54 protein-coding genes and 3 tRNA genes (1 of these 57 only partly in view) are annotated in these 55902 nt (G+C 58.8%); 13 read left to right on the top strand and 44 right to left on the bottom strand.

Annotation, left to right across the window (positions count from 1 at the left end):
* The 9 genes from ACJ8QI_RS00285 to gpt form a co-directional block, all read right to left on the bottom strand.
* A protein-coding gene (locus ACJ8QI_RS00285; RefSeq protein WP_305179282.1) for a DUF2290 domain-containing protein crosses the window boundary here: on the bottom strand, window positions 1-529 show its 5' portion. It extends 125 nt beyond the left edge of the window; the window shows 529 of its 654 coding nt (coding positions 1-529); its start codon is at window positions 527-529; the stop codon falls past the left edge of the window.
* Between the two features lies 1 nt (window position 530).
* Entirely contained in the window at window positions 531-2627 is a 2097-nt protein-coding gene (locus ACJ8QI_RS00280; protein ID WP_442531925.1) for a DEAD/DEAH box helicase, read from the bottom strand.
* Window positions 2624-3808, bottom strand: coding sequence for a tyrosine-type recombinase/integrase (locus ACJ8QI_RS00275; RefSeq protein ID WP_305179284.1), 1185 nt, complete (start codon window positions 3806-3808; stop codon window positions 2624-2626). Before ACJ8QI_RS00275 ends, ACJ8QI_RS00280 begins: the two co-directional genes overlap by 4 nt.
* Before the next feature lie 164 nt (window positions 3809-3972).
* Window positions 3973-4048 (bottom strand) — tRNA-Thr (locus ACJ8QI_RS00270).
* 187 nt (window positions 4049-4235) lie between these two features.
* A complete protein-coding gene (gene proA / locus ACJ8QI_RS00265; RefSeq protein ID WP_442531924.1) occupies window positions 4236-5489 on the bottom strand; it encodes a glutamate-5-semialdehyde dehydrogenase in 1254 nt (417 codons plus the stop codon).
* Between the two features lie 9 nt (window positions 5490-5498).
* Entirely contained in the window at window positions 5499-6602 is a 1104-nt protein-coding gene (gene proB / locus ACJ8QI_RS00260; RefSeq protein WP_015376738.1) for a glutamate 5-kinase, read from the bottom strand.
* Window positions 6603-6718: 116 nt separating this feature from the next.
* Complete coding sequence (gene crl, locus ACJ8QI_RS00255; RefSeq protein ID WP_004930258.1) at window positions 6719-7120, bottom strand: sigma factor-binding protein Crl; 402 nt, start codon at window positions 7118-7120, stop codon at window positions 6719-6721.
* A gap of 60 nt (window positions 7121-7180) precedes the next feature.
* Entirely contained in the window at window positions 7181-8428 is a 1248-nt protein-coding gene (gene frsA / locus ACJ8QI_RS00250; RefSeq protein ID WP_070915473.1) for an esterase FrsA, read from the bottom strand.
* 141 nt (window positions 8429-8569) lie between these two features.
* Window positions 8570-9028, bottom strand: coding sequence for a xanthine phosphoribosyltransferase (gene gpt, locus ACJ8QI_RS00245; RefSeq protein WP_025301674.1), 459 nt, complete (start codon window positions 9026-9028; stop codon window positions 8570-8572).
* 338 nt (window positions 9029-9366) lie between these two features.
* On the opposite strand from gpt, the gene pepD reads away from it, so the two are divergent.
* A complete protein-coding gene (gene pepD / locus ACJ8QI_RS00240; RefSeq protein WP_442531923.1) occupies window positions 9367-10827 on the top strand; it encodes a beta-Ala-His dipeptidase in 1461 nt (486 codons plus the stop codon).
* A 42-nt stretch (window positions 10828-10869) separates the two neighbouring features.
* Here pepD and dinB read toward each other — a convergent pair whose 3' ends face one another.
* Complete coding sequence (gene dinB, locus ACJ8QI_RS00235) at window positions 10870-11931, bottom strand: DNA polymerase IV (protein ID WP_442531922.1); 1062 nt, start codon at window positions 11929-11931, stop codon at window positions 10870-10872.
* A gap of 183 nt (window positions 11932-12114) precedes the next feature.
* On the opposite strand from dinB, the gene ACJ8QI_RS00230 reads away from it, so the two are divergent.
* Window positions 12115-13008 carry a glycerophosphodiester phosphodiesterase family protein gene (locus ACJ8QI_RS00230; RefSeq protein ID WP_442531921.1) on the top strand — a complete coding sequence of 298 codons (894 nt, stop codon included), beginning with the start codon at window positions 12115-12117 and terminating at the stop codon, window positions 13006-13008.
* Window positions 13009-13076: 68 nt separating this feature from the next.
* On the opposite strand, the gene ACJ8QI_RS00225 is transcribed toward ACJ8QI_RS00230, so the two are convergent.
* The 9 genes from ACJ8QI_RS00225 to ACJ8QI_RS00185 form a co-directional block, all read right to left on the bottom strand.
* Window positions 13077-13496 (bottom strand): putative T6SS immunity periplasmic lipoprotein, encoded by a 420-nt coding sequence (locus ACJ8QI_RS00225; RefSeq protein ID WP_442531920.1) that lies wholly within the window; start codon window positions 13494-13496, stop codon window positions 13077-13079.
* A 174-nt stretch (window positions 13497-13670) separates the two neighbouring features.
* On the bottom strand, window positions 13671-13898 hold the full coding sequence (gene nqrM / locus ACJ8QI_RS00220) for a (Na+)-NQR maturation NqrM (RefSeq protein ID WP_004930244.1): 228 nt from the start codon (window positions 13896-13898) through the stop codon (window positions 13671-13673).
* 7 nt (window positions 13899-13905) lie between these two features.
* Window positions 13906-14937: an FAD:protein FMN transferase gene (locus tag ACJ8QI_RS00215; protein WP_442531919.1), complete on the bottom strand. Its 1032-nt coding sequence runs from the start codon at window positions 14935-14937 to the stop codon at window positions 13906-13908.
* Window positions 14938-16161 (bottom strand): NADH:ubiquinone reductase (Na(+)-transporting) subunit F, encoded by a 1224-nt coding sequence (gene nqrF / locus ACJ8QI_RS00210; protein WP_033637209.1) that lies wholly within the window; start codon window positions 16159-16161, stop codon window positions 14938-14940.
* Window positions 16162-16176: 15 nt separating this feature from the next.
* Window positions 16177-16773, bottom strand: coding sequence for an NADH:ubiquinone reductase (Na(+)-transporting) subunit E (gene nqrE, locus ACJ8QI_RS00205; protein ID WP_015376732.1), 597 nt, complete (start codon window positions 16771-16773; stop codon window positions 16177-16179).
* A gap of 6 nt (window positions 16774-16779) precedes the next feature.
* A complete protein-coding gene (locus ACJ8QI_RS00200) occupies window positions 16780-17409 on the bottom strand; it encodes an NADH:ubiquinone reductase (Na(+)-transporting) subunit D (protein ID WP_004930232.1) in 630 nt (209 codons plus the stop codon).
* On the bottom strand, window positions 17402-18196 hold the full coding sequence (locus ACJ8QI_RS00195) for a Na(+)-translocating NADH-quinone reductase subunit C (protein WP_015376731.1): 795 nt from the start codon (window positions 18194-18196) through the stop codon (window positions 17402-17404). The genes ACJ8QI_RS00200 and ACJ8QI_RS00195 overlap by 8 nt, the downstream gene beginning before the upstream one ends.
* Window positions 18186-19427, bottom strand: a complete 1242-nt coding sequence (locus ACJ8QI_RS00190) for an NADH:ubiquinone reductase (Na(+)-transporting) subunit B (RefSeq protein ID WP_033649926.1) — start codon at window positions 19425-19427, stop codon at window positions 18186-18188. The genes ACJ8QI_RS00195 and ACJ8QI_RS00190 overlap by 11 nt, the downstream gene beginning before the upstream one ends.
* A 3-nt stretch (window positions 19428-19430) precedes the next feature.
* A complete protein-coding gene (locus ACJ8QI_RS00185) occupies window positions 19431-20780 on the bottom strand; it encodes a Na(+)-translocating NADH-quinone reductase subunit A (protein ID WP_213874073.1) in 1350 nt (449 codons plus the stop codon).
* A gap of 553 nt (window positions 20781-21333) precedes the next feature.
* On the opposite strand from ACJ8QI_RS00185, the gene dpaA reads away from it, so the two are divergent.
* Window positions 21334-22101 (top strand): peptidoglycan meso-diaminopimelic acid protein amidase, encoded by a 768-nt coding sequence (dpaA, locus tag ACJ8QI_RS00180; protein WP_060425295.1) that lies wholly within the window; start codon window positions 21334-21336, stop codon window positions 22099-22101.
* Here dpaA and ACJ8QI_RS00175 read toward each other — a convergent pair.
* Window positions 22036-22839 (bottom strand): class II glutamine amidotransferase, encoded by an 804-nt coding sequence (locus ACJ8QI_RS00175; protein ID WP_004930222.1) that lies wholly within the window; start codon window positions 22837-22839, stop codon window positions 22036-22038. The two genes, dpaA and ACJ8QI_RS00175, sit on opposite strands and share 66 nt — an antisense overlap.
* 97 nt (window positions 22840-22936) lie before the next feature.
* Window positions 22937-23518: a D-sedoheptulose 7-phosphate isomerase gene (gene lpcA, locus ACJ8QI_RS00170; protein ID WP_004930220.1), complete on the bottom strand. Its 582-nt coding sequence runs from the start codon at window positions 23516-23518 to the stop codon at window positions 22937-22939.
* Between the two features lie 246 nt (window positions 23519-23764).
* Between lpcA and fadE the strand changes: the two genes are divergently transcribed.
* Both fadE and ACJ8QI_RS00160 read left to right on the top strand, forming a co-directional pair.
* Window positions 23765-26221: an acyl-CoA dehydrogenase FadE gene (gene fadE, locus ACJ8QI_RS00165; protein WP_197766898.1), complete on the top strand. Its 2457-nt coding sequence runs from the start codon at window positions 23765-23767 to the stop codon at window positions 26219-26221.
* Window positions 26222-26510: 289 nt separating this feature from the next.
* Window positions 26511-26663 carry a Hok/Gef family protein gene (locus ACJ8QI_RS00160; RefSeq protein WP_442531918.1) on the top strand — a complete coding sequence of 51 codons (153 nt, stop codon included), beginning with the start codon at window positions 26511-26513 and terminating at the stop codon, window positions 26661-26663.
* 73 nt (window positions 26664-26736) lie between these two features.
* On the opposite strand, the gene ACJ8QI_RS00155 is transcribed toward ACJ8QI_RS00160, so the two are convergent.
* The 10 genes from ACJ8QI_RS00155 to mtnK form a co-directional block, all read right to left on the bottom strand.
* Entirely contained in the window at window positions 26737-27780 is a 1044-nt protein-coding gene (locus ACJ8QI_RS00155; RefSeq protein WP_442531917.1) for a HoxN/HupN/NixA family nickel/cobalt transporter, read from the bottom strand.
* Between the two features lie 40 nt (window positions 27781-27820).
* Entirely contained in the window at window positions 27821-28798 is a 978-nt protein-coding gene (gene yut, locus ACJ8QI_RS00150) for an urea transporter (protein WP_442531916.1), read from the bottom strand.
* A gap of 19 nt (window positions 28799-28817) precedes the next feature.
* Window positions 28818-29765: an urease accessory protein UreD gene (locus tag ACJ8QI_RS00145; protein ID WP_049202286.1), complete on the bottom strand. Its 948-nt coding sequence runs from the start codon at window positions 29763-29765 to the stop codon at window positions 28818-28820.
* Window positions 29762-30397 carry an urease accessory protein UreG gene (ureG, locus tag ACJ8QI_RS00140; RefSeq protein ID WP_019454316.1) on the bottom strand — a complete coding sequence of 212 codons (636 nt, stop codon included), beginning with the start codon at window positions 30395-30397 and terminating at the stop codon, window positions 29762-29764. The genes ACJ8QI_RS00145 and ureG overlap by 4 nt, the downstream gene beginning before the upstream one ends.
* A gap of 18 nt (window positions 30398-30415) precedes the next feature.
* Window positions 30416-31102: an urease accessory protein UreF gene (locus tag ACJ8QI_RS00135; protein WP_049202285.1), complete on the bottom strand. Its 687-nt coding sequence runs from the start codon at window positions 31100-31102 to the stop codon at window positions 30416-30418.
* Window positions 31099-31695: an urease accessory protein UreE gene (gene ureE / locus ACJ8QI_RS00130; protein WP_047572557.1), complete on the bottom strand. Its 597-nt coding sequence runs from the start codon at window positions 31693-31695 to the stop codon at window positions 31099-31101. Before ureE ends, ACJ8QI_RS00135 begins: the two co-directional genes overlap by 4 nt.
* Window positions 31696-31707: 12 nt before the next feature.
* The gene (locus ACJ8QI_RS00125) at window positions 31708-33423 is read right to left on the bottom strand and encodes an urease subunit alpha (RefSeq protein WP_060440636.1); all 1716 of its coding nucleotides are present in this window, start codon (window positions 33421-33423) and stop codon (window positions 31708-31710) included.
* 3 nt (window positions 33424-33426) lie between these two features.
* Window positions 33427-33873 carry an urease subunit beta gene (locus ACJ8QI_RS00120; RefSeq protein ID WP_442531915.1) on the bottom strand — a complete coding sequence of 149 codons (447 nt, stop codon included), beginning with the start codon at window positions 33871-33873 and terminating at the stop codon, window positions 33427-33429.
* Between the two features lie 55 nt (window positions 33874-33928).
* The gene (locus tag ACJ8QI_RS00115; protein WP_025160087.1) at window positions 33929-34231 is read right to left on the bottom strand and encodes an urease subunit gamma; all 303 of its coding nucleotides are present in this window, start codon (window positions 34229-34231) and stop codon (window positions 33929-33931) included.
* Between the two features lie 510 nt (window positions 34232-34741).
* The gene (gene mtnK / locus ACJ8QI_RS00110; protein ID WP_149571569.1) at window positions 34742-35941 is read right to left on the bottom strand and encodes an S-methyl-5-thioribose kinase; all 1200 of its coding nucleotides are present in this window, start codon (window positions 35939-35941) and stop codon (window positions 34742-34744) included.
* A gap of 146 nt (window positions 35942-36087) precedes the next feature.
* On the opposite strand from mtnK, the gene mtnA reads away from it, so the two are divergent.
* On the top strand, window positions 36088-37116 hold the full coding sequence (mtnA, locus tag ACJ8QI_RS00105; RefSeq protein ID WP_084826791.1) for an S-methyl-5-thioribose-1-phosphate isomerase: 1029 nt from the start codon (window positions 36088-36090) through the stop codon (window positions 37114-37116).
* A 17-nt stretch (window positions 37117-37133) separates the two neighbouring features.
* Here mtnA and ACJ8QI_RS00100 read toward each other — a convergent pair whose 3' ends face one another.
* Genes ACJ8QI_RS00100 through ACJ8QI_RS00090 form a run of 3 tightly spaced genes read right to left on the bottom strand, consistent with a single transcriptional unit; the run spans window position 37134 to window position 38973 of the window.
* On the bottom strand, window positions 37134-37676 hold the full coding sequence (locus tag ACJ8QI_RS00100; RefSeq protein ID WP_087763213.1) for a 1,2-dihydroxy-3-keto-5-methylthiopentene dioxygenase: 543 nt from the start codon (window positions 37674-37676) through the stop codon (window positions 37134-37136).
* Window positions 37673-38362, bottom strand: coding sequence for an acireductone synthase (gene mtnC / locus ACJ8QI_RS00095; RefSeq protein ID WP_201967253.1), 690 nt, complete (start codon window positions 38360-38362; stop codon window positions 37673-37675). Before mtnC ends, ACJ8QI_RS00100 begins: the two co-directional genes overlap by 4 nt.
* A complete protein-coding gene (locus ACJ8QI_RS00090) occupies window positions 38359-38973 on the bottom strand; it encodes a methylthioribulose 1-phosphate dehydratase (RefSeq protein ID WP_442531914.1) in 615 nt (204 codons plus the stop codon). The genes mtnC and ACJ8QI_RS00090 overlap by 4 nt, the downstream gene beginning before the upstream one ends.
* Window positions 38974-39137: 164 nt before the next feature.
* On the opposite strand from ACJ8QI_RS00090, the gene ACJ8QI_RS00085 reads away from it, so the two are divergent.
* Both ACJ8QI_RS00085 and ACJ8QI_RS00080 read left to right on the top strand, forming a co-directional pair.
* Window positions 39138-40298 carry a pyridoxal phosphate-dependent aminotransferase gene (locus ACJ8QI_RS00085; RefSeq protein WP_442531913.1) on the top strand — a complete coding sequence of 387 codons (1161 nt, stop codon included), beginning with the start codon at window positions 39138-39140 and terminating at the stop codon, window positions 40296-40298.
* Window positions 40286-41059 carry an amidohydrolase gene (locus ACJ8QI_RS00080; protein ID WP_442531912.1) on the top strand — a complete coding sequence of 258 codons (774 nt, stop codon included), beginning with the start codon at window positions 40286-40288 and terminating at the stop codon, window positions 41057-41059. The genes ACJ8QI_RS00085 and ACJ8QI_RS00080 overlap by 13 nt, the downstream gene beginning before the upstream one ends.
* Here ACJ8QI_RS00080 and hpxK read toward each other — a convergent pair.
* The 4 genes from hpxK to ACJ8QI_RS00060 all read right to left on the bottom strand — a co-directional run bounded on the left by hpxK (window position 41051) and on the right by ACJ8QI_RS00060 (window position 45607).
* Window positions 41051-42304, bottom strand: a complete 1254-nt coding sequence (gene hpxK, locus ACJ8QI_RS00075; RefSeq protein ID WP_442531911.1) for an allantoate amidohydrolase — start codon at window positions 42302-42304, stop codon at window positions 41051-41053. The genes ACJ8QI_RS00080 and hpxK overlap by 9 nt on opposite strands.
* Window positions 42301-43545 carry a pyridoxal-phosphate-dependent aminotransferase family protein gene (locus ACJ8QI_RS00070; RefSeq protein ID WP_061872253.1) on the bottom strand — a complete coding sequence of 415 codons (1245 nt, stop codon included), beginning with the start codon at window positions 43543-43545 and terminating at the stop codon, window positions 42301-42303. The genes hpxK and ACJ8QI_RS00070 overlap by 4 nt, the downstream gene beginning before the upstream one ends.
* Before the next feature lie 208 nt (window positions 43546-43753).
* A complete protein-coding gene (locus ACJ8QI_RS00065) occupies window positions 43754-44593 on the bottom strand; it encodes a MurR/RpiR family transcriptional regulator (protein ID WP_342120852.1) in 840 nt (279 codons plus the stop codon).
* Between the two features lie 135 nt (window positions 44594-44728).
* Window positions 44729-45607: a siderophore-interacting protein gene (locus ACJ8QI_RS00060; protein ID WP_142109303.1), complete on the bottom strand. Its 879-nt coding sequence runs from the start codon at window positions 45605-45607 to the stop codon at window positions 44729-44731.
* A 229-nt stretch (window positions 45608-45836) separates the two neighbouring features.
* Between ACJ8QI_RS00060 and ACJ8QI_RS00055 the strand changes: the two genes are divergently transcribed.
* The gene (locus ACJ8QI_RS00055; protein WP_442531910.1) at window positions 45837-48077 is read left to right on the top strand and encodes a TonB-dependent siderophore receptor; all 2241 of its coding nucleotides are present in this window, start codon (window positions 45837-45839) and stop codon (window positions 48075-48077) included.
* Window positions 48078-48183: 106 nt separating this feature from the next.
* Here the strand turns inward: ACJ8QI_RS00055 and ACJ8QI_RS00050 are convergent.
* Together ACJ8QI_RS00050 and dnaQ are read right to left on the bottom strand one after the other, a co-directional pair.
* Window positions 48184-48260: transfer RNA gene (locus tag ACJ8QI_RS00050), tRNA-Asp, on the bottom strand.
* A gap of 144 nt (window positions 48261-48404) precedes the next feature.
* Window positions 48405-49148: a DNA polymerase III subunit epsilon gene (dnaQ, locus tag ACJ8QI_RS00045; RefSeq protein WP_070915438.1), complete on the bottom strand. Its 744-nt coding sequence runs from the start codon at window positions 49146-49148 to the stop codon at window positions 48405-48407.
* A gap of 72 nt (window positions 49149-49220) precedes the next feature.
* Between dnaQ and rnhA the strand changes: the two genes are divergently transcribed.
* On the top strand, window positions 49221-49688 hold the full coding sequence (gene rnhA, locus ACJ8QI_RS00040) for a ribonuclease HI (RefSeq protein ID WP_033649910.1): 468 nt from the start codon (window positions 49221-49223) through the stop codon (window positions 49686-49688).
* Here the strand turns inward: rnhA and ACJ8QI_RS00035 are convergent.
* Complete coding sequence (locus ACJ8QI_RS00035) at window positions 49685-50404, bottom strand: class I SAM-dependent methyltransferase (protein WP_084826795.1); 720 nt, start codon at window positions 50402-50404, stop codon at window positions 49685-49687. The genes rnhA and ACJ8QI_RS00035 overlap by 4 nt on opposite strands.
* Before the next feature lie 44 nt (window positions 50405-50448).
* Between ACJ8QI_RS00035 and gloB the strand changes: the two genes are divergently transcribed.
* Complete coding sequence (gene gloB / locus ACJ8QI_RS00030) at window positions 50449-51204, top strand: hydroxyacylglutathione hydrolase (RefSeq protein ID WP_442531909.1); 756 nt, start codon at window positions 50449-50451, stop codon at window positions 51202-51204.
* A 71-nt stretch (window positions 51205-51275) separates the two neighbouring features.
* Window positions 51276-52658 carry a murein transglycosylase D gene (gene mltD, locus ACJ8QI_RS00025; protein WP_060440648.1) on the top strand — a complete coding sequence of 461 codons (1383 nt, stop codon included), beginning with the start codon at window positions 51276-51278 and terminating at the stop codon, window positions 52656-52658.
* 52 nt (window positions 52659-52710) lie between these two features.
* Here the strand turns inward: mltD and ACJ8QI_RS00020 are convergent, their stop codons facing one another.
* The gene (locus tag ACJ8QI_RS00020) at window positions 52711-53505 is read right to left on the bottom strand and encodes an endonuclease/exonuclease/phosphatase family protein (RefSeq protein WP_025160092.1); all 795 of its coding nucleotides are present in this window, start codon (window positions 53503-53505) and stop codon (window positions 52711-52713) included.
* Window positions 53506-53835: 330 nt separating this feature from the next.
* Here ACJ8QI_RS00020 and yafC point away from each other — a divergent pair, with 330 nt between their 5' ends.
* Window positions 53836-54720, top strand: a complete 885-nt coding sequence (gene yafC, locus ACJ8QI_RS00015) for a DNA-binding transcriptional regulator YafC (protein WP_060440650.1) — start codon at window positions 53836-53838, stop codon at window positions 54718-54720.
* 46 nt (window positions 54721-54766) lie between these two features.
* Here yafC and dkgB read toward each other — a convergent pair whose 3' ends face one another.
* Complete coding sequence (gene dkgB, locus ACJ8QI_RS00010) at window positions 54767-55570, bottom strand: 2,5-didehydrogluconate reductase DkgB (protein ID WP_060425251.1); 804 nt, start codon at window positions 55568-55570, stop codon at window positions 54767-54769.
* 213 nt (window positions 55571-55783) lie between these two features.
* Window positions 55784-55860 (bottom strand) — tRNA-Asp (locus ACJ8QI_RS00005).
* Window positions 55861-55902 lie beyond the last annotated feature (42 nt).

Raw genomic sequence — 55902 nt, 5'->3', positions numbered from 1 at the left:
TAGTAAAACTAACCGGACAAAGTGGAGCCGATAAAGGGATACGACAATTCTTGTATTGTCCTAACGTCAAATGAGATGCTGGATGTTCAATATTTACTGCATCACCAGGAACGTAATCAAATCTCAGAGGTACGGGCAAAATATTCTTACTAATAACCTCAGAATAAAAATGACTTTCATCTAAAAATAGTTCAGGATCATTCTGAAAACATTCAAAGTGAGGAGCAGGAAAATAAACCAAAGTATGTTTATCAAGTTCTCCCCGCCCTACGAAACGATATTTATAATGAATCAACCCACCATCCAGCATCTTAATGGAAAATTGATTATTACCATCTAAATAATCGTACATTTCTTTGTATGGCACATCCCTAAGCGCCTTTGAAACATCATTATACCCCTTATAGACTACATTAACATGATTCCCTTTATTCTCTACACGTGAGAAGTTCTGAGAGTCAGCGAATCCAGCCGTCATTAAATGACGAGTAATTTTATTGATTGCTTCACAAGTATCTTCAGGTGTCATTTCATCTACCCATCAATTTTCTAATGAGTTGTTCTCTAACATCAAGAGGTATGTCTTCAATATTAACAGTGCCATTATCAAGTAATGCATTCAAGTTCGCAGCGGAACGTTTAGCCTCGTTAACACGCCTGCGCTCCGCCGAAGTCATATCTCGGTTGACAACACGCATTGTTTCTCTTTCCGCAGCGGTAGGATATACAAAATCCAATCGAAAGCCATTTTGTTTAACAGCCTCAAACTCATTTTTCAAATCTTGAAAAAGTTGCCCTACCCCACAAACTCTCAACCAAGCTTTAGTACGAGTCATGGCCGTGAACAATATATTTCTTCGCCACGCCTTACGGTTACTCAAATTACAGAACTGGCTGTCCATTATATACACCATGGCAGCCTCATTACCTTTAGCCCGGAATATTGAAGTAAAAGTTACACTATCATCCGAGAAAAATTCATCAGGTGAACTAGTGACACCTGCAATGGATGAATTAATTCCAGCATCAAAAAGCATGCCTCGGACATAGCCGACTTCAGAACGCATTTTTGCAGTATCGGGATGTATAACCAAAATATCACTTAAGAGAAGCTCTTCCTCTTTAATATTTTTAATTATCTGTTGAGCAATCCATTCCGATTGAGTTTTTTTATTCTCGAAACTTACGAAATTGATAATCTCGTCGATACTGTTGTGCCCACTTAATAAAGATGGGCTTGATTTTTGTGTTCTGCTAAGTACTACCCTTGATCCCTCTGCTAACTTACCATCAAGAACCTCATACCCAATCTCCTCCCAGAGTCCCTCATAATCAAACATTTGAATCATTGGATTATGATAAATTCCAAAGCCTAATGCATGAGCTGAAGACAATATGACGCCAGGATTTCTATAACAAATATCCAAAGTTACATCCTGTTCTTTTGACTGGAATGTAACGATTGGCTTGCCGTTTTCATCCGCACCCCAGATATCTTCTGGAGAAGGCATTGACCTATCACTTAAACTTTGCAACTCATCGTAGGCATAAACAAGTCTTTTATTTTCATCAAGTAAAGAATAACAAATCTGAAGAAACTCAGATGAAAAATCTTGTGCTTCATCAACTAAGATAAAATCATATAATTTAATATCTTTAGTTTTATTTTCTAAAAAATCTCGGCAAACTGCTTGGAAAGATTCCTCATCAGGTTTTCTGATAGATTTCGAGCCAGTTAAATCATGATAAGGGATGTTATGAGCCAAACATGCTTCATAATATAGACCTTTGGTCGAAGTCCCTCCCCAAGCATGAATAATATCAATCTTCTTCCAATCAATTCCATCTTCATCAGAAAAAGCTTCTATAAGATTTTTAAATTGTTCTTTCAAAGATCTACTATTAAATGTAACAGCAATCTTCCAATCAGGTTTTTGCGAGTGAATATGTGCAACTTTTCTCGCTAAAACTATAGTTTTCCCAGAACCCGCAAGCCCCCTAATTCTCTGAACACCATCAATATTTTCTAGAACAGCTCTTAACTGACATGGATCAAGAACAGAAAGCATATTGTCAAGTTTCTTTAAAACACTTCCTTTTGACTCATCATTTTCCACAGAGAATCTTTTTTTAGTCGCTTTGAGCTTTGACAAAGACTGAATGTTAGATAGAAGTGCACTTAAACATTCTGGATATTTCCACTGAACGTCCACAAATGAATTTGTTACATCATCTACTCTAGAAGTGAATTGTATATCCTCACCAGAAAGCCCTTCAGTATTCTGCACATTAGGGCAAAAAACGATAGTATTAATTGGAACATGAAGTTTCCGATTGTTCCTCAGTGATTTCACCTCGGCCAATTTACTTTTGAACTTCATATGTATTTGATCTAAAGAATCCAAATAATCATCGTTTAACTGAGTTTCTTCTGTAACATGACAGATAACCACACCCAGTTCAGGAGAACAGAGTAATCCGTTGAGTTTTAGGTTGCTGTCAGAGAGATAAACAACAGGAAACCCTCTGAAATACTGACCAGAAACATCAGGTTTTGCAGCCAATGCAGCCTCAAACATTCTGACAAGGGCAATATTCCCAGACTCTATACCAAAAAATTCAATCATACTTTTTCCTTTTCAAAATTTAACACTATATCCGTGTATGATTGCATCATATCTTTCCTTTGAGAAAGATAAATTGCATGATTATAAGTTCCCCTGATATGGTTCTTATCAATATGAGCTAGTTGCGCTTCAATCCAAGAACTATCAAAGTTTAGGTCATGAAGTATAGTCGACATAGTATGTCTAAAGCCATGTCCAGTCACTCTTCCTCCATATCCAACTCGCTGTATAAGACGATTGATGCTACCTTCACTCATGGTTTTGTTAGGGTTGTTCCTTCCAGGGAAGGCAAAACGGTAGTTCCCAGTCATCACATGGAGCTCTTTCAGTAAATTTAGCGCCTGTCTTGATAAAGGCACAATATGTGGCCTCCGCATTTTCATCCTTTCTGCAGGAATTTCCCAAATAGCGTTATCTAGATCAAATTCCGACCATAATGCAGCACGCAGTTCAATGGTTCTTACCCCCGTAATCATCAGTAATTTAGTAGCAATCTGGACAACCCGACTCCCTGTGTAACTGTCTAAAGCACGCAGAAAATCAGGTATCTCCTCAGCTTTTAAGAACGGGAAGTGATTAGATTTATGTACTTCTAGGGCGCTTGAGAGATCTGCGGCGGGATTAAACTCAGCTCTCCCCGTAGCAATGGCATAGCGAAAAACTTCCGAGCAGCGCTGTCGCACTTTGCGCATTTTCTCTAAAGCACCACGATTCTCAATTTTACGCAGCACATTCAGCAGCTCTAAGGGTTTAATTTCGCCTACTGGTCTCGCCCCCATGTAAGGGAAAATATCGTTCTGAAACGCTTCGATGATATCTGAGGCATATCCCGACGACCATTTAGTAGACTTAAGCTGATGCCATTCTCTGGCTATCTTTTCGAAGGCGTTTTCAGACTCAATTTGCAAAGCAAGTTTTTGTTGTTTGCGAACCTCACTGGGGTTTTTTCCCTCCGCGACCAGTTTGCGGGCATCGTCACGACGGGCTCGAGCATCAGCAAGTGTGATCGTTGGGTACACGCCAAGCGAGATCATTTTGGGTTTACCGGCATAACGATAGCGGAACCGCCAGCTCTTGCTTCCATTAGGTTCTATAAGCAATGACAGCCCTTGCCCATCTCCAAGTGTATAGGTTTTAGCTTCAGGCTTAGCGCGGCGAATCTGCATATCGTTTAAAGGCATGTGTATAGGAATCCAAGACCGAACAGGAACATATACGCAATCCTATACATATTAGATACCGGATTCCACTGGAACATTACGGACTAATACGGATTAAAAAATCAAAAATATCTTTATAAAACAGAGTGGTTATGGATGAATACGGACGTCATAGGAAGAAAGGATGGTGCCGATAATAGGAGTCGAACCTACGACCTTCGCATTACGAATGCGCTGCTCTACCAACTGAGCTATATCGGCATCGAGCCGGGCCTACGGGGCAAGCCGGAAGTGCGTTGAACAAGGTAGACCCGTGCACGAAATGAGTCAATAGCCACCGGGGCGTTTGGTCGTTTTACAAGCAGCCACACTGCCGCGCGTTGGCCCTTCCAAAAAAATTAGGGCGCAGCCCGCTGCGCCCTGACCTCTTTATGATCGCAATGCGGCCTTAGCTGCGCACCAGATCGTCGCCGTAGCCGATCCACTTGTAGGTGGTCAGCGCGTCCAGGCCCATCGGGCCGCGGGCGTGCAGTTTCTGGGTGCTTACCGCCACTTCCGCGCCCAGGCCGAACTGGCCGCCGTCGGTGAAACGGGTGCTGGCGTTGACGTACACCGCCGAGGAGTCCACCGCGCGCACGAAGTGCTCGGCGCTGCTCAGCGAGCGGGTGAGGATCGCGTCGGAGTGGTTGGTGCCGTGGGTGCGGATGTGGTCGATGGCCTGATCGATATCGTCCACCAGCAGCACGTTCAGATCCAGCGACAGCCATTCGTCGTCGTAATCTTCCGCGTTCACCGGCACCACCGTCGCCGGGCCGCCCTGCAGCAGCGGCAACGCGTTTTCCGCCGCGTGCAGCGTCACGCCCGCCGCCGCCATTTTGGCGCTCAGCGCCGGCAGGAACTCGGCGGCGATGCTGCGGTTCACCAGCAGCGTCTCCAGCGAGTTACAGGCGCTCGGGCGCTGGATCTTGGCGTTTTCAATCACCGTCAGCGCCTTGTCGAAGTCGACGTCGGCATCCACGTAGGTGTGGCACACGCCGATGCCGCCGGTGATCACCGGGATGGTCGATTGCTCGCGGCACAGCTTGTGCAGGCCGGCGCCGCCGCGCGGGATCAGCATGTCAACATAACGATCCAGACGCAGCAGTTCGTTCACCAGCGCGCGATCCGGGCTGTCGATCGCCTGCACCGCCGCCGCCGGCAGGCCGCACTGTTCCAGCGCCTGCTGGATCACTTTTACCGTCGCCTGGTTGGTGTTATGCGTCTCTTTACCGCCGCGCAGGATCACTGCGTTGCCGGTTTTCAGGCACAGGCTAGCGACGTCGATGGTGACGTTCGGCCGCGCCTCGTAAATCACGCCGATCACGCCGAGCGGCACCCGGCGGCGCTCCAGCTTCAGCCCGCTGTCCAGCAGGTTGCCGTCCAGCACGTGGCCGACCGGATCGTTCAGGCGGCACACCTGGCGCACGTCATTGGCGATCGCCGCCAGCCGCGCCGGGGTCAGCAGCAGGCGATCGAGCAGCGCTTCGCTCATGCCGGTGGCGCGCGCCTGTGCCATGTCTTGTTCGTTCGCCAGCAGGATCGCTTCGCTGCAGGCTTCCAGCCTGTCGGCCATCACCGACAGCACCTGATTCTTCTTCGCCGTGCTCAGCACCGCCAGCTGCCAGGAGGCCTGCTTGGCGGCCTTCCCCATCTGCTCCAGCATGCTCACTCCTTAACTGACAATCATATCGTCGCGGTGCACTGCCACCGGACCGTATTCATAACCGAGGATTTCGCTGATTTCCTGCGAGTGGTGACCGGCGATCATGCGCATCGCGTCGCTGTTGTAGCGGCTGACGCCGTGCGCCAGATCGCGCCCCGCCAGGTTGCGGATGCGGATCACTTCGCCGCGCGAGAAGTCACCCTTCACTTCGCGGATGCCTTTCGGCAGCAGCGAGCTGCCGCGCGCCATCATGGCTTCCACCGCGCCGTCGTCGACGGTGATCTCACCGGCCGGCGGCGCGCCGAAGATCCAGCGCTTGCGGTTTTCCAGCGGGGTTTCCAGCGCGTGGAAACGGGTGCCCACCGGCTTGCCTTCGATCACGTCCGCCACCACGCCCGGCTTGCTGCCGGCGGCGATCACCACGTCGATGCCGGCGCGGCAGGCCACGTCGGCCGCCTGCAGCTTGGTGCCCATGCCGCCGGTGCCCAGGCCGGAGACGCTGTCGCCGGCGATGGCGCGCAGCGCGTCGTCGATGCCGTGCACTTCACGGATCAGTTCGGCCTGCGGGTTGTTGCGCGGATCGGCGGTGTAGAGGCCCTGCTGATCGGTCAGCAGCAGCAGTTTGTCGGCCCCGGCCAGAATGGCCGCCAGCGCCGACAGGTTATCGTTATCGCCCACCTTGATTTCGGCGGTGGCGACGGCGTCGTTCTCATTGATTACCGGCACGATGCGGTTGTCCAGCAGCGCCGTCATGGTGTCGCGCGCATTGAGGAAGCGCTCGCGGTCTTCCAGATCGGCGCGCGTCAGCAGCATCTGCCCGACGTGGATGCCGTAAATGGAGAACAGCTGTTCCCACAGCTGGATCAGCCGGCTCTGCCCCACCGCCGCCAGCAGCTGCTTGGAGGCGATGGTGGCGGGCAGCTCGGGGTAGCCCAGGTGTTCGCGCCCGGCGGCGATGGCGCCGGAGGTGACGATAACGATGCGGTGGCCCGCGGCGTGTTGCTGCGCGCACTGGCGCACCAATTCGACGATGTGGGCGCGGTTCAGACGCAGCGATCCGCCGGTCAACACGCTGGTGCCCAATTTCACAACCAATGTCTGGCTGCCGTTCATAGTATTTCTGCCGTGTGTAATGATGAGAAGAAGAGTGCAAAGGTCTTTGTAACAGGAGAGACGCGTTATGCCAACAGGCACAACGCGAAATCAGCACAATACGTGGTCAAACGGGGTTAGGCGGAGAGTTTGATCAGTTTTTCTTTGAAATCGTCGGCGGGTTCCAGCCCCAGTTCCATGGTCGCCAGCAGCTCACCCAGGCGGCGATGGAAGTCGCGCAGGGTGTCTTCCAGCTTGGCGTTCACTTCATCATCCTTAATGTTTTGCGCCGTCCAGTCGCCTTCTTTGTCGAACAGGCCGAATTGGTAAGAATAGGTGAAGCGCGCCTCTTCCGCCTGCAGCTCCATCCACCAGCCCCAGAACTCGCGCTTCTCCGGAGCGGGCTTTACATTGACGCAGACAGCCAAACAATCAAAGAAAAAACGGTCGTTTTCACATTGCCCTTCACGCAGGTACGGCCCCAAGCTGGCAAAACGTTTCATTAGTCGGCTTTTAGGGTGACCACTCGGTAACGTCATTCTCTAACCTCCTCAATGTAGACCACTCTTTTTAACAAACTGTTAAAATTTAGCAACTAATTAACGCATTTTGTCCTTCAGCCAGCCGGACATCTGCAGCAGCGCCCGATGGAAGCTGTCGTAGACCGGGGTGCGCGGGATGGCGACCAGCTTGCCGCTCACCGAGGAGGTGACGATCAGCTGCGACTCCTCTTTCGGGCTGAGCGTATCGCGCTCCCAGTATCCGGAGATCATCGGCGTTGGGCAGCGGCGCCCCAGCAGCCCCTGCATTTTCAGCGAGTAGCTGTTCAGCTCCACCTTCAGCACGTTGTCGGAAGCGTTGGCCATGCCCATGCGGCTGGCCAGCACGTCCATATACATGTCCGGCACGTTCAGCTGGGTGCTGCTGTCACACAGCAGGCGATGCACCACCGGCCCCAGGCAGGCCACGCCGCGCAGCCGCTGCGGCTCCAGATAGGCCAGCCGCACCGCCACGTTGGCGCCGAAGCGGAAGCCGAAGGCGCTCACCCGCTGATGGTCCACCCACGGCACCGAGGCCAGCTGTATCAGCACCTGTTGGTGCAGGTAGCTGGAGTCCTGCGTCAGCTTCCATTTGCAGGAGGAACCGATCGACGGCATGTCGAGCGTCAGCATGGCGATGCCGTGCGGCGCCAGGTAGTCGCGGAACAGGCGGTGGTAGTCGGTCTGCAGCGTGTCGAGGCTGCCGCACATCAGCACCGTCGGGAACGGCGCTTCGCCCTTCTCCGGCATGTGCAGGAAACCGGTGACGCTGCCGCCGCCCTCGATGCGAAACTCCAGCTCTTTCAGCTGATACGGCAGCAGCAGCGCCGCCTCTTCGTAAGCGCGGTTGGCGAGCATCTCCGCCTGTTCGGCCAGCTCGTCGCCCTTCAGGTGCGGGTAACCGGCGATGCTGTACAGGCTCGCGGCCTTCAGCCAGTATTCGCCGCCGAGCAGCGGATCCTGCTGCTCCGTCGCCCGCTGCTGCCACTGCATGCCCTGATGGATCCACTCGTAGATCCAGTTGCCGTTGCGGTAGCCCACCACGGTATCCAGCCGCTGCGGATTGCTGCGCTCGGCGTCCGAGGCGGCGATGCGCGCCAGCACTTCGTGGATTTCGATCGGGCTGACGCCGCGCCAGGCCCACAGCAGCGGATTCAGCATGCGGTACCAGTTGCCGGTGGTGTCGCCTTCCAACGCGGAATGCATGGCGGCGCTCACTTTGTTGCGCGCGCGCAGCACCAGCGTCGAGGTTTCAGGGTGTTTGAATTTAGGCTTGAAAAGAATTTCAGAAAGGTTGGCCTGTGCCATGGTAACAACAGCCTCCGTAAATCTGGCGATAGGCCGCAAAAGGCCTACTTAACTGGAGGTAGTGTACCTAACTCTGGCGGGATAAACCAAGATAACGCAAACGCCCGGCATAACCGGGCGTTTGGCTGGAACGGGCTGGGCTTAGCGGCCGCCGATAGGGGGAACGAAGCTGACGCCCATGTCCCACGGCTGTTCGATCCAGGTATCCTGCGGGATGTCGACCTCGTAGTCGTCCACCAGCGGACGGCCCGCCGGTTTGGCGAAGATGGTGACGAAATGCGCTTTCGGGTACATGTCGCGGATCGCTTTCGCTGTGCCGCCGGTATCCACCAGATCATCCACGACGATGAAGCCTTCACCGTCGCCTTCGGCGCGCTTGAGCACTTTCATTTCGCGTTGGTTGTCATGGTCATAGCTGGAAATGCAGACGGTATCCACATAGCGGATGCCCAGTTCGCGCGCCAGCAGGCCCGCCGGTACCAGACCGCCGCGGCTTACGGCAATGATGCCTGTCCATTTGTCGGCAGGCAGCAGGCGATGCGCCAGCTTGCGTGCGTGCATTTGCAGCATATCCCAGGTAACAACGTATTTTTCGCTCATAGAATCGTGTCCCAGCCGGCGGTGAAGCGGCTTATTTTATAGTTCAGGGGAAAAAAGGTTGCGCGAGATTATAGAGACTGGCCGCATTGAATTCCAGCTGTACCGAGGAAAACCTCGCGATTTCCGCCGCGCGGCTTTCCGGTGATTGATGCTGAAAAAACGAACGTTCCCGCAGCGAAGCCGTGTGATCAAGCGCTTAAACCGCACAATACGGGGCGCGCACCGCCGGAAATAAAGTGATATTCTCTGATGATCGTGCCACGACGCACAGATGCCCACTCACCTTAACCGCGCGGCACGCCCGTCCTGTCGGAGCCTGCCGTCACAGGAGACTTATAGTGTCTGAATTGTCTCAGCTTTCGCCACAGCCGCTGTGGGATATTTTCGCCAAGATCTGTTCTATCCCACACCCTTCTTATCATGAAGAAGCGCTGGCGCAGCACATCCTCACCTGGGCCAAAGAAAAGAACCTGCACGCCGAGCGCGATCGGGTCGGCAATATCCTGCTGCGCAAGCCGGCCACCAAAGGCATGGAAAACCGCAAGCCGGTCGCGCTGCAGGCGCACCTGGACATGGTGCCGCAAAAGAATAACGACACCGTACACGACTTCGCCAAGGATCCGATCCAGCCTTATATCGCCGGCGAGTGGGTGAAAGCGCGCGGCACCACGCTGGGCGCCGACAACGGCATCGGCATGGCCTCCGCCCTGGCGGTGCTGGCCGACGACAGCGTTGAGCACGGCCCGCTGGAAGTGCTGCTGACCATGACCGAAGAGGCTGGCATGGACGGCGCCTTCGGGCTGCAGCCGAACTGGCTGCAGGCGGACATCCTGATCAATACCGATTCCGAAGAGGAAGGCGAAATCTATATGGGTTGCGCCGGCGGTATCGACTTCATCACCACCCTGCCGCTGCAGCGCGAAGCGGTACCGGCCGGTTACCAAACCCTGAAGCTGACGCTCAAGGGCCTGAAAGGCGGCCACTCCGGCGCCGAGATCCACGTCGGGCTGGGCAACGCCAACAAACTGCTGGCACGCTTCCTGTTCGCCCATGCGGCGGCGCTGAACCTGCGCGTGCTGGATCTGAACGGCGGCACCCTGCGCAACGCCATCCCGCGTGAAGCCTCCGCGATGGTTGCGGTGCCGGCGGACAAGGCTGACGCGCTGAAAACCCTGAGCCAGGAGTTCCTGGCGGTGCTGCAGAACGAACTCTCAGCCAAAGAGAAGAACATCACCGTGCTGCTGGAGCCGACCACCAGCGCTTCGCAGGCGCTGAGCGCCGACAGCCAGCAGCGTTTCCTGGCGCTGCTGAACGGCACGCCGAACGGCGTGATCCGCATGAGCGACGCGGTAAAAGGCGTGGTGGAAACCTCGCTGAACGTCGGGGTGGTCACCACCAGCGAAAACGAAGCGGAAATCATCTGCCTGATCCGCTCCCTGATCGACAGCGGCAAAGACTACGTGGTCGAGATGCTGACCGCGCTGGGCCAGCTGGCCGGCGCCAAGGTGGCACCGAAGGGCGGCTACCCGGGCTGGCAGCCGGACGCCGACTCGCCGGTGATGCACCTGGTGCGCGAGCTGTATCAGGAGCTGTTCGACAAGACGCCGAACATCATGGTGATCCACGCCGGTCTGGAATGCGGTCTGTTCAAAAAGCCGTATCCAGACATGGACATGGTATCGATCGGGCCAACCATCACCGGCCCACACTCGCCGGATGAGCAAGTGCATATCGAAAGCGTCGGTCTGTACTGGAAGCTGCTGACTTCGCTGTTGAAAGCGATCCCTGAGCGCGCGTAAGCTGCGCGCTTAACGCAAAAAGCCGGCGATTTGCCGGCTTTTTTATTCCCAAGGCAACGCCAGCTGCCGCTCCAGCTGCGGATCGAGCAGCGTCACATGCAGCCCCACCAGCCGCACGCCGCGCCCTTCGCGCCGCTCGCGCCACGCCTGCCGCGCCACCTCCAGCAAATCCTGCCGGTTCAGCACCGGGAACACGTGCTCCTGAGTGGTTTGCTGGAAATCCTGAAACTTCAGCTTCACGCCCTGCCGGGCGATGTGCAGATCCGGCTTCACCTTGCGCAGCCGCATCTCCAGCTCGGGATAGAGTTTGTCGATAATCAGCGTTTCGCAGTCTTGCCAGTCGTGAATGTCTTCCGCCAGCGTGCGCTCCACCCCCACCGATTTGCGCAGCCGCTCCGCCGAGATTTCGCGCCGATCGATGCCCTGGCACCGCTCCCACAGCACCCGGCCGAATTTGCCGAAGCGCTTGAGCAGCTGCGCCAAATCGTATTGCTGCACGTCGGCGCAGGTGATAAGCCCCACCTCTTCCAGCCGCTTGGCGGTCACCTTGCCGACGCCGGGGATCTTGCTGAGCGGCAGCTGTTGCAAAAACGCCGGCACCTGCGCCGGCGTGATCACGTATTGCCCGTTCGGCTTGTTTATCTCGGAGGCGATTTTGGCGAGAAACTTGATCGGCGCAACGCCGGCCGAGGCGGTGAGGTTCAGTTCGTCGGCGATCGCCTGGCGGATCTCCTGGGCGATCAGCGTTGCCGAGCCATTGCATTGCGGGCTGTCGGTCACGTCGAGATAGGCTTCATCGAGCGACAGCGGCTCGATCAGCGGAGTATACCGGGCGAAGATTTCGCGGATATGCAGCGAGGCCTCTTTGTAGGCCGCCATGCGCCCCGGCAACAGGGTGAGGTGCGGGCACAGCTTGAGCGCCATTGCCGTGGACATGGCGCTGTGTACGCCGTAGCGCCGCGCCGGGTAGTTGGCGGTGCTGATCACCCCGCGGCGATCGGCGCTGCCGCCAATCGCCAGCGGGATATCGCGCAGGCTGGGATCGTCGCGCATTTCCACCGCCGCGAAGAAGCAGTCCATATCGACATGAATGATTTTACGCATCGCACCCTCCAGTAACACTGTATAAGTATACAGTCAGATACCGAAAGCTCAAGGCCGCAGGATTCGACGAAAGCACCGTTTCCGCCAGATATTTCCGCGTTGTTAAAAAAGCTTAATTTTTCAATAGTATGATTTCCGCCATCCCGTGCGGCTCACCACAACGATAACGACAAGGTACCCTACATGATCAGATTTTCTTATTTGCTGCTGGCTTCCGCGCTGTCGCTGAGCGCGCTGGCGGCCAGCGCTGCCGGTCACGCGCCGGCGATCGTCGCCCACCGCGGCGGCACCGCCGATGCGCCGGAGAACACCCGCATCGCCATCGAAACCGCGCTGAAAAACGGCGCCGACGCCATCTGGATCACCCTGCAAGAATCCAAAGACGGCGTCATCGTGCTGTATCGCCCTTCGGATCTGAAAGCGTTGACCAACCGGCAGGGCCCGGTCTCTGCCTATACCGCCGCGCAGCTGGCCGAGACCGACGCCGGCTGGGCCTTCGCCAGGGGATATGCGCACCCGTTCCGCGGCCAGGGCATCGGCATTCCGCGGCTGGACGACGTGCTTAAAGCGTTTCCGCACGTCACCTTCTATCTGGACATCAAATCCCCGGACGCCGATCCGGCGCAGTTTGGCCAGGCGCTGCTGGCGACGCTGGAGAGCACCGACAGCCTGAACCGCATCCGCGTCTACTCCACCGACGCCAAATACCTGCAGGCGCTGCCGCCGGCCATCCCGCGCTTCGAAAGCCGCGACGAAACCCGCACGCTGCTGGCCAATATCACCATGGCGCACCAGTGCGACGTCAAACCGGATAACCGCCAGCCGCGCTGGTACGGGCTGGAGCTGAAGCGCGAGGTGGAAGTGGTGGAGAAATATACCCTCGGCGAAGGGCGTTCGAAGGCGTTTCTGACCTGGGATAAAGAGTCGATGGACTGCTTCCGCTCGCAGGGCCCGGCGCACATCATTCTGTTCGGCGTCAACTCGCCGCAGGAGTATCAGCAGGCGCTGGCGCTGGGCGCCGACGGCGTGATGGTCAACTCACCGGCCGAGGCAAAAAGCTTCCGTGAGGCGAAATAAAAAACCCGGCTAACGGCATAAGGCGGTTCGACAAACCCGCCTTATGCCCGTATGACTTTCAACATCCGTTAGCGAGCAGGAACCACCTGGATGGTGCTATTTTCATTGCGTACGCTAAACCCAGCGCCGAATAGCCGGGCGGCAAGCTCAAGACCATTACTCCGTTTATCCCGCGACAACAGCGTCACCGATACCCCGTAAGACTTCCCGCCTTCGAATTTATAGTTATCGTCGGGAATGCACGTAGCCGCGGTGAGCGCAGGCATCTCGTTATCCGCGAAGTGCTTGCCGAAGATAGCATTGGCGTTGCCGATTTCTTCGATAATGACGCCGGCCAAGCGCTCGTCCCCTTCTGGTTGAACCCGCACACAAACGTGGTTATCAACGACAGTGACGTTGGCCGCGTAGTTTTTTGGCCTCGGATCGTTCATGTGCATGCAGCCGGCGAGCAACAAAGTTAGCGTTCCAACCAAAATAATGCGGTTCATCCTGTTACCTCTGCTTAAGAAACTGAGAAAGCGCATATTCGTATTTTCTGGCGATCGTTTTATCCGTTACACCCTGAAAATTCACGCCATTGTTAATCGCGCCTAGCCAGACTTTCATACGCCTTTCGACAAGGCCCAAATAAAAAACCGGCCAAGGCCGGGTTTTCGCTACAGCTACAGAATGCGGTGCTTGTCCAACTGCTCGCGCCGCTGCGCCGCTTTGGCTTCGCGCTTTTTACGCGCATCGCAAGGTTCCGGGCAGTCGCAGACTTTCTCCATCCCCAATGCGGTGATGCCGCCGCAGCTGCCCTGCAGGCTTTTGCGTTTGAACACGTAGCCCAGCGACATCCCGCCGACGATCAGCAGGAACAACACAAAGGTGGCGGCGAATACCGTCAGCATAGCAACCTCACGAACGCTTTTTCAGGTAGGGTTTGAACGCGTCCGAATAACGCTCCTCAAACCCGTCGGCGGTTTTCACGATCATGAACACCGGAATACCGAGCAGGTTGGCCAGCGCCATGCCGCGCTCCGGCCCCATTACGTTCAGGCCGGTGGACAGGCCGTCGGCGGTCATACAGGTCGGGCTCAGCACGGTGATCGACACCAAACGGTGATGAATTGGCCGGCCGGTGACCGGATCGATAGTGTGCGAATAGCGCACCCCGTCCTGCTCGAAGTAGTTGCGATAGTCACCCGAGGTGGCGATCGACATCTCTCCCGGCTGGATCACCAGCTGCGCCTGCTGGTGCGCACCGGCGGTCGGGCGCTCGATGGCAATGCGCCACGGCTTTTGCTCGCCGTTATGCCCGCGGGTGCGCACTTCGCCGCCAATATCCACCATGTAGTTTTGCACGTGCTGCGATTGCAGGTATTCCGCCACCACGTCTACGCCATACCCCTTGGCGATCGACGACAGGTCGACATACAGCTCGGGGATGCTTTTCACCAGCGCGCTGCCCTGCACCGACAGCTTGTCGGCGCCGGTCCAGGCGCGGCGGTGCGCCAGCTCCGCCTCGCTCGGCACTTTATCCGGCCGCCCTTCCGGGCCGAAGCCCCACAGGTTGACCAGCGGCCCGACGGTCACGTCCAGCGCGCCGTCGGTGACTCGGTTGATGCGCAGCGCTTCGCGCACCACCTCGGCGGTCGCCGGTGAAACCGGGAACGGCCGCTCAATGTCGCGGCTGGCGTTGAAGCGGCTCAGCTCGGAATCCGGCCGGTAGGTGGACATTTGGTCGTTCACCTGCTCCAGCCGTTTGTCGATCTCCGCCTGCATCTCGCGCGCCGACGGCGTATCGTCGCCGGTCACGTAACGGATCGAATACGAGGTGCCCATGGTTTTACCCGTCAGATCCACCTGTTCCGGCCCGCAGCCGGTCAGCAGCAGGGTGGCGCTCAGCGCCACGCCCGTCAGCCAGTTCTTCATCGCCAATGCGCGCATTTAGCCACCAAAGTCATCCAGCATGATGTTTTCGTCTTCGACGCCCAGATCTTTGAGCATCTTGATCACCGCGGCGTTCATCATCGGCGGCCCGCACATGTAAAACTCGCAGTCCTCCGGCGCCGGGTGGTTCCTCAGGTAGTTCTCCAGCAGAACATTATGGATAAAGCCGGTGTAGCCGGTCCAGTTATCTTCCGGCTGCGGATCCGACAGCGCCACGTGCCAGGTGAAGTTGTCGTTCTCCGCCTGCAGCTGGTTGAAGTCGTCTTCATAGAACATCTCGCGCAGCGAACGCGCGCCGTACCAGAAGGTGATCTTGCGCTTCGAGTTCAGGCGCTTGAGCTGATCGAAGATGTGCGAACGCATCGGCGCCATGCCCGCGCCGCCGCCGATGAAGATCATTTCGGCGTCGGTCTCTTTGGCGAAGAACTCGCCGAACGGCCCGGAGATCGTCACCTTGTCACCGGCTTTCAGCGACCAGATATAGGAAGACATGATGCCCGGCGGCACGTCCGGGTTGTTTGGCGGCGGCGTGGCGATACGCACGTTGAGCATGATGATGCCCTTCTCTTCCGGGTAGTTGGCCATCGAGTAGGCGCGCACCGTGGTGTCGTTTACCGTCGAGCGGTAGCGGAACAGGTTGAACTTGTCCCAGTCGCCGCGATACTCCTGCGGCACGTCGAAGTCGGCGTAGCTGATGTCGTGCGCCGGGGCTTCGATCTGGATGAAACCGCCCGCGCGGAACGGTACGTCTTCGCCATCGGGGATCTTCAGCTTCAGCTCTTTGATAAAGGTGGCTTTGTTATCGTTGGAGATAACCTCGCACTCCCATTTCTTCACGCCGAAGATCTCTTCCGGCAGCTCGATCTTCAGGTTCTGCTTCACGTTCACCTGGCACGCCAGGCGGCAACCCTCTTTTGCTTCGCGCTTGTTGATGTGCGAGAGCTCGGTCGGCAGGATATCGCCGCCACCCTCTTTGATCACCACCCGGCACTGGCCGCAGGAACCGCCGCCGCCGCAGGCCGAGGAGACGAAAATTCCCTGGCTGGAGAGCACGTTGAGCAGCTTGTCGCCCGCCGGCGCATGGAAGCTCTTATCCAAATCGCCGTTGATCTCCACCGCGATGTCGCCGGTGTTCACCAGCTTCGATTTGGCGAACAGGATCAGCAATACCAGCACCATCACGATGGTGGTGAACATTGCTACGCCTAAAATAATTTCCATAAATTCTTCCCGCCTTTACAACTGAACACCGGAGAAGGACATGAAGCCCAGCGCCATCAGTCCGGTGGTGATAAAGGTAATGCCCAGGCCGCGCAGTCCCGCCGGCACGTTGGCATACTTGAGTTTTTCGCGGATCCCCGCCATGGCGACGATCGCCAGCATCCAGCCGGTGCCGGAGCCGATGCCGTACACCACCGATTCGGCGAAGTTGTAGTCGCGCTGCACCATGAAGGACACGCCGCCGAAGATGGCGCAGTTCACGGTGATGAGCGGCAGGAAGATGCCGAGCGCGTTATACAGCGACGGGAAGAAGCGATCGAGGATCATCTCCAAAATCTGCACCAGCGCCGCGATCACGCCGATGAAAGTGATGAAGTTGAGGAAGCTCAGATCGACGCCTTCCACCAGCGCGCCGTCGCGCAGGATCAGGTTGTAGACCAGGTTGTTCACCGGCACCGAAATGCCGAGCACGATGGTCACCGCGATGCCCAGGCCAAAAGCGGTCGAGACCTTCTTCGACACCGCCAGGAAGGTACACATCCCGAGGAAGAACGCCAGCGCCATGTTCTCGACGAACACCGCGCGCACAAACAGGCTGATATAGTGTTCCATCGGCCTTTACTCCTTTTCGATCTGCGCCGGCTTCAGGGTGCGCAGCACCCAGATCAGCAGGCCGATGATGAAGAACGCGCTCGGCGCCAGCAGGAACAGGCCGTTCGGCTGATACCAGCCGCCGTTCTGCACCGTTTCCAGCACCGGGACGCCGAACAGCTTGCCGGAGCCAATCAGCTCGCGCAGGAAACCGACCAGCACCAGGATCACCCCGTAGCCCAGCCCGTTGCCGATGCCGTCCATAAAGCTCTCGATCGGCGGCGACTTCATGGCGTAAGCCTCGGCGCGCCCCATCACGATACAGTTGGTGATGATAAGGCCGACGAACACCGACAGCTGCTTGGAGATCTCGAACGCATAGGCGCGCAACAGCTGATCGACCACGATCACCAGCGAGGCGATGATCGCCATCTGCACGATGATGCGCACGCTGTTGGGAATATGGTGACGGATCAGCGAGATGAAGAAGCTGGAGAACGCCGTGACCAGCGTCACCGCAATGGTCATCACCACCGCCGTCTCAAGCTTGGTGGTCACCGCCAACGCAGAACAGACGCCCAGCACCTGCAGGGCGATCGGGTTATTGTCGAACAGCGGCCCCAGCAGGACCCGCTTTATCTCTTTGGAATCAGCCATTTTTCAGCGCTCCTTCACGAACTTTTTTCAGGAACGGGCCGAAGCCGTGCTCGCCCAACCAGAAATCAAACGTATGCTGCACGCCGTTGGAGGTCAGCGTGGCGCCGGACAGGCCGTCCACCCCGTGCACATCCCCCTGACGCGCGCCGCCTTTCACCACGCGGATCGCCGGCTGGCCGTTGTCGTCGAACAGCTGTTTGCCGACCCACTGCTGGCGCCAGGACGGGTTCTCGACCTCGCCACCCAGCCCCGGGGTTTCCCCCTGGTCGTAGTAGGTGATGCCCTTGACCGTGTTGCCGTCGTTATCCAGCGCCACGAAGGCGTACATCATCGACCACAGGCCAGTGCCGTATACCGGCAGCACAATCTTGTTCACCTGGCCGCTTTCATCGCGCACCAGGTAGATTTCCGCCTGATTGCTGCGGCGCTTGATGCCGGCCGGATCGTCGCCCGCCGCCAGCGCCACGCTTTTGGCATCGTCGCGCAGCGCGGCGCCCAGATCGAACGCCGCCGCCTTGCCGGCGACAAACTCGCCGCTGTTCAGATCCACCAGGCGCGGCTCGATGCGCTCGCTGTACAGGCGCTTGACCTGCTCGCTCTCCATTTTCGGCTGCAACAGGCCGGCTACGTCGAGAATATTGCGCTGCTTATCGAGCAGCTTTTGCTCCTGCTGTTTGGACTTCAGGCCGACGGCGGAGCCCGCCACCACCACTGAACACACCAGACACAGCAGCAGCACTACCAGCAGCGTTTTACCGATGCCGTCGTTTTTCGCTTCATTCGCCACGGGCTTTTCTCCGCTTGATGTTGGCCTGCACCACCAGATAATCGAACAGCGGTGCGAACAGGTTGGCGAACAGGATCGCCAGCATCATGCCTTCCGGATAGGCGGGGTTGACCACCCGGATCAGCACGCACATCACGCCGATCAGAATGCCGTACCACCATTTCCCCTTGTTGGTGAAGGAGGCGGAAACCGGGTCGGTCGCCATAAAGATCATGCCGAAGGCGAAACCGCCCAGCACCAGGTGCCAGTACCACGGCATGGCGAACATCGGGTTGGTATCGGAACCGATGGCGTTGAACAACAGGGCGGAAGCCACCATGCCGAGCATCACGCCGGCGACAATGCGCCAGGAGGCCACGCGGCCGAACAGGATAATCGCCCCGCCGATCAGGATCATCAGCGTGGAGACTTCACCGATGGAGCCGGGAATGTTGCCGAGGAAGGCGTCCATCCAGCTGATGGACTGGCCGGTGGCCACGTTGCTCAGGCTGTGCGCCCCGCCTGCGCTCCACTGCGCCAGCGGCGTCGCGCCGGAGAAACCGTCCGCAGAGGTCCACACCAGATCGCCGGAGATCTGTGCCGGATAGGCGAAGAACAGGAAGGCGCGGCCGGCCAACGCCGGGTTGAGGAAGTTGCGCCCGGTGCCGCCGAAGATCTCTTTGGCCACCACCACGCCGAAGGTGATGCCCAGCGCGGCCTGCCACAGCGGCAGGGTCGGCGGCACGATCAGCGCGAACAGGATAGAGGTGACGAAGAAGCCTTCGTTGACCTCATGCTTGCGGATAATGGCGAACAGCACTTCCCAGAAGCCGCCGACGACAAACACCACGGCGTAGATCGGCAGGAAGTAACAGGCGCCCAGCACCATCTTGCTGACCCAGCCGGCGTCGGCCGCCAGCGAGGCGCCGAGCCACTGCGCCAGGCGATAATGCCAGTCGCCCGCCAGCACCTGTTGCAGCTCGTCGCCGCTGTACAGATGGTGCAGCGCCGGGATTGCCTGCTGGCCGACGTTGTACATGCCCCAGAACATCGCCGGGAATACCGCCAGCCACACCAGGATCATCATGCGTTTCAAATCGATGGCGTCGCGCACGTGCGAAGCGCCGCGCGTCACCGTGCCGGGGGTATAAAACACCGTGGTGGTCGCTTCATACAGCGGGTACCACTTTTCCAGTTTGCCGCCCGGCGTGAAGTGATGCTCTATCTTCTCAAAATAATTCTTCAGGCCCATCGGTTATCCTTCCTGCTCAATCTTGGTCAGCACCTCGCGCAGCACCGGCGCGTACTCATACTTGCCGGGGCAAACGAAGGTGCACAGCGCCAGATCTTCCTCGTCTAGCTCCAGACAGCCCAGCGCCTGCGCGCTGTCGCTGTCGCCCGCCAGCAGATCGCGCAGCAGCAGCGTCGGCAAAATGTCCAGCGGCATCACCCGCTCGTAGTTGCCGATCGGCACCATGGCGCGCTCGCCGCCGTGGGTGGTGGTCGAGAAGGCGAACAGTTTGTTCTTCAGGAAGTGGCCCAGCGTGGTGCGGGTAATGGAGAACTTGTTCGGCGAAGGCACGATCCAACCGAACAGCTCTTTGTCGCGCCCTTCTTCCAGCACCGACACCTGCGAGTGGAAACGGCCAAGCCAGGCGTTCGGGCCGGCGGCGTGCATGCCGTTCAGCACCGAACCGGAGATCACCCGGTTCTCGCCGTCTTTCAGGCGGCCGGCGGTCAGCTCCTCGAGGCTGGCCCCCAGGCGGGTGCGCAGCAGCGCCGGCTGCGCCACCTGCGGCCCGGCCAGCGCCACGACCCGGCGGGTATCGAGCTTACCGGTGGTGAACAGCGTGCCGATGGCGATGACGTCCTGGTAGCCGATGTGCCAAACGGTTTTCTTCAGGCTGACCGGTTCCAGGAAGTGAATGTGCGTACCCACCAGCCCGGCGGGGTGCGGGCCGGCAAATTCGCTGTAGGCGATCTGCGGGCTGCTCTGCTGGCCAACGGAGGCACCGGCGGCGTGGCATACGTGTACCTTGCCCGTCGTCAGGCGCGCCAACACCAGCAGCCCGGCGTTGAACGCCGCCTGCTGTTCGGCGATGATCACCTGCGGATCGGCGGCCAACGGCTGGGTATCCATCGCGGTGACGAAAATGGCGCGCGCTTCGCTGCCGGGGCTCGGCGTTTTGCTGAACGGACGAGTGCGCAGCGCGGTCCACAGGCCGCTGGCGATCAGTTCACTCTCGACCTGTTCGCGCGGCAGCTGGGCCAACTCCCCCAGCGAGTAATGCGCAAACTCGAGCTGATCGTCACCGCCGTTTTCCAGCGCAATCACCACCGATTGCAATACGCGCCGTTCGCCGCGGTTAATCGCGGCGATGCGGCCGCTGGCGGGAGCCGTGAAGAAAACCCCGGGGTTTTTCTTATCTTCGAACAACGCCTGGCCTTTCTTAACGGTATCGCCTTCCTGCACCAGCATGGAGGGACGCATTCCGACATACTCTTCCCCAAGCAGGGCGACATGCTGAATGTTCGGGCCGTCTTGGATCGCCTGAACCGGAGCCCCGGCAATCGGCAGATCTAACCCTTTTCTGATCTTAATCATAGGATTTATACGATGTAGTTTGGTTTGCACGTCTGCCCGGCCCCAGAGGCGGGTGCTGACGATGCCAGGATTGCCGGGCAGTGCGCATGGCACCACGCCCAACATGAACTTTCTCGCAGTGAAAAATCGGGGTAACGCGCATTCCCTTGATTCCCCCTTTCCGTTGTTTGCTCGACAGTCGATGTGTTAACGGCCTGTAGCCAAATAACCATCAAAACGGCCGGGTTATATGCCATAACCCCTGCCGCTTCAATCGCCACAGCGCGTTAAATTGAAGAGGGAATATTAACATTGTTCGCAACATTGTTCTGCGTTCCGTCGTGACTTGGGTCAAGCAAACGCAATTAAATTTCGCGTGTTTTTCACTACTTATCGTTAAAATCTGCCGGTCATTTCACTTTTATCGAGCTTTGTCGTTTTTTTATACATATCACGTATTGCTAAAAATAAACGCGCTGGTAATCTGGCGGTGTTTTGCAGCAGTAAAAACAATAATCAGTGGCATGCCGACCAACGTCATTGCGCCGGCAGATAAATATAAGCAGGAATAATAATGAGCAAAATCGCGCTGTTGTTTGCGATGCTTGTTTCTATGCCGATGATCACGGCCTGCAGCGCCAGCGAGCAGGTACCGGAAACGCCGGTAGTTAAACAGCAATTATTGGGTTCGCCGGTCTATATTCAGATCTTCAAAGAGGAACGCAAGCTGGAATTGTATGCCAAAATGGGCAATGAATTCCGCCTGGTCAATACGTTCCCGATCTGTAATTTCTCCGGTGGACTGGGTCCTAAACGTCGTGAAGGCGACTTTAAAAGTCCGGAAGGCTTTTATAGCGTTGACGCGCGCCATCTGAAACCCGACAGCAAGTATTATCGGGCGATCAATATCGGTTTCCCTAATGATTACGATAAATCGCAGGGCTATTCCGGCGCTTATCTGATGATCCACGGTGAATGTAAATCGATCGGCTGTTACGCGATGACCAACACCTATATGGATGAGATCTATCGCTATGTCGAAGCCGCCTTCGCCTATGGCCAAAGCCGCGTCGACATCAGCATCTACCCGTTCCGCATGACCGAGCAAAACCTCAAGCGCCATGCGTCATCCAGCTATATCGCCTTCTGGCGCCAGCTGAAGCCGGGCTACGATTACTTCGCGAAGAACCACCAGCCGCCGATGATGACCGTGGACAACGGCCAGTATGTGCTGGGTCAACCGTTGATGAGCAGCGGCCAGATGACGCAGTACGCGTCAGCCAGCCCGACGCCCAACACCAACCCCTTCGCTCAGAACAAGCCGCTCACCGAAGTGAAATAACGCGAACTCGCCTGGCTCAATCTTGTGCCAGGTTTCGTTGGCGGTCAGCGGTTGGGTGGCGATCACCGTGACCACATCGTTCGGTGTGGTCTGCTGCTGAAAATCGATTTCCACATCCTGATCGAGCAGCGTCGCCTTGCCAAACGGCGCGCGGCGCGTGATCCAATACAGGTTGGTGGAGCAATAGGCCATCACGAAGCGCCCGTCCGACAACAGCATGTTGAATACCCCTTTCTTGCGCAGCTGGCTCGCCAACAGGCCGATGTAGCGGAAAACCGCCGGCCACTGGCTCGGGGTGCGCGGGTATTTCAGCGCCAGCTGATGCAGTAGCCAGCAGAACGCGTATTCGCTGTCGGTCTGGCCGACCGGGCGAAACGTGCCGGTATCCAGCTGACGGTAGCCTTTCAATTGGCCGTTGTGCGCGTAGGTCCAGTTGCGGCCCCACAGTTCGCGGGTGAACGGGTGGGTGTTTTCCAGCGCCACTTCGCCGCGGTTGGCCTGGCGAATATGGGACACCACCGCACAGGACTTGATCGGGTAGTCCTGCACCAGGCGGGCGATCGGCGAGTTGAAGCTCGGCTGCGGATCCTTGAATGTGCGGCAGCCGTTCCCTTCATAGAAGGTAATGCCCCAGCCATCCTTATGCGGCCCGGTGCGGCCGCCGCGCTGTACCAGGCCGGTAAAGCTGAAGCAGATATCGGTCGGTACGTTTGCGCTCATCCCGAGCAGTTCACACATCGCCAGCACTCCTTAACCACACTGACACAGGCTGTGCGGGCGCACCATGCGGCGCCCGCAGTCTTATTCATGGGGAGCCGCAGCTCCCCGCAGGCTATCAAGCCTTAACCATCTCTTTTTCGATCAGCTGAATCAAGATGTGAATCGCTTTGATGTGGATTTCCTGAATGCGGTCGGCGTAGCCGAAGTGCGGCACGCGAATTTCCACATCGGCGGAACCCGCCATCTTGCCGCCGTCCTTGCCGGTCAGGGTGATTACTTTCATCCCCTTGGCGCGCGCCGCGTCGATGGCCTTGATGATGTTGCCGGAGTTGCCGGAGGTGGAAATGCCCAGCAGCACGTCGCCTTCGCGGCCTACCGCTTCCACATAGCGAGAGAAGACGTACTCATAGCCGAAGTCGTTGCTGACGCAGGACAGGTGGCTCACGTCCGAGATGGCAATCGCCGGGTAGCCCGGGCGGTTTTCACGGTAGCGGCCGGTCAGCTCTTCGGCGAAGTGCATCGCGTCGCAATGGGAACCGCCGTTGCCGCAGGAAATCACTTTACCGCCGGCTTTGAAGGAATCCGCCAGCAGCACCGCCGCACGTTGGATGGCGTCGATGTTGGCGTCGTCATTGATAAATTTCGCCAGGGTATCAGCCGCTTCGTTCAGTTCACTGCGAATAAGGTCGTGGTACATGAGGAACCTCTTGTTATCGTCAAATCTTCCGCTCCGCAGTGTACCGGATCGCGGAAACAGCGAGAAGCATTCTCAGCCAAACAGCGCGCCGGTTAAGGAAGCGGAGAGGTTTTTGATGATTGGTGCTGTCAGTTTGTGACCTGAGTTGTAATTAAACTGTAAACGCATTGATAAAAATTCTGCCTTGTACTAAAACCTATTACATACACACAACAGGTCAGACCTCTTACTACTTCGGAGCTTCTTATGATGGTTCTTAGTATCGTCGTTTTCCTGGCTCTCCTCGGCGTGGTGTTCTACCACCGAGTGAACCTTACCCTCAGCAGCCTGATCCTGGTGGCGTACACCGCCGCCATGGGCGCTATCGGCCTGTGGAGCTTCTGGCTGTTGCTGCCGCTGGCTATCGTGCTGCTGCCGCTGAACCTTTCCTCTGTGCGCCGTTCCCTGCTCTCCGCGCCGGCGCTGCGCGCCTTCCGCAAGGTGATGCCGCCGATGTCCACCACCGAGAAGGAAGCGATCGACGCCGGCACCACTTGGTGGGAAGGCGATCTGTTCCGCGGCGCGCCGGACTGGAACAAGCTGCACAGCTACCCGAAACCGCGCCTGACGGAAGAAGAGCAGGCGTTTATCGACGGCCCGGTGGAAGAAGCCTGCCGCATGGCCAACGACTTCCAGATCACCCACGAACTGGCCGATCTGCCGCCTGAACTCTGGGCGTACCTGAAAGAACACCGTTTCTTCGCGATGATCATCAAGAAAGAGTACGGCGGTCTGGAATTCTCTCCTTATGCTCAGGCGATGGTGCTGCAAAAACTGGCCGGCGTTTCCGGTATCCTGGCGATCACCGTCGGCGTGCCGAACTCCCTCGGCCCGGGCGAACTGCTGCAGCACTACGGCACCGAAGAACAGAAAAACCACTATCTGCCGGGCCTGGCGCGCGGCGACGAGATCCCTTGCTTCGCGCTGACCAGCCCGGAAGCGGGCTCCGATGCCGGTGCCATTCCGGACGTCGGCACCGTGTGCATGGGCGACTGGCAAGGCAAGCAGGTGCTGGGCATGCGCCTGACCTGGAACAAGCGCTACATCACGCTGGCGCCGGTCGCCACCGTACTGGGCCTGGCGTTCAAATTGCATGACCCGAACCGCCTGCTGAGCGACAACGAATCCCCGGGCATCACCTGTGCGCTGATCCCGACCAGCACGCCGGGCGTGGAAATCGGCAACCGCCACTTCCCGCTGAACGTGCCGTTCCAAAACGGCCCGACCCGCGGCACCGACGTGTTCGTCCCGATCGATTACATCATCGGCGGCCCGAAAATGGCCGGCCAGGGCTGGCGCATGCTGGTTGAGTGTCTGTCGGTCGGTCGCGGCATCACCCTGCCGTCCAACTCTACCGGCAGCCTGAAATCCATCGCCCTGGCGACCGGTGCCTACGCGCACATTCGCCGTCAGTTCAAGATCTCCATCGGCAAGATGGAAGGGATCGAGGAGCCGTTGGCGCGCATCGCCGGCAACACCTATGTGATGGACGCCGCCGCTTCGCTGATCACCTATGCGCTGGTGCAGGGCGAGAAGCCGGCCGTGCTGTCGGCCATCGTCAAATATCACTGTACGCACCGCGGCCAGCAGTCGATCGTTGACGCCATGGACATCGCCGGCGGTAAAGGCATCATGCTCGGCGAATCCAACTTCCTGGCTCGTGCCTATCAGGGCGCACCGATCGCCATCACGGTGGAAGGCGCGAACATCCTGACCCGCACCATGATGATCTTCGGTCAAGGCGCGATCCGCTGCCATCCTTATGTGCTGGATGAAATGGCGGCGGCGCAAAGCAACGATCTGAACGCCTTCGATAAATCGCTGTTCGGCCATCTGGGCCACGTCGGCAGCAACAAGGTACGCAGCTTCTGGCTGGGCCTGACCAACGGCCGCACCAGCGCCACGCCGACCAAGGACGCGACCCGTCGTTACTATCAGCAATTGAACCGCCTGAGCGCCAACCTGGCGTTGCTGTCGGACGTTTCCATGGGCGTGCTGGGCGGTAGCCTGAAGCGCCGCGAGCGCATCTCCGCTCGCCTGGGGGACATCCTCAGCCAGATGTATTTGGCTTCCGCCGTGCTGAAACGCTTTGACGACGAAGGCCGTCAGAAAGAAGATCTGCCGCTGGTGCATTGGGGCGTGCAAGACAGCCTGCATAAAGCCGAACAGGCGCTGGATGACCTGCTGCGTAACTTCCCGAACCGCTTTATCGCCGGCGCGATGCGCTTCGTGGTCTTCCCGCTCGGCCGTGTGCATACCGCACCGTCCGATCGTCTGGATCACCAGTTGGCCAAGATCCTGCAGGTACCTTCCGCCACCCGCAGCCGTCTGGGGCGCGGCCAGTACCTGACGCCGAGCGAACATAACCCAATCGGCCTGCTGGAAGCGGCGCTGGCCGACGTGATGGCCGCCGAGCCGATTCACGAACGTCTGTGCAAGGCGGTCGGCAAAAACCTGCCGTTCACCCGTCTGGATCGTTTGGCGGAACGCGCGCTGGAAGAAGGCAAGATCAGCGCCGACGAAGCGAAAATTCTGGTGAAAGCCGAAGAGAGCCGTCTGCGCTCCATCAACGTGGACGACTTTGCGCCGGATGCGCTGGCGGCCGCCAAGCCGGAAAAGCCGGCGGCGCAGTCTAAGCGCCAACAGCAGACCGAAGCGGCTTAACGCCAATTCAAACTTCACGCATCCAAGGGGCGATCATCATCGCCCCTTTTTCTTTTCTTGCATCACGAACTGCGCACCGCGCCGCAGGTTGGCGCAACGGCGGATTTCACGGGAAGGAAGTTCGAGTAGACTGCGCGGCGGGTGCTCTGGATCTTTCTGTCCGGCGCCTTGGCAAAGGAGAGAAAGAGAAAGGCCCCGAGTCGATATTATCAACCCGAGGCCACTCTGATGCCTAGCAACATCAGGTTAGCCTCTTACCCGCCGCAAGGCAAGGATAGGGAGGTCAAAAATGCAGCAAAAACGGGTCGTACTTAAACGGGTGATCGTCTGTATGACGCGGATCGCGTTCATCTGGCTAACCCGCGGTTCGCTGTGCGAACTGCGCATCAGGCTGGGAGGCTCGGAGGTTGCGGCCACTTTGGCTTACGAATCTGAACGGTAAGGCAACCCAACGGCGGGGTTCGCCCCGCCCGTTGGCCGATGGTGTCAGGCAGGATCCACGAGCACCCGCCTTTTCAACCGCTGACCGTCAGTTTGTCGTAGCCGCGCAGGCGGTAATTCACCACCGACACCAGCCAGCAGAAGATAAACACGGCGATCACCCAATACCCCATCTCCCCCAGATGATCGTTGAGCCGCGCGACGGCGTCCCACAGCGGGCCGGACAGCGCCAACTTGTCGGCGATGAGCCCGAGCGCTTCGATGCCGCCGATAAACACCGCGATGATCACCGATGCCGCCGTGATCGTCATGTTGTAGTACAGCTTGCGGATCGGTTTGGAAAACGCCCAGCCGTAAGCGCCGATCATCACGAAGTTGTCGATGGAGTCGATCAGCGCCATGCCGGCGGCGAACAGCGCCGGGAACAGCATGATGCTCCACAAATTCATGCCGTGGCCGGCGCCGGCGGCCGAAATGCCCAGCAACCCAACCTCGGTGGCAGTGTCGAAGCCCAGGCCAAACAGGAAGCCCACCAGGTACATGTGCCAACTCTTATTCACCAGCCTGAACAGCGGGCGGAAACAGCGTGCCAGCGCACCGCCACCGCTCATCAACGCATCCAGCGATTGATGCGCAGGCAGCGCCCCCGCTTTCACCTGCCGGAAAGCGCGCCACACGGAGATCAGCACCAGCAGATTGATAAAGGCCACCGTCAGCAGAAACAGCGCGGACACCAGCGTGCCGATCAAGCCGCCGGTCTCGTGAAACCAGCTCATCTGGCGGCTGAACATCATCGCCGTCGCGGCAATCGCGGCCGAGGCCAGCACCACGATGGTCGAGTGGCCGAGCGAGAAGAAGGTACCGACCGCCACCGGCGTTTTGCCCTGCTGCATCAGCTTGCGGGTCACGTTGTCGATCGCGGCGATGTGATCGGCATCCACCGCATGGCGCAGACCAAAACTGTAGGCCAGCAAGGCGGTGCCCATCAGCGCGGCATTGTCTTTGAACACCGCCAGCGCCAGCAGCCAGACGATGACGTTGACCGCCACCAGCCCCAGCAACAGGGATACCGCCCGTCGCCGGGCCGCGCCATGCAATCCTTCGGAAACTACCGCCATACCCACACTCCTGTTTTATCGTTATGTTCAAATCAATGGATTAGCGCCGCGCCGCGATCACCGCCGGATTAGCGCTCAAAAACAGCCAGGACGCGATCACGAACGGCATGGTCAACGACGGCATGCCCAGCGGGGCCAGCAAGGTATTGAACGCGCCCTGCACCAGCACCGTAAAAATCACGCCGAGCAGCGTATAGATCAGCACTCGCCGGCCGGGCGGGTTGAAGACGGATCCCAGCGCCACCGCCGTCAGCACCGCGCTGAAGGCGTACAGCCCGGCGAAAACCGCCTGCGGATCGGCCCCGATCGCCAGCGATGTGACCACCGCCAGCAACGCGCCGAAAAAACCCAGCAGCATCGCGCGCGGCGACGACACCGCCAGCCCGAGCAACAGCAGTACGCCACCGCTCACGCTGCTGCACAAAAAGACCTGAGAAACGCCGTGCAGCGCGCCGCTCAGCATCTCTGCGACGCCGGGATGCGCGTAGAACACCGCCCCGTCGGCCGGGATGGCCGCCGCCGGCAACCGTACATGCCGCAGATGGCTGAACGGGTAGCTGGCCAACAGCACCGTCCAGGTGGTCAGCACGAAAGGCGCCGTCAGCGCCGCGATCTTCCAGGTGCGCAACAGCCGATTGAGGCCAACGGTGACGATCACCGAGATCGTGCTGCTGAACATCACGCCGATCCACAGCCAGGCCGAGGGCAGTAAAAAGGTCGGCAGCGCGGCACCGACCAGGCAGCCGTTGTAGCCATACAGCCCAGAGCGCAACGCCGTGCGATCGTCCACCAGCCACGCCGCGCTCAGCGTCGCCGACGCGGTGCCCAGCAGACAGCCGAAGGCCACCTGCGGCAACCCTTCCTCATAGGCGCCCACAAAAATGGCGATAAAAAACAGTAATCCGGTCAACGGGTTATTTTGAAAAATCACCTGCGAACAGCCGCGCAGCACCGCATCCGTCGCCGCCGCTATCCGGCTGTGGGCACACAGACCGCCCCAACTCCACCTTGTCGTCATGACCGCTTCCCGCTGCAGATTAGCGCCAGATAAAGGGCTCCGGCAGCGTCACGCCCAGGATCTCTTCCCGGGCGACGCGCCAGAAAACGCGAATGGCCGCCTTCACCTGGCGCGCCTCTTTGCCCAGGGCCTTAAAGATCAGCCCACACTCGTTGGGCAACCGGCTGACGCCGCTGGCGATCCCCTCAACCTCGTCATAATGGGGCGCGATGCGATCGAGGATCCGCTGATGGTGCTCGGGCGGCGTCAGCAGGATCACATTGCCGAACACGTCGAACGGCCCCATCACGCCGACCCCGTTCAGCGGGTGTTTATGCGGCTCCAGCACATAGCGTTCGACAAACAGCGTCTTGCCCTCGGGGCGGCAGGCGCTGATGCGCGAGGAGTACACGTCGAATCTGAACCCGCGATCCGCCTGATGGTGTTTGCGCCCCGACATCAGGATCTCGCCGTAGAGCAGCGTCGCCGTCGGGTGTAGCGTAATGCGGGTATCGGTAATGAAGCGCGAACCGCAGTGGGGGATCACCGGATCGGGCATCATCTCCAGATAGCTGCCCTCTTCGAGCGTCAGCGTCTGCATCTGCGCCGCGTAATTATTTTCCATGGCGTGGATCTTGGTCGCCGACTGGGTGGTGACATGCCCGCAGGCCTGGGGGGCGACCTGCACCTCGAGCGTCAGGCGATCGCCCTGCAAGATGCATCCCGAGGTGGAGATGACGAACACGCACGGCATCTGCGGCAGCGCTTCATCCCAATACAGCGCCCGCTGCACCAGAAACGGTACGCGCCGCTCCATCTGCCGCAGCACGCTGCGATGCCCGCTTAGCGCAAACCCCAGCCGCAGATAGCCGGTTTTGCCCACGCCGCCGCTGGCCATTTGCGGCGGCTCATCCTGATAATCGGCCAGCTCCGGCGCATCGGCGCCAAGCTGCGCGACGCGCCTCGCGGCTTCGCTGACCGCCGTCATACCGCCGCCGACGGCGCATGGGTGAACAGGAAATCACGCATGATCATGTCCACCAGCTCGTCGATGCCTTCGCCGGTTTTGCAGTTGGTGAGAATATAAGGCCGCTCGCCGCGCACCACGCGGGTGTCGTGTTCCATCACCGCCAGGCTGGCGCCGACATAGGGGGCCAGATCGATTTTGTTGATCACCAGGATGTCGGCCTGCACCAGGCCCGGCCCGTTTTTACGCGGGATCTTTTCCCCTTCGGCGACGTCGATGACATAGATGTAAAAGTCCGCCAGCGCCGGGCTGAAGGTCAGCGTCAGATTATCGCCGCCGCTCTCGATCATCACCACGTCGCTTTCCGGAAAGCGGGCCTCCATCTCCTCTACCGCCGCGATATTCATGCTCGGATCCTCCCGCACGGCGGTATGCGGGCAAGCGCCGGTTTCCACGCCCAGAATTTTCTCCTCGTCCAGGATCCCCTTGAGCGTGCGCTTGACCTGTTTGGCGTCTTCGGTGGTGACGATGTCGTTGGTGATGATCAGCGGGCTGATGCCCCGCTCGATCAAGCGCGGCGTGATGACTTCAATGATCGCGGTCTTGCCCGAGCCTACCGGGCCGCCGATACCGATGCGGGTAATTTTTTTCACTCTGCTCGTTCCTTATTATCAGTTGCTGAACAGTCGGGTAAATGCGCCGACGTGCAGTGCGGCCAGGACATCGGTCACCGGCGCGTAAGAGGCCATTTGTTCAACGCCGCCGCGTTCGGCTTCGTCACAAAAAACGTCGATGTCCCGGTTGAGTTGAAACAGGATGCGTTGGGTGTCGATATGGGTGACGCGCATCAGGCGCATGGCGGCGCTGAGAATGGTCATCGCCACGCCGTACTGATGCATCACCGCCACCTCGCGCGGGCCGGCGCCCAGCGCCGTCATCACCACCGCCTGCGTCACCGGATAGGTGCCGGCGGCGCGGCCGGTTTTGATCTGCTCAAGCCACCAGACCACCTGAGGTTCGTCGCAGATGGCCGCCGCCATTTCCGCCAGCTTTTTTCCCATCCGCACCACCATGTTGCGGCCCTCTTCGTTCAGCTTGCGGTTGAACAGTGCCCAGTCGTGGCCCATCGCCGCCTCGCGATCGCCGGCCTGCAGCGCTCGGCAGGCCGCCGTCACTGCTCGGCCGTCGCCGCCCGCCGCCTGTTGCAAGGCGGTGCGGGTGAACGACTGCAGCGTGTCGGCATCGCGCACGATGCCGGCCTGGATCGCCGACTCGACGCCGTTGGAAAAGGCGAACGCCCCCACCGGCAGCACCGAGTCGGCAAACTGCAGAATGCGAATCAACTGGACGGCATTCATTTCAGTTTGATCACATGCTGGCCGAGGAAGGGGCTGTCGACATGCACATGGGTGGCGGAATCCTCCGCGCCGCCGAACAGCAAGCGCGCTTCGGGCTGGGTCAAATGCGGCAAAATGCTTTCGCCCTTCACGAACGAATAAGGCAACGCGTGGAAACCGTGGGTTTTCATCACCGAATCCATCACCTTGGTCGCCACCGTCAGCGGAATAAAGATGCGATTCCCTTTGATGACCGATTTCCAGTGCTGATTGCCCAGCGCATGCCCCAGTTCGAACGCAGTCTTCAGCACCGTCGCCATATCGGTCGCCAGCAACGACTCAAGATGGATGACCATCACGTCGCGCAGGTTCATCTGCACCACCACCGCGCTGCGGTTCGCTTCGTCCCAAAGCAACACGTCGCCGTCGGCCAGCACCTGATGACGATCGAGGGAGATGCCGAGATCCTGGCCGTCGCGGGTCGTCTTGCGGCAGCGGCTTTTCTGCGCCTCCCACTGCGAAAGCGCCAGCACGTCCAGCGAGGCGTGTTGCAAGCGTTCGCGCCAGTCGGCATCCCGTTTGATATTGCCGAGTATCTTTTCAATCACGATCATGAGCGGCGGTTCCTAGCTGAAGAAGTAGCGTTGATTAAGCACGGCGGTGGAGATGGGCTTCACCGTGGCGTGTTCGCCGTTGACCTTGACCGCGAAGGTTTCGGGATCCACCTCGATGTTCGGCGTTTCCGCATTGCGCACCATGTCCTGCTTGGAGATCGCCCGGCAGTTATGCACCGCCATCACCTGCCGCTCCAGCCCCAGTTTCTCTTTGATGCCGTCGTGCAACGCGGCGCCGGAGACGAAGGTGACGCAGGTTTCCTGCAGCGATTTGCCCATGGCACCGAACATCGGGCGGTAGAACGTGGGCTGCGGCGTCGGCAACGACGCGTTGGGATCGCCCATCACCGCCCAGTTGATCATCCCGCCCTTGATCACCAGCTTCGGCTTGGCGCCGAAGAAGCGCGGCTCCCACAGCACCAGATCGGCCATCTTGCCGACCTCGACCGAACCCAGCACGTGGCTGATGCCCTGCGCAATCGCCGGGTTGATGGTGATCTTCGCCACGTAGCGCAACACGCGGAAGTTGTCGTGCTCCGCCGCGTCTTCCGGCAGCTTGCCGCGCGCGACTTTCATCGCATGTGCCGTCTGCATCACCCGCAGCCAGTTTTCGCCGACCCGCCCCATCGCCTGGGAATCGCTGGAAAACATCGACAGCACGCCCATGTCGTGCAGCACGTTTTCCGCCGCGATGGTTTCCGGCCGCACCCGGCTTTCGGAGAACGCCACGTCGGCCGGCACATTGGGATTGAGGTTGTGGCACACCATGATCATGTCGAACAATTCGGCCTGGCTGTTGATGCCGAACGGCAGCGTGGGGTTGGTGGAGCTCGGCAACACGTTCATCTGCGCGGCAACCTTGATGATATCCGGCGAGTGCCCGCCGCCGGCGCCTTCGGTGTGGAAGGTGTGTATGGTGCGCCCTTCAAAGGCGTCGATGGTGTCCTCGACGTAGCCGCCTTCATTCAGGCTGTCGGTGTGCACCGCCACCTGAATATCCATGTCGTCGGCCACGCGCAACGCGTGGCGCAGCGCGGAGTTGGTGGCGCCCCAGTCCTCATGCACTTTCAGCCCCGCCACGCCGGCGGCGATTTGTTCGACCAGCGGCGCAGCGTGCGAAGCGTGCCCCTTGCCGAGCATCCCCACGTTGACCGGCATAGTCTCGAAGGCGCGCAGCATGCGGTGGATATGCCAGGGCCCGGCGGTCACGGTGGTGCCGTTGGAGCCGTCGGTCGGCCCGACGCCGCCGCCGAAGAACGTCGTCACGCCGTTGGAAAGCGCATGCGCCGCCTGCTGCGGCGAAATGAAGTGGATATGCGTATCGATGCCGGCGGCGGTCAGGATCAGGTGCTCGCCCGAGATGGCGTCGGTGCTGACGCCCACCACCATCCCGGGCGTGACACCGTTCATCATCGCCGGGTTGCCGCTTTTGCCGATGCCGGCGATCAGGCCGTTTTTGATGCCGACGTCCGCCTTGATCACCCCTTGCCGGGCGTCCAAAATCGTTACGTTGGTAATCACCAGATCCAGCACGTTATCGCTGGTTAATCGGTTGTCGGCGCCCATGCCGTCACGCAGCGACTTGCCGCCGCCGTAGACCGATTCCTCGCCGTAGCCGCGCAGGTCTTTCTCTATTTCAATAAACAGTTGCGTATCGCCCAAACGAATTTTATCGCCGGTGGTTGGGCCGAACAGCCCGGCATATTCTTGCCTGGAGAGAGTTGGCATGCGTTATTCCTCGCTCGTTTTCGTCGGCGCCTGATCGAGGTTTTTATAACCCAGCTCAATAGCTCGCTTTACATCTATCGTTTTCTTTACTCTTTCACCGGCCGCAACCGGGCTGTCCCCCGCCCAACCGTCCACCAGATTATTAAAACCGTAGACCGTTTTTTTGCCGCCGATGGCAATAAGCGCCACCTCAATCTCGTCACCGGGTTCAAAACGGATCGCCGTCGTGGCAGTGATATTCAAACGCTTGCCAAAGGCGGCAGCGCGATCGAATTGCAAGGCTTTGTTGGCCTCAAAGAAATGAAAATGCGAACCGACCTGAATAGGCCTGTCGCCGGTGTTACGCACCGTTAAAATAAGGCTTTCGCGATCTTCATTGAAGGTAATGGGGGTTTCGGACAGGATATAGCCGCCGGGCGGCACGTGCTTTTCTGGGTCATGCTTTTTCATCGAAATACCTGTGCTGATAAGGTTTATCCGTGGCAATCAGGAACGCAAACCGCACTTACTGAATCGGATCGTGCACCGTCACCAGGCGGCTGCCGTCGCTGAATATCGCTTCGACCTGCACGTGCGGGATCAGATCCGCCACGCCGTCCATCACGTCATCGCGGCTCAATACCTGCCGCGTGTCGTTCATGACTTCTTCCAGCGTTTTTCCCTCGCGGGCGCCTTCCAGCGCTGCGGTGGTAATAATCGCCACCGCCTCGGGGTAATTCAGCTTTATCCCTCTGGACTTTCGCTTTAATGCGACGTCGGCCAGGGTATAGACCATCAACTTTTCAATTTCTCTTGGCGTTAATTGCATGGGGCACTCCGATCTCGATAGGAATAATCAGACAAAACGAGGCCAAAGGTGATTAATAGTTAATAACCTTGCGTTATTTATTTGCGTTTATCTGACCCTCGAACAATCTAGGAGGTAATATTGAGATGATCAACCCACAACTTTATTCACGTTAGAGCATGAGTTATCCCACGCCATAAAAAAGTAACGGTGACATGATAGTTTTTATCGATAAAATTTCTTTTTTTCTCTTTCTGTTTCCACAATAAAACGATCAAAAAAAGCACAGCCCACCCTGCTTTGTTTTCACCACCTCAATAAAACCCAGAAAAATACCCTCCTCAGGCACCAAACCACCAATATTAAAGACATGTAACCAACGGTCAGAAAATATAATTAAATTTACAAACAGGGCACGAACAAAAATACATTTTTAGTTAAAAACAATTTATCTATTCTATTGCTGATACCAATAAGTTCTTAAAAATAAAAAACCCGGCCGCAGCCGGGTTTGCCTCATTGCCGAGTTATTCAGCCTTGCTGACGAATGCGCGCCAACAGCGCGTCAATATGCTCGATCTGCTGCGCATTGACGATCAGCGTGCGCCCCAGTCCCAGCGCATGACGCTGGCAGTCGAGGCGCATGTCGGCGTCGGCGATGCTGTCCAGATCGGCGACGTGCGCCAGGCCGATGGTGCGCCGAATCAGTTCGGTACCGCAGTACCCGACCGCATCGGCCCAGACCTGTTGCAGGAACTGCTCGGCGTAACCCGGCGTTGCCAGCGCCGCATCCCGGCTTTGCTGATGGCACAGCGCCAGGAAGCGATCGGCAAAGATCAGCCACAGCTCGCGCACATCCTGCAAGCGCTGCTCGCGCCCGGCGGCGGCGTCGCGCGGCCCGAACAGCCCCGGCAGCCCGCAATAGTTGAGCAGCAGATTGCCCAATGCGGTGCCGATATCGAAACCGATCGGGCCGTAGAAACCGAATTCGGCGTCGATCGCTTTCAACCGTCCTTCCGCCACGAAGATCGAACCGCTGTGAATATCGCCGTGCAGCAGCGCCTCCGCCTTGCTGAGAAAGCGATGTTTCAGGCCGGCGACGGCCAGCTTCAGCGGCGTATCCTCACGCAGCGCCTGCACCTGCGGCAACAGCGCCGCCTCGAAGCGATTGCGCTCATGATCGATATAAGGATCGGTAAAGAACAGATCTTCGGTGATCTGGCACAGCTCGGGGTTGGTGAAACGGCTGACTTCCGCCTTCTTCTGCTGCGCCGACTGATAAAAATCGGAGGTGTGGAACAGCGTCTGCGCCAGGTATTCCGCCAGCTGCCCGGCCGCCAGCGGGTGATAGTTGCCCTGCACCAGCTCGCTGCGCCAGATGCGATGGTCGGAAAGGTCTTCCTGCACCATCACCGCCAATTCGGGATCGTGATGCAAGACTTTTACCGTATGCCGCGGGCAGAAGCCGCCGTGGACCAGCAGCGTTTCCGCTTCGATGCGCGCCCGATCCAGCGTCAACGGCCAGGATTCGCCCACGCAACGTACGTAAGGCAGCGCCTGCTTGACGATCACCCGGCTCACCCCTTCGCGATCGCGGATCTTGAACACCAGATTCAGGTTGCCGTCACCGATCTCGTCGGCGCTGACCAGTGCCTGCGGTTCAGACACCCGACCGTATTGGCGGGCGTATTCAACGGCGTCGGTAGCCGTAAAAGTACGATAAAGCGACATTCCCCAACCCCTCTGTTCTCTCTCACCGATCCCAGCGATTCTGTTTATTTAGACGTAAAAGCATTTGGACGTCTATACATCTGGAAGTCATGTTGGCAGAATAGCGTTTCAGATGCAATAACCACGCAACAAGGAATTAACCGCCGATGCAAGCGCTTAACACCACCAGTTTGACCCTGCAGGACAACCGCCTTTGGATCCTCGATCAGCAAGCCCTGCCGCAGGAAAAGCGGTGGCGCGCCTGCGACAGCGTGGAGGAATTGGTCGGGCACATTCACAGCCTGCGGGTGCGCGGCGCGCCGCTGATCGGGCTGTCTGCCAGCCTGCTGTTGGCGCTGCTCGCGGAACGCGGTCTGCCGCGCGCCGAGCTGGAGCAGGCGCTGCACACGCTGCGCGCCGCCCGCCCGACGGCGGTCAACCTGATGAATAATCTGGATCGCATGAAGCTGGCGCTGGCGGAGCCTGATTGGGTGCCGGCGATGGTGAACGAAGCGCTGCGGTTGGTGGAAGAAGATCGCCGATTGTGCGATCGCATTGCCGATCACGGCGCTGGGCTGGTCAAGCCCGGCAGCCGCCTGCTGACCCACTGCAATACCGGCGGGTTGGCCACCGCCGGCGTCGGCACCGCCATCGGCGTGCTGCTGCACGCTCACCGGCAAGGCAAGGTGCAACAGGTGTGGGTCGATGAAACCCGGCCGCTGCTGCAGGGCGGCCGCCTGACCGCCTGGGAACTGGGCGAGCTAGGCATTCCCTATCGCCTGATCTGCGATTCGATGGCCGCCAGCCTGATGGCACAGGGCCAGGTCGATGCGGTGTGGGTCGGCGCGGATCGCATCGCCGCCAACGGCGACGTCGCCAACAAAATCGGCACCTACAGCCTGGCGGTGCTGGCGCACTACCACGGCATCCCATTCTACGTGGCCGCCCCGCATACCACCCACGATCCGCACTGCCCGGACGGCGCCGCCATTCCGATCGAGCAGCGCGCGGCGGCCGAAGTCACCGGCGTTTCAGGCAGCTTCGGCGCCTGTCAGTGGGCGCCGAACGAGGCACCGGTCTACAATCCGGCGTTCGACGTTACGCCGGCCAAGCTTATCAGCGGCTGGGTATTCGACAGCGGCGTGATTACGCCGCAGCAGGTTGAAGCGGGGATTTTCCGGCGGGCGCTGGGGTAACGCCCGCGGATTGACGCTCAGTCCAGACGTGGATAGTCATCGGCGATCTTGTCGCCGGTGAAATGCGCCACCCAGCCTTCCGGGTTGTCGAACACCCGGATCGCGGTGAAATGTGGGGCCGATCCCATATCGAACCAGTGCCGGGTGTTGGCCGGCACCGAGATCAGATCGTTCTTTTCGCACAGGATCTGGAAGATCTTGCCGTCCAGATGCAGGCAAAACAGCCCTGCGCCTTCGACGAAAAAGCGTACTTCATCTTCGCCGTGCGTATGTTCGGACAGGAATTTTTCACGCAGCGCCTGGCGCTGCTCATGGTCCGGCCGCATGCTGATCACATCCCAGCTCTGGTAGCCCTTTTCAGCCACCAGCCGGTCTATCTCATGCTGGTAGGCGGCGATCACCGCCTCCGGCTGCGGGTTGTCGCCCAGCTCGCGATCCGCTTGCCAGCGCTCAAAGCGTACGCCGATTTGCGCCAGCTGGCGCTGGATCTCCTGCGCATCGCGGCTCTGCCACAGCGGCTGCTGCGGCGCTTTATCGCTGAAAATGGTCAATCCACTCATGAGACGAACTCCCCTAAATCGATACGATCAAAACGGTTAACCTGCGGATGCCGGCTCTGGTTGTCCGCGTCATCGCGGATCAGCTGGCAGGTATGCCAGCCGGCGGCCTGCGCCGCATCCAGCTCCTGGCGGATGTCGGACAAAAACAGCAGCTCGTCGGCCGCGATGCCGATAGCCTGCGCGATGTTGCGGTACGACGCGGTTTCACGCTTGGCGCCGACGTGCGTATCGAAATAGCCGCTGAACAGCGGCTGCAGATCGCCCGCATCGCTGTGGCCGAACAGCAGCTTCTGCGCTTCCACCGAACCGGAAGAATAGACGTAAAGCTTCACCCCCTGCCGCTGCCAGGCGGCCAACTGCCCCGCGACTTCCGGATACAGATGCCCGCGGAAGTCCCCTTCGCGGTAACCGCTGCGCCAGATGATGCCCTGCAACGCCTTGAGCGCGGTAGATTTACGGTCTTCATCCATAAAGCGGTACAGGGCGGCGATCAGCGCGTCGAGATCTGCCTGCGGCTGGTCAATTTCAGCGCGCAGCGCCGCCAGCGGCGCGGCGACTTCGCTCTCAGCGGCATGGCGGCGCACAAAATCCGCCAGCCGTTCGCGGGCGTAAGGAAACAGTACCTGATGCACAAAGCGAATATCGCTGGTGGTGCCTTCAATATCGGTCACGATAGCGCGGATCATTTCGCCTCCAGTAAGCGGCGTTGCAGTTCACACTGGAACAGGAATTCCAGCCCTTCGAGATGGCGGCGGGCTTCCGCCACCTGGCTCCCCCAGCAATACAAGCCGTGGCCGCGCACCAGAAAGCCGTATTGCAGCGGCGTGGCCTCGGCATAGGCCGCCACGCGCGCCGCCAGCCGAGGGATATCCTGATCGTTGTCGAAAATGGGGATCGCCACGCTGTCCAGGTGGCTGCGCTGGCCCGCCAGCGACTTCTGCATTTCGTACCCCTGCAGCACCAGCGCATCGCCGCGCTCCACCCGCGACAGGACGGTAGCGTTGACGGAATGGGTATGCAGCACCGCGCCGATATGCGCAGACAGGCGGTAGAGCAGCGTATGCAACCCGGTCTCCGCCGATGGCGTGCGGCCGCTCGGCACATGGTTGTCGGCGATATCCACCTGCAGAAAATCGGTGGCGCTCAGGCTGCCCTTGTCTTTGCCGGACTCGGTGACCAGGCACTGACGTTCGTCCAGGCGCAGCGACATGTTGCCGCCGGTCGCCGGGCACCAGCCTTTGTCGCCAATCCAGTGGCAGGCCGCCAGCAATGCGGTAAGTTGCGGATTCTCCGTCATTATTATCGTTTCCCGTTCGGTAAGGCGGCCGGCAGATGAGGCTTGGCGTGCCGCGTGGCGGGCTAAGCACTTTTTCGCATTTAGCCATCTAAGCGTCTTGATTGCCAAATACTAGCATCGTGTTATATTGACGGCAATATAAGCGCCTGGAGTATTCACCTGCTATGAGCACTTCCGCATTGATTCCCGAAAGCAAACTGCCCTCACTGGGCACCACCATCTTTACCCAGATGAGCGCGCTGGCGCAGCAGCACCAGGCGATCAACCTGTCGCAGGGCTTCCCCGATTTCGACGGCCCGGACTACCTGAAAGAACGCTTGGCCTGGCACGTCGCCCAGGGCGCCAACCAATATGCGCCAATGACCGGCGTGGCGCCGCTGCGCGAAGCCATCGCCGACAAAACCGCCGAGCTGTATGGCTGGCAACCGGACGCCACCGCCGAAGTGACCGTCACCGCCGGCGCCACTGAAGCGCTGTTCGCCGCCATCAGCGCGCTGGTGCGCCCCGGCGACGAAGTGGTCTGCTTCGATCCCAGCTACGACAGCTATGCGCCGGCGGTCACGTTGGCCGGCGGCATACTCAAACGCATCGCCCTACAGCCGCCCGCGTTTGCCGTGGATTGGCCAGGGTTCGCCGCCGCGCTGTCGCCGCGCACCCGCCTGGTGATCGTCAACACGCCGCACAACCCGTCCGCCACCGCCTGGCAGGCGGAAGACATGCAGCAGCTGTGGCACGCTATCGCCGAACGCGAAATCTACGTGCTCAGCGACGAGGTTTACGAACACATCTGCTTTGCCAAAGGCGGGCACGCCAGCGTGCTGGCCCACCCGCAGCTGCGCCAGCGCGCGATCGCGGTGTCCTCTTTCGGCAAAACCTTCCACATGACCGGCTGGAAAGTGGGCTATTGCGTGGCATCCGCCGCGCTGAGCGCCGAGGTGCGCAAGGTGCATCAATACCTGACCTTTTCGGTCAATACCCCGGCCCAGCTGGCGCTGGCGGATAGCCTGCGCGCCGAGCCGGAGCACTGGCGACAGCTGCCGGCGTTCTATCGCGCCAAACGCGACCGCTTTGTGCAGGCGCTGACGAGCAGCCGACTGGAAATTTTACCCTGCGCGGGTACATACTTCTTGCTGGCGGACTACAGCGCCATCTCCGATCTGGACGATGTGGCATTCTGCCATTGGTTAACCGAGCACGTGGGCGTGGCGGCCATTCCGCTGTCGGTCTTCTGTGCCGATCCTTTCCCCCATAAATTAATCCGGCTGTGCTTCGCTAAACAGGACGCCACGCTGGATGCAGCTGCGGAGCGGTTATGTCGACTTTAAAAATTACCCTGTTGCAGCAACCGCTGGTCTGGCGCGACGGCCCCGCCAACCTGGCGGCTTTCGATGCGTTGCTGGCGCCAATCGTTGGCCGAGATCTCATCGTCTTGCCGGAGATGTTCACCACCGGTTTCGCCATGGATGCCGGCGAGAGCGCCCTGCCCGAACAGCAGGTGATCGACTGGCTGCACAGTTGGGCGGTGAAAAGCCACGCGTTAATCGGCGGCAGCGTGGCGTTGAAAACTGACGAAGGTGCGGTCAACCGCTTCCTGCTGGTCGAGCCGGGCGGCCAGGTGCACGCCTATGACAAACGCCACCTGTTCCGCATGGCCGGCGAACATCTGCACTACCAAGCTGGCAACCGGCGTGAAATCTTCGAATGGCGCGGCTGGCGCATCCTGCCGCAGATCTGCTACGACCTGCGTTTCCCCGTTTGGGCGCGCTATCAGCAGGATTACGATCTGGCGCTGTACGTCGCCAACTGGCCGGCGCCGCGCAGCAGCCATTGGCAAACGCTGCTGGCGGCGCGGGCGATTGAAAACCAGGTGTACGTGGCGGGCTGCAACCGGGTGGGCGAAGATCCCAACGGCCTGAGCTACAGCGGAGACAGCTTAATCATCAGCCCACAGGGCGAGATCCTGGCGAATGCGGAGCCCGGCGCGGCCACGCGGCTGGACGCCGAGCTGTCGCTGGAAACCCTGCAGAGTTACCGCAGCGCCTTCCCGGCCTGGCGCGATGCCGACAGCTTTCTGCGTTTAGACTGATTCCCCCTTCTCCCAGCCGGCGATCATCAGGCAATAGGCCTGGATCGCCAGCGCCACGTCCGCCTGCCGCACCGCTTCGTCCGGATGATGGCTGACGCCGCCGGCGCAACGCACGAACAGCATGCCGACCGGCCATTGCGCCGCCACGGCGATGGCGTCGTGCCCGGCGCCGCTCGGCAACGCCAGGCTACGGCCCTGCACTTGTGCGACAGCCGCCTGCCAGCGGCGCTGCAGGTCCACGTCGCAGGCGGTGGCATCGATGCGATAAAACGCCTCGCTGGCGAAGCGCATTCCACGCCGCGCGCAGATCGCCTGCGCCTGCGCCAGCAACGCCGTCAATAGCGCCGCCAACGGCGCATCCTGCGGGCCGCGCACATCGAGCGTCAATTTCACCTCACCGGGGATCACATTGACCGCGCCCGGCAGACTCTCGATGCAGCCGACGGTGGCCACCAGTGGCGAATCGGCGGCGCAGGTCAGCGTTTCGACCGCCGTGATCCATTCTGCTGCGGCCGCCAGCGCATCTTTGCGCTGCCCCATCGGCACCGTGCCAGCGTGGCCCGCCTCGCCGCTGAAAGTGCAGTTAAGCCGGCGCGCGCCATTGATCGCCGTCACCACGCCCAGCGCCAAATCGGCCGCCTCCAGACATGGGCCCTGTTCGATATGTAATTCGAGATAGGCGCGAATTTCGTTTGGTGCGCGACGCGCCTGCGCGATCGCCGCCGGATCCAGCCCAAAGTCGCGCATCGCCTGCGCTATGCTCACACCGTCGGCATCGGTGCGCGCCAGCCACTCTGCGGGCCACTGGCCGGTCAGGCCGCGGCTGCCGAGCAGCGTGACGCCAAAGCGCGCGCCCTCCTCGTCGGCAAAGCCGATCACCTCCAGCGCCAGCGGTAATCGATGCCCCTGGCGGTGATAGTGCGCCACCGTTTCCAGCGCCGTGAGCACGCCGAGCATGCCGTCATAACGCCCGGCGTTACGCACCGTGTCCAAATGCGAACCGAGCAGCAGCGCGGGGGCACCGGGCGTGTGCCCTTCATAACGGCCGCAGATATTGCCGACGCTGTCCTGCCAAACCTGCATGCCGCTCTCACGCATCCACACCCCGACCCGGTGATTGGCGCGCCGATGTTCGGCGGAGAGATAAAGACGCGTCAGCCGATCGGGCTCTGCGCTGATCGCCGCCAGCTCGTCACAGCGCGCCATCACCCGTGCGGCGGCCTGCTGTGCCTCCAGCGGCGTCATCCACGCTTGCCTGCGTCATAAACGTTCCAGGCGGCCTGCAACGCCTCGCCCTGCTTGCTGGCGAAACCGAGGCGGTTCAGCACCGCCTCCAGCGCCGCCAGGGTTTGCAGCACGCAATCTTTGCGCGCGTTGTAGCCCATGGTGCCAATGCGCCAGATCTTGCCCTGCAGCGGGCCGAACGAGGTGCCGATTTCAATGCCAAAGTCGTTCAGCATCATCTGCCGCACCTGTTCACCCTGTACCTGCGGCGGGATCATCACGCCAAGCACGTTGTTCATGCGGTGCTCGAGATCGCCGAACACCGCCAGCCCCATGCCCCGGATGCCCGCCAGCATCGCCGCGCCGTGCAGCCGGTGGCGGGCGATGGCGTGATCCAGCCCTTCTTCGAGGATCACCCGCGCGCATTCTCGCGCCGCGAACAGCATGCTGGTGGCTTCGGTATGGTGATTGAGACGCTCCGGCCCCCAATAATCCATGATCATGCCGATGTCGAAATAGTTGGAGTAGATCATCTCGTCGTCGCCGTCGGCGTGCTCGGCGGTGCGGATCCCCTCCTCCACGCATTTACGGCGGCGCACAATCTCTTCAAACTGCGGGCTGAGAGTGACCGGCGAGCTGCCGGAGGGGCCGCCCAGGCACTTCTGCAGCCCGGCGGAGACCGCATCCAGCCCCCAGGCATCGGTCTCCAGCGGGTTACCGCCGAAGGAAGCCGTCGCGTCGGTATAGAACAGCACGCCGTGGCGGCGGCAGATATCGCCCAGCTCATGCAGCGGCTGCAGCATGGTGGTGGACGTGTCGCCCTGCACCGTCAGCAGCAGGCGCGGGCGCACTCGCTTAATCGCGTCTTCGATGCGATCGGCGCTGAACACTTCGCCCCACGGTACCTCGATCGTGTGTACCTCGGCACGGCAGCGGCGGGCAATCTCGCACAGCAGATGCCCGAAACGGCCGAATACCGGCACCAGCACCTTATCACCCGGCCGAATGGCGGAAACCAGCAGCGCTTCGATGCCGGCGCGCGAGGTGCCATCCACCAGCATCGTCCAGCGGTTTTCGGTGCGGAACAGCGCGCGATACAGCGCCATGACCTGATTCATGTAACCGGTCATCGCCGGATCGTACTGGCCGATCAGCTGACTCGACATGGCACGCAGCACGCGCGGATCGGCGTTGATCGGCCCCGGCCCCATCAGCAGGCGCGCCGGCGGGTTAATCTGATCGAATTGCGAGATATCCAACATGTTCATTCCCTGTCAGCTTAGTAAGTTATTGAGTTATGCCGTCAGCGTCGACATGACGTTTGTTTGCTGCCCAACAGCCTACTCCCGATAGGGATTCAGTTGAAACAAAAGATTCTTATGATCAATTAATGAAACTAAAGTAACACAATGAGGTGACCGATCCGCCTTAAACGGCGGAAGGTGAAGGAAGGGAAATGAACTGCCGTGCTCAACGCAGCTCCAGTTCGTCCAGCGCCTGGAACAGTTCGGCGACGTGATGAATGCGCTGCCGCCCCTGCGCCAGCCGCTCATGCAGCAACGCATTGCTGAGCAGGCTGGCCAGGCTCATGGCGGCAGAATAGCTGTCGAACGCCGACACGCTGTCGAGCGGCACGGTCAAATGCCAGTTGGCCAACGGGAACAACGCCTGCGCCTGCGGTTCACAGATCAACAACGTCGGCACCCCGCGGCTTTGCAACAGCGCCAGCACTGCCTTTATCTGGCGCGGCCGGCGACGGAACGCCACCACCACCGCCACGTCCTGCGGCGTCAGCCCCGCCAGATCTTCCGCCAGCGTCTGTCCCGGCTGCGGCGCCAGTAGCACCTGTTCACGCACCTGCATCAGCTGCTGACGCAGGTGCATCGCCACCGGATAGCTGTTGCGCAGCCCCAGCAGCAGTACGCCTCGCGCCTGCGCCAGTGCGGCGATCGCCGCGCTGAACTGCACCGCATCGATCTGCTTTACCCAGCGGGTGAGATTGGCCATTTCCTGTTTACAGTGCCGCGCCAGCAGCGTATCGCCCTGCACCGCATCGCGGCTGTCTGTCAGCGGCATGCCACTTTGGCGCAGGGTGCGCAGCTCATCGCGCATGGCGCGGTAGTTGGGGTAGCCCAGCCGTTTGAACAAGCGGCTGACCGTGGCTTTGGAAACGCCGCTCAGGCGCGCCAGCTCGGCGCTGTTGTAACCGATCAAATCGTCATAGTGATCGAAAATGAAGTCGGCCACCCGCTGCTCCTGTGGCGTCAGCTGTGGGTAGTCGCGGCGCAGGCGTTCGTCGAACCGTTGCATTATCGTTCTCGCTGTAACCTTCGTTTCAGCGGAACATAGCACGGTCGAACTACCCGCTGGCAAGCAATTATTCGTGGGTGGGGAATGGCAGCGGCATGCCCTTCTCCCGCGTCAATGCCGGAAAAGGCCGCGTGTTCAGCACCAATAGGCCATGAAGTTGACGGTAGCGCGATCCAGATCGCGTTCGCCGATCAGATAACGCCGCAGCGTTTTCACCGTGGAAGATTCGGCCGCTATCCAGGCATAAAAAGCGTTACCGCCGGCCGCACGCTCCCACAACACCTCATCGCTCAGGCTGCTTTCCGCCAGGGACTGCGCCTGCGCACACGCCGACGCGGGGATATCGACCCGCTGGCGCACCGCCTCCACCAGCAGCGTGCCATGCGCCAGTTGGTGGCCCACGTCACGCGGCAGCCAGTAAACCTCGGCGAACGGGAAACGGGCCAAATCCAGGCAATCCCCCGCCACCGGCACCTCAAAAAATGCCTGCACTCGCGGCGGATTGGCCTGCTGCGCCAGCTGCTCCAGAATACCCATCGCCGCCGGCACCGCCGTCTCATCGGCGATCAACAGCGCCTGCTGCAACTGCGCCGGCGGCACCCATTCGTAGCCGCCGCTGTCGCCGTCGAAGTCAGCGTTGGGGGCGACCGTCTGAAGGGCGTCACCCGGCTCGGCGTGGGTCGCCCAGGCGGAGGCCGGGCCGTTCACGCCATGCAGCACGAATTCGACGTCCATCTGATTCTGCTCACGGCGCAGCGCACGCAGCGTATAGGTGCGCATCACCGGACGCTGTTCTTTGGGGATCGCCATGTAATCGCCGTACCAGTCCGGGCCGTTGACCAGCTGCGGGATCTTGCCGTCCGCCGCCGGGAACAACAGTTTGATGCGCTGATCCGGCGCTTCCAGCTTCATCCGATGAATATCCGCACCTTCAAACACGCAGCGCACCAGCGAAGGTGAAATCAGCGTTTTGCTTTTCAAGGTGATATCAAAAATTCTGTAGCTGGCGGACATGTTCTCGATTCTCCGGCAACGGCTGTCGCTTATACGTATGGCCGATCGGCTACCGTTTGACGGCGTGGAGTGCGCGATCGTGCAGCGGGTAAAATGTTAATAAAACTAATTAATTACGTTAATGTATCGCAAAAAATCATATCATGATTTTATTGATAACAAGAAACGTTATTGATAAAAGAATCATTCTCAAAAATAACGTAATAACAATATCACCTGGGAAATAACGATGAAACGCAAACACCTTTGGGTATTGAACCCTTGTCTGCTGGCAATGCTTGCGCCGGCGGCTTGGGCAGAGGATCAGAAAGCCGGCAACGAAGAGCAGTTGGTGGTCTCCGCCAGCCGTTCGCACCGTAGCGCGGCGGAAACGGCGCAGACGACCTGGATCATTGAAAGCCAGGAGATCGAACAGCAGGTTCAGGGCGGTAAAGAGATCAAGGACATGTTGGCGCAGCTGATCCCCGGCATGGACGTCAGCGGCCAGGGCCGCACCAACTATGGCATGAATATGCGCGGCCGTTCGATGATGGTGATGATCGACGGCGTACGCCTGAATTCATCGCGCAGCGACAGCCGCCAATTGGATTCGATCGATCCGTTCAATATCGATCATATTGAGGTGATTTCCGGCGCGACCTCGCTGTACGGCGGCGGCAGCACCGGCGGCCTGATCAACATCGTCACCAAAAAGGGGCAACCGGAACAGCAGGTCGAGTTGCAGATCGGCGGTAAAACCGGCTTTGGCGGCCATAACGATCACGACGAGAACGTGGCGGCGGCGGTCAGCGGCGGCAACGACAACGCCTCGGGGCGCCTGTCCGTTTCTTACCAACGCTACGGTGGCTGGTATGACGGCAAAGGCAACGAGGTGCTGATCGACAATACCCAAACCGGCCTGCAGTATTCCGATCGCCTTGACGTGATGGGCACCGGTACCCTCAACATCGACGAACACCAACAGCTGCAGCTGACCACTCAATACTATAAAAGCCAATCCGACGGCGATCACGGCCTGTTCCTGGGAGAGAACTTTGCGGCGGTGACCGGCAACGCCAAGGCATACAACAGCGGCAACTTAAATTCCGACCGTATCCCCGGCACCGAACGCCACCTGCTCAACCTGCAGTATTCCAACACCGATTTCCTCGGCCAGGATTTGGTGGCGCAGGTCTACTACCGCGACGAAACCCTGACCTTCTACCCGTTCCCGACGCTGGCGGGCAAAGCGCCGAACTATTACGTCAGCAGCATTGGCGCTTCGCAGCAAAAAACCGATTTCTACGGCGGCAAGCTGACGTTAAACAGCAAGCCTGTCGATGCACTGACGCTGACTTACGGCCTCGACGCCGAGCATGAGAGCTTCAACGCCAACCAACAGTTCTTCAACCTGGCGAAGGCGCAACAGTCCGGCGGCATGACGCTGGAGAACGCCTACAATACCGGCCGCTACCCGAGCTATACCACCAGCAACCTGGCGTCGTTCCTGCAGGCCAGCTACGACATCAACCCGATCTTCACCCTGAGCGGTGGCGTGCGTTACCAGTACACCGAAAACAAGATTGACGACTTCGTCGGCTATAACCAACAGCAGGCGATCGCCACCGGCGCCGCGACGTCCGCCGACGCGATACCGGGAGGGAAAACCGACTACAACAACGCGCTGTTCAACGCCGGCCTGTTGGCGCACCTGACCGATCGCCAGCAAACCTGGTTCAACTTCTCTCAGGGCTTCGAGATCCCGGACCCGGGCAAGTATTACGGCAACGGCACCTACGCGTTGAACGGCGGCCATTACCGGCTGCTGAAGAGCGTCAACGTCGGCGATTCCAAGCTGGAAGGCATCAAGGTCAATGCCTACGAGCTGGGTTGGCGCTATACCGGCGATAACCTGCGCACGCAAATCGCCGCCTACTATTCGCTGTCCGACAAGAGCATCGCCATCAACAAAACCGACATGACCATCAACGTCAATGCGGACAAGCGCCGCATCTACGGAGTGGAAGGCGCGGTGGATTATTTCTTTGAAGACAGCGACTGGAGCGCCGGCACCAACTTCAACGTTATCCGTTCCGAAACCAAGGTCAACGGCGAATGGAAGAAGCTGGTGGTCGATACCGCCAGCCCATCGAAAGTCACCGCCTATGTCGGCTGGGCGCCGGGCGACTGGAATCTGCGCTTACAGTCGCAGCAAACCTTCGACGTGTCGGACGACGGTGATTACACCAAGGCCAATTCCACCCAGGGCCGCAAGATCGATGGCTACAACACCCTCGACTTCCTCGGCAGCTATACCCTGCCGGTGGGGAAAATCAGCTTCAGCGTGGAAAACCTGCTGGACAAGGAGTACACCACCGTTTGGGGCCAACGCGCGCCGATCCTGTACAGCCCGACCTACGGCTCGCCTGAGCTGTACAGTTATAAAGGCCGCGGACGCACCTTCGGCTTGAACTACTCGGTGTTGTTCTGAGGAATAAGGGGCCGGTCTGCCGGCCCCGTTCATTGGGCCGCACCGTTTTGCAGAGAGCAGAAACGACGAAGCCCTGAGTTATCGCTAACTCAGGGCTTCTGAATAGTGGCGGAACGGACGGGGCTCGAACCCGCGACCCCCTGCGTGACAGGCAGGTATTCTAACCAACTGAACTACCGCTCCGCGCCATTCCCTCTTGCGGGGGAACGAGGCGCATATTACGGACGCCTCTCGGTTCCGTCAACGCCTTTTTCTCACTAAATGAACCGTTTGCACAGTTTTTCAACGAAGGTTCATCCGGTGCGTTTTTTTCGTGCAACAATGCCGTTACTCGGCCGGCGTACCGCGCCACAGGCAGCTGCCGCCCTTTTTCGCCACCAGATCCAGACGCGCCTCGTGCGCCTTCACTTCTTCGTCGCTGGCGTAGACCACTTTCATCGCGGTCGCCGGGCGGACAATGCGCTGAATTTCTTGCGCGGCGTCGTTTTGCTGGGTATCACCCTCCATCTGGAACGCTATCGAGGTCTGACCGCCGGTCATCGCCAGATAGACTTCCGCCAGGATCTCGGCATCGAGCAATGCGCCGTGCAGCGTACGCTTGCTGTTGTCTATCTCATAACGGCTGCACAAAGCATCGAGGTTGTTGCGCTTGCCCGGGAACAGGCGACGCGCCATCAGCAGGCTGTCGGTGATGGTGCAGAAGGTCTCGGTCTTCGGGATGCCCTGCTGCAACATGCGGAATTCGTGATCCATAAAGCCGATATCGAACGCCGCGTTATGGATCACCAACTCGCCGCCGCGGATAAAGTCGAGGAATTCGTCGGCAACCTGATCGAAGGTCGGCTTGTCGGCCAGGAAATCGTCGCTGATGCCGTGTACGCCGTAAGCTTCCGGATCCACCAGCCGATCCGGCTTGATGTAAACGTGGAAGTTACGCCCGGTCAGGCGGCGGTTAATCACCTCCACCGCACCGATTTCGATGATGCGGTGCCCTTCGTAGTGCACCCCAAGCTTGTTCATACCGGTGGTTTCGGTATCGAGGACAATCTGTCTGGTGGTTGTAGAGATCATATTGCAGTGCTCACAGCGCTCGTTTATGTCAGACTTGGCTTTTATAAAACTGATAGGAAGAGTCTACCAGAGATGCTCAAACAGGTAGAAATTTTCACCGATGGCTCCTGCCTTGGCAATCCCGGCCCCGGGGGTTACGGTGCGATATTACGCTATAAGCAGACGGAAAAAACTTTCAGCGAGGGTTTTCGTCTGACCACCAATAACCGCATGGAAATGATGGCGGCGATCGTGGCGCTGGAAGCGCTGACCGTACCCTGCGCCGTGACGCTCAGCACTGACAGCCAGTATGTGCGCCAGGGCATCACCAGTTGGATCCATAACTGGAAGAAGCGCGGCTGGAAAACCGCCGACAAAAAGCCGGTCAAGAATGTCGATCTGTGGCAGCGGTTGGATTTGGCCATTCAGCGCCACGAGGTAAAATGGGAATGGGTCAAGGGCCACGCCGGCCACCCGGAGAACGAACGTTGTGACGTGCTGGCGCGCGAAGCGGCCGGCAAGCCGACGCAGGAAGACGTCGGTTATCAACCGGAAGCCTAAGGCAGTTTGCGGTAGCTCTTGGTCGCGCCCACCGCGCGGCTGAGAGACGGTTTTCTCGCCCCCAGTTTCATCGGCGTGGGCGTCAGCGGCAAGGTGCGTTTGCGCGCCACAATCACGCTCATGCAGCCCAGCGCCGGCAAATGGGTGCATAAAAATTTTCCACCCTGGCGATGCCACGGCAGCACGTGAAAACGCGCCTGGTGCAGCACCTCATAATTCAGCAGGCTAAGCCAATCCAGCAGCCGCATCTGGGTAAACATGCGGCTGACATAGGGTTGGCGGCGACGCAGTCCGGGCACCAGCTTGCCCAGTCCCAACAGGCTGAACGGATTGAAGCTGCTGATAACCAACCAGCCGTCGTCGATCAATACCCTGTCCACCTCGCGCAACATGCGGTGCGGATCGTCCGCGTAGGACAGCGTATGCGCCAACAGGCAGGCATCCACCGACTTGGCGGCAAACGGCAGTTGATAAGCATCGGCGATCACCTGCAGCCCTTCGCCCTCCAGCCCTACGTTGACCTGATGGGAAATCGCGCATTTGTCCGTGGCCAACTCGGCGCTGAGCATGCCCATCTTCAGCAGATGGAAACCGAACAGCTTCGGCCACCAGGGTTGCAACTGCCGCTCGAGCGCTTCACGATAGTACTCCCCCCACGGCAGCGCCGCCCAGGACTGCGGGCCGGTGAGCTTTTGTAGAGTATGGGCTGGTTTCATGATTTATTATCTTCTTTCAAGCCGTTGCCAACGAGAGGTACACCATGAATCTTATCAGCATTCCCGCCTTCCAGGACAATTACATTTGGTTATTGGATGACCGGCAGGGACGCTGCATTATCGTCGATCCGGGTGAGGCGCAGCCGGTGCTCGAAGCGCTGCAGCGCCTGCAGCTGGTGCCGGCGGCGATCCTGCTGACCCACCACCATCACGATCACGTCGGCGGCGTGGCGCAGATCGTGGCCCAGTATCCCGGCCTGGCCGTCTATGGGCCGCAAGAAACCGCAGACAAAGGCGCCAATCACATCGTCCGCGACGGCGACACCTTTGACATCGATGGCCGCCATTACAGGACGTTCGCCGTCCCCGGCCATACGTTAGGCCATGTGGCATTCTATAGTGCACCTTATCTGTTCTGCGGCGACACAATGTTCTCTGCCGGCTGCGGCAGGCTGTTTGAAGGCACCGCCAAACAAATGTACGACTCATTTCAACAACTCGCGCAACTTCCCGATAACACCTTAATTTGCTGCGCGCATGAATATACTCTTTCAAATCTTAAGTTTGCGCGGGCTATTTTGCCGGAAGATCGAGAGATTGAAACATATCAACAACATGTTGAAGCGTTAAGGGCAAAAGGCCAAGCCAGCGTGCCGACCACATTGCAATTAGAGCGCAAAATTAACCTGTTTTTACGTTGCCATGACACTGATTTACAAAAGAAATTAGGCTTTAATTCACCACCAGAAAGCCTTCATTCAGTTTTTTCCGAATTACGCCTGCGGAAAGATAACTTCTAAGCTTTTAGTTGTGTTATTTGGCGAAGCAAAGTATTATTGCTCGTCTTTTAAGCAACTACATTGACACACACATGAAGGCTAAAGCGATATTTCTCGCCTCAGTCTTGCTAGTGGGTTGCCAGTCGTCCAGGCAGGACGCACCGGCGCCAGAACAGCATGCACAGAGTTTGTCTTCGGCTGGTCAAGATGGTGAAGCAGGAGAGTACACAGCAAATGGCCGAGCGAGCTCGGCGCGGTGGTTGGATAACAACAGTCCCGCCGCGCAACAGGACCTGTGGAACTTCATTAGCGACGAGCTGAAGATGGAGGTTCCGGAAAATTCCCGGATCCGTGATCAGAAAAGAAAGTACTTAAAAAGTAAGAGCTATCTCCACGATGTAACATTACGGGCAGAGCCGTACATGTACTGGATAGTCGGGCAGATTAAGAAACGTAATATGCCGATGGAACTGGTACTGCTACCCATAGTGGAGAGCGCTTTTGACCCACACGCCACGTCAAGTGCCAACGCCGCAGGGCTATGGCAAATCGTGCCGCAAACGGGTCGCAATTATGGTTTGAAAAACAATCAGTGGTATGACGGTCGACGCGATGTCGTCGCCTCGACAACCGCTGCGCTTAACATGATGCAACGCTTGAACCGCATGTTTAACGGCGACTGGTTATTGACCGTAGCCGCCTATAACAGTGGTGAAGGCCGCGTGATGCAAGCGGTGAAGGCAAACAAACGCCAGGGTAAGCCAACCAATTTCTGGGCACTGTCGCTTCCGCGTGAAACGTCAATCTATGTCCCGAAAATGCTGGCGCTGAGCGACATCATCAAGAACAGCAAGAAGTACGGCGTGAAACTTCCGAAAACGGATGAAACCCGTGCGCTGGCGCGTATCGATGTCGGACAGCAGATCCAGCTGACTCAGGCGGCTGAGATGGCAGGGCTTTCGGTCACCAAGATGAAAGCGTATAACCCAGGTTACAAAAAAGGCGTTACGGCACCTAACGGGCCCCATTACATCATGGTTCCTAAAGGGCACGCCGATCAGCTGAAAGACTCGCTGGCCGATGGCCAGATCGCCGTGACTCAGCCAACGACGCAGTTGGCGAAGAACAGCGGTTTGTCCGGTGGCAGTTCGTATAAAGTACGCTCCGGCGACACTTTATCGGGCATTGCCAAGCGGCTGAACGTTAAGACCAGCGATTTGCAGAGTTGGAACAACTTGCGCGCCAAGAGCGCCCTAAAAGTTGGGCAAACCCTGCAAGTGGCCAGCAATACGGGCAGTAACAGCAGTATCACCTATCAGGTTCGCAAAGGTGATTCGCTCGCCAGCATTGCACGTCGTCACGGCGTCGATATTAACGACGTGATGCGTTGGAATTCAACGCTCGGTAAAGGCAGTCTGCAACCCGGTCTGAAGCTGACCCTGTTTGTCGGCAACAAGCTAACGCCGGATACCTAAGTTTCCGGCACAAAAAAAGCACCCCGCGGGGTGCTTTTTTATTACCTGTGATTCACCAGACGGGGGAGTCTTTTTCCGGGTGGAACTCCACCAACAACGGATTGTGATCCGACGCGCTGGTCACCAGCACCGAGGCCTCAACAACACCCAGGTTACGGTAAAACACGAAGTCCAGCGGGCGACCAAAGGCCTTGCGGCGGTGATCGTCGGTGAAGCTCACCTCGCGCAGCGCCATTTCGCCGGCAAAGTCATACAGCGCGTTGATACGTTTACGGCTCCAGGCGTTGAAGTCCCCCGCCATGATCACCGGCCCCCGATGGCTGGCGATCTGCTCGCCAATCGGCCCCAGCTGCTTGCTGTAGACGTCGACTCCCAGGCTGAAGTTCACCGCATGGATATTCACCACCATCAACAGCTCGCCATTGTACAGCGGGTAAACGGTGATCAAGGCCGATTTGGACAGCCGCAGCAGCGGCTCACGCTCACGCAGCGGGCAGCAGTAAACCGGATGAGCGGCTGCCAGCGTCATCACGCCGGAAGGATGTTGCGGCAACACAAAGGCCGGCACCTGATCGGCCGCCAGATAGTTGGCGGTAGCGTAGCTCACCAGCTCCGGCGTGGTTTGCGCCTCTTGCAACAACACCAGCTGCGCATCTTTGCCATGATTTTTCAGCACCGAAAGCCAGTCGGCTCGTTGCTGTTTGAAAATATTCCATACCATGACGCGCAGAGCGCCGGTCGTCGGCAACGCAGCCCCTGGCGGCAACGGCTGGTTAACGGCGCCAGGAAAAATTCGTTCGACTGGCTGGCCTGCAACATACCTCATTGCATAAGTTCGTTTCGGCACGCGATTCGCCTATTACCCATTAGCATGAAACTGGCGATGAAGACTTCGCCAACGGTGAATTGATTATACGCCTGCCCCGCACAGAGGGCATGGCTTTTACAGGCATAACCTTTTCAGTTATAGGGGCCACCTGCAGCGATTTCAATCTTCTGACGGTATAGCTGTGTAAAGACAGGGAGTAATAGGTGAAAAATGCGAAAAGGCCAGCAAAATGCGCACGGGATATCGGAATGTACAGGTTCGCGCTCAAGTGGGTGACGGCGATGCTCCGACGTGATTAAATGACGAAATCGCTCAAAATTTCAAACGATGTTTGCCTGTGGAGCAAAAATGAAAGCGAATTCGGACGAGCTTATCACCTTCGTCACCGTAGTGGAGAGCGGCAGCTTCAGCCGGGCGGCAGAGCGCCTGCAGCAGGCCAACTCTGTGGTTAGCCGTACGGTAAAAAAACTGGAGAGCAAGCTGGGCGTGACCCTGCTCAACCGCACGACACGCCAAATCAGCCTGACCCAGGAAGGCGAAAACTACTTTCGGCAGGTGCAAAAGGTGTTGAGCGATATGGCCGCAGCGGAAAATGCGTTGCTGGAAAGCCGCCAACGCCCGCAGGGGCTGCTGCGCGTCGATGCCGCAACGCCGGTCGTCTTGCATCTGTTGACGCCGCTGGTCGCCGAGTTTCGTGAACGCTATCCGGAAATGTCGCTATCGTTAGTCTCTTCGGAAAACTTCATTAATTTGATCGAACGGAAAGTGGATATCGCAATCCGCGTCGGCGAGCTGACGGACTCTACGCTGAAAGCGCGCAAGCTAATGGCCAGCTATCGGCGCATCCTGGCCTCCCCCGCCTACCTGGCGCAGTATGGCGCGCCCAAGACGGTGGCCGATCTGGAACACCATTGCTGCATCGGCTTTAACGACCTGCCTAACCTAAACCGCTGGCCGCTGGCCTGTGCCGATGGTCGTCAACTGGAGATCGTTCCAGGGCTGACCACCAACAGCGGCGAAACCCAGCGCCACCTGTGCCTGCACGGCAACGGCATCGCCTGCCTGTCGGACTTTATGAGTGATGAAGACGTCAAACGCGGGGATCTGGTCCCCCTTCTGGTGGAAGACACGCTGCCACTCGAAATGCCGATCAACGCGGTGTACTACAGCGATAGCGCCGTCAGTAACCGTCTGCGCAGCTTTATCGATTTTATCAGCGAGCGGTTAAAGTGATAAAAAAGGCGCTCTCTCGAGCGCCTGAGGTCGTCATATCTGAAGATTAGTCCCAGTCGGGTGCCAGACCTTCCGGGCTGACCAATCGGCCGTTGCTTTCCAGCGCGGCAATCTGTGCCATATCTTCATCACTCAGCTGTAGCTGCTGCGCTAGCAGGTTGCTTTCCAGGTTTTCACGCTTGGTCGAGGAAGGGATCACCGCATAACCGAGCTTCAGCGCCCAGGCCAGGACCACCTGTGCCGGCGTCGCCTTGTGCCGCGCCGCGATACGCTTGATCGTCTCCTCTTGCAACGCTTTGCCATACGCCAGCGTCATATAAGAGGTGATGGCAATGCCATGCTGCCGTGCGAACGCCACCACTTTCTCATTCTGCAAGAACGGCGACAGTTCGATCTGGTTGGTTGCGATCTGATCGGCACCGACCGCGTCAATCGCCTGCTGCATCAGATCGACCGTGAAATTGGATACCCCTATCTGACGGGTTAGCCCCAATCGCTTGGCTTCCAGCAATTCAGCCATAAACTCGGCGACCGACACTTCATCATTTGGCGATGGCCAGTGAATCAATGTCAGATCGACATACGAGGTCTGCAGTTTGACCAAGCTGTCTCGCAGGCTGGGAATTAATGACCCCTTGGCCAGATTCGCGATCCAGATTTTGGTCGTGATGAACAGTTCGTCACGCGGCACACCGCTGGCGGCGATAGCCTGGCCGACGGCCGCTTCGTTTTCATAGATCTGTGCGGTATCGATAGCCCGATAGCCCAGTTCCAGCGCCGTACTCACCGAGTCGATAACGACCTGATCCTGAAGGCGGAAAGTACCTAAACCAAATGCAGGAATGCTCACAATGTTTACTCTCTCATTAGTGGATAAATAGCGATGCGAGAGAGTATGGCAATATTTTTAGTGAGCAAAAACGCCAGGTTCGGCATAAGACTTTTGACCAACAGGCAACAATACTGAGGAAAAGCGGCAGGAGCGGTGGCAATTTCGACGATATTCCGTGAATTTTGCATATGAAAAAGCCCTGAGTCAGAGACTCAGGGCTTATCAATTAAGTGGCGGAACGGACGGGGCTCGAACCCGCGACCCCCTGCGTGACAGGCAGGTATTCTAACCAACTGAACTACCGCTCCACCGATTCTTTTACGTTGCATCTCTCGATGCCGGCAAAATCG

This window comes from Serratia sp. CY84636 (genome assembly GCF_052166245.1).
Lineage (GTDB): Bacteria > Pseudomonadota > Gammaproteobacteria > Enterobacterales > Enterobacteriaceae > Serratia > Serratia nevei.
The sequence above is the reverse complement of the archived record's forward strand: the minus strand, read 5'-3'. Positions and strand labels throughout refer to the sequence as shown.

What these genes read in the sequence shown, in the direction of transcription:
- ACJ8QI_RS00215 (WP_442531919.1), bottom strand. Translation starts at nt 14,937, where the DNA reads ATGCGCGCATTGGCGATGAAGAACTGGCTGACGGGCGTGGCGCTGAGC.
- crl (WP_004930258.1), bottom strand. Translation starts at nt 7,120, where the DNA reads ATGACGTTACCGAGTGGTCACCCTAAAAGCCGACTAATGAAACGTTTT.
- ACJ8QI_RS00200 (WP_004930232.1), bottom strand. Translation starts at nt 17,409, where the DNA reads ATGGCTGATTCCAAAGAGATAAAGCGGGTCCTGCTGGGGCCGCTGTTC.
- yafC (WP_060440650.1), top strand. Translation starts at nt 53,836, where the DNA reads ATGAAAGCGAATTCGGACGAGCTTATCACCTTCGTCACCGTAGTGGAG.
- ACJ8QI_RS00145 (WP_049202286.1), bottom strand. Translation starts at nt 29,765, where the DNA reads ATGACGGCGGTCAGCGAAGCCGCGAGGCGCGTCGCGCAGCTTGGCGCC.
- ACJ8QI_RS00160 (WP_442531918.1), top strand. Translation starts at nt 26,511, where the DNA reads ATGCAGCAAAAACGGGTCGTACTTAAACGGGTGATCGTCTGTATGACG.
- ACJ8QI_RS00070 (WP_061872253.1), bottom strand. Translation starts at nt 43,545, where the DNA reads ATGTTGGATATCTCGCAATTCGATCAGATTAACCCGCCGGCGCGCCTG.
- ACJ8QI_RS00230 (WP_442531921.1), top strand. Translation starts at nt 12,115, where the DNA reads ATGATCAGATTTTCTTATTTGCTGCTGGCTTCCGCGCTGTCGCTGAGC.
- ACJ8QI_RS00115 (WP_025160087.1), bottom strand. Translation starts at nt 34,231, where the DNA reads ATGCAATTAACGCCAAGAGAAATTGAAAAGTTGATGGTCTATACCCTG.
- nqrE (WP_015376732.1), bottom strand. Translation starts at nt 16,773, where the DNA reads ATGGAACACTATATCAGCCTGTTTGTGCGCGCGGTGTTCGTCGAGAAC.
- proB (WP_015376738.1), bottom strand. Translation starts at nt 6,602, where the DNA reads ATGAACGGCAGCCAGACATTGGTTGTGAAATTGGGCACCAGCGTGTTG.
- gpt (WP_025301674.1), bottom strand. Translation starts at nt 9,028, where the DNA reads ATGAGCGAAAAATACGTTGTTACCTGGGATATGCTGCAAATGCACGCA.
- ACJ8QI_RS00080 (WP_442531912.1), top strand. Translation starts at nt 40,286, where the DNA reads ATGTCGACTTTAAAAATTACCCTGTTGCAGCAACCGCTGGTCTGGCGC.
- mltD (WP_060440648.1), top strand. Translation starts at nt 51,276, where the DNA reads ATGAAGGCTAAAGCGATATTTCTCGCCTCAGTCTTGCTAGTGGGTTGC.
- lpcA (WP_004930220.1), bottom strand. Translation starts at nt 23,518, where the DNA reads ATGTACCACGACCTTATTCGCAGTGAACTGAACGAAGCGGCTGATACC.
- mtnK (WP_149571569.1), bottom strand. Translation starts at nt 35,941, where the DNA reads ATGTCGCTTTATCGTACTTTTACGGCTACCGACGCCGTTGAATACGCC.
- ACJ8QI_RS00155 (WP_442531917.1), bottom strand. Translation starts at nt 27,780, where the DNA reads ATGGCGGTAGTTTCCGAAGGATTGCATGGCGCGGCCCGGCGACGGGCG.
- dpaA (WP_060425295.1), top strand. Translation starts at nt 21,334, where the DNA reads ATGAGCAAAATCGCGCTGTTGTTTGCGATGCTTGTTTCTATGCCGATG.
- ACJ8QI_RS00190 (WP_033649926.1), bottom strand. Translation starts at nt 19,427, where the DNA reads ATGGGCCTGAAGAATTATTTTGAGAAGATAGAGCATCACTTCACGCCG.
- mtnA (WP_084826791.1), top strand. Translation starts at nt 36,088, where the DNA reads ATGCAAGCGCTTAACACCACCAGTTTGACCCTGCAGGACAACCGCCTT.
- mtnC (WP_201967253.1), bottom strand. Translation starts at nt 38,362, where the DNA reads ATGATCCGCGCTATCGTGACCGATATTGAAGGCACCACCAGCGATATT.
- nqrF (WP_033637209.1), bottom strand. Translation starts at nt 16,161, where the DNA reads ATGGAAATTATTTTAGGCGTAGCAATGTTCACCACCATCGTGATGGTG.
- ACJ8QI_RS00135 (WP_049202285.1), bottom strand. Translation starts at nt 31,102, where the DNA reads ATGAATGCCGTCCAGTTGATTCGCATTCTGCAGTTTGCCGACTCGGTG.
- ureE (WP_047572557.1), bottom strand. Translation starts at nt 31,695, where the DNA reads ATGATCGTGATTGAAAAGATACTCGGCAATATCAAACGGGATGCCGAC.
- ACJ8QI_RS00055 (WP_442531910.1), top strand. Translation starts at nt 45,837, where the DNA reads ATGAAACGCAAACACCTTTGGGTATTGAACCCTTGTCTGCTGGCAATG.
- ACJ8QI_RS00035 (WP_084826795.1), bottom strand. Translation starts at nt 50,404, where the DNA reads ATGAAACCAGCCCATACTCTACAAAAGCTCACCGGCCCGCAGTCCTGG.
- ACJ8QI_RS00085 (WP_442531913.1), top strand. Translation starts at nt 39,138, where the DNA reads ATGAGCACTTCCGCATTGATTCCCGAAAGCAAACTGCCCTCACTGGGC.
- ACJ8QI_RS00090 (WP_442531914.1), bottom strand. Translation starts at nt 38,973, where the DNA reads ATGACGGAGAATCCGCAACTTACCGCATTGCTGGCGGCCTGCCACTGG.
- ACJ8QI_RS00275 (WP_305179284.1), bottom strand. Translation starts at nt 3,808, where the DNA reads ATGCCTTTAAACGATATGCAGATTCGCCGCGCTAAGCCTGAAGCTAAA.
- ACJ8QI_RS00225 (WP_442531920.1), bottom strand. Translation starts at nt 13,496, where the DNA reads ATGAACCGCATTATTTTGGTTGGAACGCTAACTTTGTTGCTCGCCGGC.
- dinB (WP_442531922.1), bottom strand. Translation starts at nt 11,931, where the DNA reads ATGCGTAAAATCATTCATGTCGATATGGACTGCTTCTTCGCGGCGGTG.
- frsA (WP_070915473.1), bottom strand. Translation starts at nt 8,428, where the DNA reads ATGGCACAGGCCAACCTTTCTGAAATTCTTTTCAAGCCTAAATTCAAA.
- proA (WP_442531924.1), bottom strand. Translation starts at nt 5,489, where the DNA reads ATGCTGGAGCAGATGGGGAAGGCCGCCAAGCAGGCCTCCTGGCAGCTG.
- ACJ8QI_RS00185 (WP_213874073.1), bottom strand. Translation starts at nt 20,780, where the DNA reads ATGATTAAGATCAGAAAAGGGTTAGATCTGCCGATTGCCGGGGCTCCG.
- ACJ8QI_RS00125 (WP_060440636.1), bottom strand. Translation starts at nt 33,423, where the DNA reads ATGCCAACTCTCTCCAGGCAAGAATATGCCGGGCTGTTCGGCCCAACC.
- ACJ8QI_RS00280 (WP_442531925.1), bottom strand. Translation starts at nt 2,627, where the DNA reads ATGATTGAATTTTTTGGTATAGAGTCTGGGAATATTGCCCTTGTCAGA.
- ACJ8QI_RS00060 (WP_142109303.1), bottom strand. Translation starts at nt 45,607, where the DNA reads ATGTCCGCCAGCTACAGAATTTTTGATATCACCTTGAAAAGCAAAACG.
- nqrM (WP_004930244.1), bottom strand. Translation starts at nt 13,898, where the DNA reads ATGCTGACGGTATTCGCCGCCACCTTTGTGTTGTTCCTGCTGATCGTC.
- ACJ8QI_RS00120 (WP_442531915.1), bottom strand. Translation starts at nt 33,873, where the DNA reads ATGAAAAAGCATGACCCAGAAAAGCACGTGCCGCCCGGCGGCTATATC.
- ACJ8QI_RS00100 (WP_087763213.1), bottom strand. Translation starts at nt 37,676, where the DNA reads ATGAGTGGATTGACCATTTTCAGCGATAAAGCGCCGCAGCAGCCGCTG.
- rnhA (WP_033649910.1), top strand. Translation starts at nt 49,221, where the DNA reads ATGCTCAAACAGGTAGAAATTTTCACCGATGGCTCCTGCCTTGGCAAT.
- gloB (WP_442531909.1), top strand. Translation starts at nt 50,449, where the DNA reads ATGAATCTTATCAGCATTCCCGCCTTCCAGGACAATTACATTTGGTTA.
- yut (WP_442531916.1), bottom strand. Translation starts at nt 28,798, where the DNA reads ATGACGACAAGGTGGAGTTGGGGCGGTCTGTGTGCCCACAGCCGGATA.
- ACJ8QI_RS00175 (WP_004930222.1), bottom strand. Translation starts at nt 22,839, where the DNA reads ATGTGTGAACTGCTCGGGATGAGCGCAAACGTACCGACCGATATCTGC.
- ACJ8QI_RS00065 (WP_342120852.1), bottom strand. Translation starts at nt 44,593, where the DNA reads ATGCAACGGTTCGACGAACGCCTGCGCCGCGACTACCCACAGCTGACG.
- dnaQ (WP_070915438.1), bottom strand. Translation starts at nt 49,148, where the DNA reads ATGATCTCTACAACCACCAGACAGATTGTCCTCGATACCGAAACCACC.
- hpxK (WP_442531911.1), bottom strand. Translation starts at nt 42,304, where the DNA reads ATGACGCCGCTGGAGGCACAGCAGGCCGCCGCACGGGTGATGGCGCGC.
- fadE (WP_197766898.1), top strand. Translation starts at nt 23,765, where the DNA reads ATGATGGTTCTTAGTATCGTCGTTTTCCTGGCTCTCCTCGGCGTGGTG.